Source organism: Stenotrophomonas sp. PvP093 (genome assembly GCF_017876915.1).
Classification (GTDB): domain Bacteria; phylum Pseudomonadota; class Gammaproteobacteria; order Xanthomonadales; family Xanthomonadaceae; genus Stenotrophomonas; species Stenotrophomonas muris.
Map to the genome: position 1 here is coordinate 342255 of NZ_JAGIOX010000004.1, position 54397 is coordinate 396651.

The following is a 54397-nucleotide window of genomic DNA, read 5'->3' on the forward strand; positions in this document are numbered from 1 at the left end:
GTCCAAGGCGCTGGACGTGAAGCCGGGCCTGGGCGTGCGCATGCGCCTGGCCTCGCTGGGCGCCGGCAAGTGGCAGAACAGCGGTGGCGACAAGGCCAAGTTCGGCCTGTCGCCGCGCCAGCTGCTGGACCTGTGGAAGTCGCTGCGTGACACCGAGTACGCCGACTGCCTGAACCTGCTGCACTTCCACATGGGCTCGCAGATCTCCAACGTGCGCGACATCGCCAACGGCATGCGCGAAGCCACCCGCTACTTCGTGGAGCTGTCGCGCCTGGGCGCGAAGATCACCCACGTCGACGTGGGCGGCGGCCTGGGCGTGGATTACGAAGGCACCCGTTCGCGCAGCTTCTGCTCGATCAACTACGGCCTGCATTCCTACGCCAGCAACATCGTGCAGCCGCTGGCCAATGCCTGCGAAGAGTTCGGCCTGACCCCGCCGCGCATCGTCACCGAGTGCGGCCGCGCAATGACCGCGCACCACGCGGTGCTGATCGCCAACGTGTCGGAAGTGGAAGAGGCACAGGAAGGCCGCGTGCCGGACCAGCACGACGACGAGCCGGCGGCGATCCGCCACCTGCGCGAGATCCACGACGAGCTGGACGTGCGCCCGGCGGTGGAACTGTTCCAGGAAGCGCAGCATTTCCATGCCGAAGGCCTGGCCAGCTACGCGCTGGGCCAGATCGACCTGCCGCAGCGTGCACGCATCGACGACCTGTTCTACGCCATCGCCCATGGCGTGCGTGCGCGCCTGAGCTACGACGAGAAGAGCCATCGCCCGGTGCTGGACGAACTGAACGAGCGCCTGGTCGACAAGTACTTCGTCAACTTCAGCGTGTTCGAATCGATCCCGGACGTGTGGGCGATCGACCAGGTGTTCCCGATCGTGCCGATCGAGCGCCTGGATGAAACCCCGGACCGCCGCGGCATCATCGCCGACATGACCTGCGACTCGGACGGCATGGTGGAAACCTATGTCGAGAACGAGAGCCTGGACAGCTCGCTGCCGCTGCACAAGATGAGGCCGGGCGAGAGCTATCGCATCGGCTTCTTCATGGTCGGCGCCTACCAGGAAATCCTGGGCGACATCCACAACCTGTTCGGCGATACCGACGCGGTGGAAGTGCTGGCCGATGCCGATGGCTACGCCATCACCCAGCAGCGCCGCGGCGACACCACCGACGTGATGCTGGATTACGTGGGTTACCGCCTGGACGAACTGCGTGCGACCTATGCGCAGCGCGTGGCTGCGGCGCAGCTGTCGCCGGAACGCGCGCAGGAACTGTCGGACGCGCTGGAAGCCGGCCTGACCGGTTACACCTACCTGTCCGACGAACCGCTGGTGTGATGGACGGCGCCGGGTTTGCCCGGCGCCACCGTTGCCGATGAGCGCGCGCGCGATCTTCCACCTGTTCCTGCATGCCGCCGTGCCAGCGTTGCTGGCATGGCTGTTCTGGCGCAAGCGCTTTGCCTCGGCGTGGCTGCTGATGCTGCTGGGCTGGATCATCGACCTGGACCATCTGCTGGCCGAGCCGATCTATGCACCGAACCGCTGCAGCATCGGGTTCCACCCGCTGCACACCGCACCGGCCATCGCGGTCTATGCGGGGCTGTGCGTGCCGAAGAAAACGCGGTTGTTCGGTATCGGTCTGATCATCCACATCGTGCTGGACGCGATTGATTGCTGGTGGATGCATCACCGTTGATGCTTGGTGCGTGTCGACCAAGGTCGACACCTACCGGGTGCACGGTGGCGGACGGAACTGACGGACTGCTTTGGTGGATGCCGACCTTGGTCGGCGCTTTTGATGCGTGTCGACCAAGGTCGACACCTACCGGGGGGGGCGGGTGAACCGGTAGCGCCGGGCGGCGCCCGGCGAGCGCAGCGGTGCTTCACGCCACCGGCAACCACAACGTCGCACGAAGGCCCGGCTGTGCATTCTCCAGCTGCAACCGCCCGCCATAGCTGGCGGCGATATCGCCTACGATCGCCAGGCCCAACCCGCTGCTGCCTTCGCGCTCGTCCAGCCGCACACCACGCTGGGTGACCCGTTCCAGCGCGTCTGCGGCCAGGCCGGGGCCGTCGTCGCGCACTTCGATGCGTAGCTGCCCTTCGCTGGTTTCCGCTTCGACAGTGACCTGCTGTTGCGCCCAGCGCCCGGCGTTGTCCAGCAGGTTGCCCAGCATCTCTTCCAGATCCGCACTGGCGCCGGCGAACTGCAGCGCCGGATCGATGCCTGCCGCCGTGAACGCGATGCCACGTTCGCCATGCACGCGTGCCATCAGCCGGCACATCGCCTGTGCGACGGCCGCCACGTCGGTGCGCTGGCGATGGTCGGCAGCCAGTCCTGCAGCCAGGTAACGGTCGACACTGGCCTGCATGCGCGCATTCTGCTCGCGCACGGTGGCACGCCAGTGCGTGCCGTCGCTGTCAGCTTCGGTGGCCAATACGCTCAGTGGAGTCTTCAGCGCGTGCGCCAGATCCTGTGCACTGGTGCGCGCGCGCGCGACCATGCGTTGCTGGTGGTCCAGCAGCGCGTTGAGTTCTTCACCCAGCGGTGCGACCTCCGCGCCCAGTCCCTGTGTGTCGATGCGCTGCGCATCGCCGCGACGTACCCGTTCCAGCTGCGCACCGAGGCGATGCAGCGGGCGCAGGCCGAAGTGCACCTGGCTGGCCAGCACCGCCAGCCACGCCGCGACCAGCACGCCCAGTGCGATGGCGGTGCGCTTGCGGAACGCGGCAACATCGGCATCCAGCGCGCTGCGGTCGGTGGCGACCACGGCCACGAACGGTTCGCTGGCGCGTGGCAGGCGCACCTGCTGCACGCGTGCACGCAGGAATTGTTGCAGCGGCCCGGGCAGATTGCGCGTGGCCGGCCCGGCGGCCTTCGCCGGCAGGGTTTCATCCCACAGCGAGCGCGACTGCAGCAGCACGCGGCCATCGGCACTGGCGATCTGCCAATAGGCGCCGGAAAACACGCGCTGGAAGCGCGCATCATTGGGTTCCTGGCGCAGGCGCAGCTGCCCGTCCGGGTCCACTTCGGCCTGTGCCAGCAGGGTCAGCATGTCCTGCTGCAGTTCGTGGTCGAGGCGGTCGCGCGCGCTGCGCTTGAACAGCTCGCCCAGCAGCGCGCTGGCCAGCAGCGAGACCAGCAGCAGCCCGACGCCGCCGGCCAGCAGCAGGCGCCGCCGCAGCGACGGTTGCCGGTTCATGGCGCGGCCAGCCGCCAGCCCTGGCCGCGCACGGTCTGGATCAGATCGATGCCGAGCTTGCGGCGCACGCGTCCGAGCAGCACGTCCAGTGCGTTGGAGTCCGGGTCGTGGCCGCCGTCGAACACCTGCTCGCCCAGCCGGTCGCGGCCGATCACTTGTCCGCTGTGGTGGATGAAGTAGCTGAGCAGGCGGAATTCCTGCGGACTCAGTGGCAGCGCCTGTCCATCCAGCTCGAAGCGGCCGGCGTTGACGTCCAGCTGCAGCGGGCCGCAGTGCAGGCGCGGGCTGGCGTGGCCATGGCTGCGGCGGATCAGGGCGCGCAGGCGCAGCACCAGCTCATCGGCCTGGAAGGGTTTGGTGAGGTAATCGTCGGCACCGGCATCGAAGCCGGCCAGCTTGTCGTGCCAGCGCCCGCGCGCGGTCAGCACCAGCACCGGAAACCCCCGGCCGTTGCCGCGCCAGCGCTCGATCACGCTCAGTCCATCCAGCCCGGGCAGGCCGAGGTCGACGATGGCGGCCTGCAGGTCTTCGATCTGGCCGATTTCTTCGGCCTCGCGGCCGTCAGCGACCACCGCCACCACGTAGCCGGCCTGTTCCAGCAGGGGCACCAGGCGCTGTGCCAGTGCGGCATCGTCTTCGGCCAACAGGATGCGCATCAGTCGTCGAGCTCCGTCTTCAGCAGCTTTCCGCTGCGCGCATCATAGTCCAGCTCCACCACTACGCCGTCGCCGCGCAGGATCTCCACTTCGTAGACGCCGTCGTCCAGCTCCACTTCCAGCAGCTGGCCCGGGTAGCGCTTGAGCGCATCGCGCACCACGCTCTCCAGCGGCACGTAGCGGCCCTGCTGCACGGCGCGACGCGCGACCTGCTGCGCCGGGTCCTGCAGGGGCGCGGCGGCGGTCGGGGCGTTGGCCAGGGCCAGCAGCAGGGGCAGGGTGGCGAGCATGCGGGTAAGGAAAGAGAGAGGGGTACAGGCGCGAGTGTGGCGGGGATGACTAACAGCCGGCTAACAGCCACGGCTAAGGCGCTGTTAACCGGGCCATGCATCGTGGCGTTGCCGGGATGGTCCGGCAACGAACAGGAGAACCCCCATGTTGAAGTCGCTCACCCTCGCCACTGTTGCCCTGCTTGCCGTCGCGCCGGCCGTACAGGCCGCGCCGCTGGGCATGGCCCAGGTTGAACAGACCCTGCGCAAGGCCGGCTACACCCAGATCCACGAGATCGAACGCGATGATGGCCTGTGGGAGGCTGACGTGAGCCGCGCCGATGGCCGCTTCAGCGAGGTCTACGTGGACCCGAAGACCGGCGAGATCTTCGATGAGCACAGCGGCCGCGCGCTGCTGACTACCGAGCAGGTGCTGGCACGGGCGCAGTCGCATGGCCTGCGCGAGATCCATTCGCTGGAACGCGATGGTGCTACCTGGTCGCTGGAAGCCCGCAATGCCCGCAACCAGAAGGTAGAGGTGCGCCTGAGCGGCTATGACGGCCGCATCCTGCACAGCGAGCGCGATGGCTGGCTGGATTGACGTTGGCCTCTGTAGAGCCGAGCCCATGCTCGGCTTTGCGGCCAACCGTAGCCGAGCATGGGCTCGGCTCTACAGGGGCTGGCTTACCAGCCGTACGGCGGCGGGTAATCCCAGCCCGGCCTGCGGCCGTAGTAGCCGCCATACGGGCCGAAGAAGCCCGGGCCCTTGCCCTCACTCACGTGGATGTTGAGGTTGACCCCGTGGGTCTTGCCTTCATCGGTGGTGTAGTTCTTGCTCAGGTTCAGCGTGGCCGCGTTGTAGTGGCTGTTGCCGCCGTTCTTCGAATAGCCGATGCCGGTGGTGAAGCTGCCGGACACCTTGACCTTGTCGTCGGTCACGTCGGCGATCTTCGCATCGTCGTGCACGCGCGGGCCGCTCTTGTCACCGTAATAGGTGCCGGGCGGGTCCTGCTGCAGGGCCGGGTCGTTGAGGTAGCGCATCGGCGCCTGCGGCAGCGTCAAGTCCAGGCCGGCAGCCTGCGGCGCAGTGGCGCCAGCGGCGGACTGGGCCAGCACGGTTCCCGGCAGGGCCAGGCACAGCAGCAGGGTCAGGGGGCGGATCATGACGGCGCTCCAGCGGACAGGTGGCCGCGCAACTCGCGGCGGTACAGGCCGACGCTAGCAGGGGTTGCTTGAATGATGCCTGTCGGCGCCGGATTGGGGTAGAGCCGGCCGCGGCCGGCTGCAGGTCACAACCGCCCGAACCCGAACAGCCTTTCCAGCGCATGCTTGCGCCGCTCGATCCGGGCCCGCAGCAGCTGGGCGCCGATCATCGAATAAGTGATGCCGTTGCCGCCGTAGGCCATGGCGAAATGGACCCGCGGTCCCCACTGCGCGTGCGGGCCGAAGAAGGGCAGGCCGTCGGCGGTTTCGGCGAAGGTGCCGGCCCAGGAAAAGGCGGGTATCGGATCCAGTCGCGGGAACCAGTGCCGCAGCTGCTTCATCAGCTTGCCGGCCTTGCCATCAACGCGCCGGTCGCGCCGGGCGGGGATATCGATGGCGTCGTCCAGCCCACCCACCAGCAGGCGGCGGTCGCCGGTGGCGCGCAGGTACAGGTACGGGCGGGCGCTTTCCCACACCATCGTGTTGCGCAGCCTGCCGAGCACGTCCGCTTCGATGGGATCGGTGATGAAGGCATAGCTGCTGCGGTTGCGCGCAACCCGCTGTTCCAGCCACGTCTGGTTGGCATAGCCCATGGCCAGGACCACGTGGCGGGCACGGACCGAGGCGCCGGCCTCGGTCATCGCGGTTACGCCCTGCGCGCCAGGCTTGAGCGTGTGCAGCACGGTGCGGTCGTGCACATGGCCGCCGCGGCGGCGCACTCGTTTGAGCAGGCCGTAGGTGAGACAGTAGGGATCGACCCGCGCCGCCTGGCGGGTCAGCAGGGCGCCGCCGGCATCCACGTCGAAACGCTCGCGAAGCGCTTCGCGGTCCAGCCAGCGGGCATCCAGGCCGATGCTGCGCCGCGCCTCACCTTCGGCCATCAGGCGCGGCACGTCGCGATGGCGGCTGGCCAGGTACAGGCTGTCCATGCGCTGGAAATCCACGTCCTTCAACCCGCGTGCCACTTCGCCCAGTGCCGGGATTGCCTCCGCGCAGGCCCGGTACGCCCGTGCTGCGGCGTCTTGCCCGTAGCGTTCGGCCAGTTCGAGCAGATGGGTATCGATCTCGTACTGCAGCAGCGCGGTGCTGGCCGCCGTGCTGCCCCAGCCGATGTCACGCTGCTCGATCACGGCCACGTCATGGCCATGGTGGGACAGCTCGTCGGCAATCAGCGCGCCGGTGATGCCGCCACCGACCACCAGCACATCGCAGCGCAGATCCTTCTCCAGCGGGGGGAACGCCTGGATCAGTCCGTTGCGTACGGCCCACCACGGGTAACCGCTTTTCAGGTCCATGCGTGCGTGGGGCTCAGGCTGTGGGTTTGCCGGTATGTGGCGTCTGGATCAGTTCGGACAGATCGAAGCCCTGCAGGCGGGCCGCCGCCAGATAATGGTCCTGCACGGTCGCGTCCAGGCGCGGCTCGCGCGCCAGCAGCCACAGGTACTTGCGATCCGGGCTGCCGACCAGCGACACGCTGTAGTCCGGGGCGATCTGGATCACCCAGTAGTCGCCCTTGGCGAACGGCAGCCAGCGCAGGCCCTTGGGCAGGAAGCTGACCTCCAGCCGCGCGCTGTCGTTGTCGACAGCGCAGGCCTCGCCGGTGGCCTCTTCGATCTCGCCGTCCATGCGGCAGCGGTTGGTGACGCCGACGTTGCCGTTGTCGAGCAGGGTGTAGTGCGCCGATACGTCGGTGCAGCCTTCCGGCTCGTGGCGCATCGGCAGGCGTGCGATCTCGTACCAGGTGCCCAGGTAGCGCGGCAGCTTGAGGTCGGCGACGGTTTTCAGCGGCGGGTGCTCGGTCATCGGCGGTCGTGGCAGGGGTGGGCCTCCACGATGCCGATGGCCTTGCCATGGGCGGGTGAAGCCGGGGCGATGGCCGTGTCCAGAACGTTCCGTCGCCCCGGCGGAGCGCCCGTTGTCACCGGCCTGGGGGTATCCTGCCGCCAGCGCCGTGTTTTCCTGATCCAACCGAGGTGGAGGTGCCGATGTACCAGGTGATCCTGTTGAAGAGTGAATCTGCGTTCGCGCGCGAACAGTGGCCGCAGGTCGACGAACTGGTCGACTACGAAGGTGTGAGTTACAGCCTGCGCGCCGGCCCGCGCCAGCCGCTGCCGACCGACCACGACTGGCACCCGGTGGCGGTGTACGCGCCCGATGAGATCACCGAGGAAGAGTTCCAGGACTGGTATGCGCTGCAGCAGCCGACGGTGGAAGAGCTTCGCCTGAAGTACTGATGCGCGACGCTGGCGGGGCCGCCCATCCGGCCTTGACCGGCTCTGCCGTATAGTCGCGCGCAGGCGCGGTGGTCCGCGCGAACCGGTGTGGCTGCGTGTCTTCTTTCCTGCGATCGATCCGTGCACGGGGGCCCTGGTGGGTCCTGCTGCTGTGCACCGCCTTCCTGCTGTCCGCGCCGGTGCTGGCGCAGGATGAGGACCCCACGCCGAAGCAGCAGCTGGCGGATATCGATTCCAGCCTGAAGGATGTGGAGCGCAAGCGTGGCGATGCAGAAGCCACCGAGACGCTGGCGATGCTGTCCGAGAATGCCTCGCAGGCACGGCGCGATGCCGAGGCGCTGGAAAAGGCGCTGCAGCCGCAGCTGGACCGACTCAACGAACAGCTGGCGCAGCTGGGAACGCCGGCAGAAGGGGCCGCTGAGCCGCCGGAGCTGGCGGCGCAACGGCGCACCCTCACCAAACAGCGTGACGGCCTGGCCGCTTCGGTGGTGCAGGCCAAGGCCAGTGCCGTGCGTGCGCAGCAGCTGGCGGCGGACATCGAGCAGCAGCGAGCCGCGCAGCGCACGGAAGAACTGGGCCAGAAGGTGGCCTCGCCGTTGTCGCCCGCGCTGTGGAGCAAGGTGGCCGAGCGTCTGCCGATCGATATCGCGCGGGTTGTGCCATTGGCCGGGCAGGGCCGCGATGCGCTGGTCGCCGGTATCCGCGCCCATGGCTGGGGCACGCCGTTGCTGGGCCTGCTGGCCGCGCTGGTGATGATGTTCCCGTTGCGGCTGTGGCTGCGCAGGCTGGGACGCCGCTTTGCTGCGTCCGAGCGTGCGCCCGATGGTCGCCTGCGCCGGTCCGGCCTGGCCATGTGGCTGCTGCTGGTGGGCACGCTGCTGCCCGGTTACGCCGTGGTGGTGCTGATGGCGGCGCTGGATGCCATCGATGCGATCGCGCCGCGCCTGCAGGTGGTAGCCGACGGCCTGGAGACCGCAACGTTCCGCGCGGCCTTCATCGCCGCACTCAGCGCCTGCCTGCTGGTGCCCAAGCGCCCGTCATGGCGGCTGTTGAACCTGGACGACACCGCCGCGCTGAAGCTGCGCAAGTACGCCTGGGGCGCGGCGGCGCTGGCCTGGCTGAGCACGGTGCTGGTGGCCCTGGACCAGGCCACGCGCACCAGCGACGTCACCACGGTGGCGCTGGACGGACTGATTGCGCTGACTTACCTCGGCCTGATCATGGCCATGCTGGTGACCCTGGCGCGCCTGCATCGCCGGCAGACCGCCGAGGCCGAGGCCAAGCTGGAAGCGCAGGCCGATGGCGTGGGTGCAGCCACGCCGGTGCGCCGCAGCAGCTGGCTGGTACTGGCCCGGGTAGCGGGCAACATCGCGGTGGTGGCCGCCATCATTGCCACATTGCTGGGCTACCTGAATTTCGCCAAGTTCGTGAACCAGCAATTGATCGGCGGCAGCATCGTGGTGTTGGCCGCGACGTTGCTGTTCAAGTTCGTCGATGACCTGAGCACGTGGATGCTCAACGCCGACAGCAAGGTCGGCCAGACCATCCTGCTCAGCACCGGCCTGAGCGTATCGCGGCTGGAACAGGCGGGCGTGCTGCTGTCGGCAGCGCTGCGTACCATCGTCGTACTGATCGCGCTGCTGGCGCTGGTGGCACCGTTCGGCAACATCGGCGCGGTGGTGGAGCGCTTCACTTCACTGTTCACGACCGGATTCGATATCGGTGGCACCAAGCTGGCACCGGCGGGGATCGTGTTGGCGGTACTGGCGCTGCTGGCCGGCCTGGCGATCACCCAGCTGGTGCAGCGCTGGCTGACCGACACCTATCTGCCCAAGACCGAGCTGGACCTGGGCGCGCGCAATTCGGTGAGCACCGTTGCCCGATACGTGGGCATCATCATCGCGGTGATCTGGGCGCTGTCGGCGATGGGGCTGCAGCTGAGCAAGCTGGCCCTGCTGGTCAGCGCACTGTCGGTGGGTATTGGCTTCGGCCTGCAGGTGATCACCCAGAATTTCGTCTCCGGCCTGATCCTGCTGGCCGAGCGCCCGGTGAAGATCGGCGACTGGGTGAAGCTGGGTGACCAGGAGGGCGACATCCGCCGCATCAGCCTGCGATCGACCGAGATCCAGGTGGGCGACAAGTCGACGCTGATCGTGCCCAACTCCGAGCTGGTCACCAAGACCGTGCGCAACATGACGATGGGCAACAACCAGGGCCGCATCCAGATCCAGTTCGCGGTGCCGCCCAGCACTGATGTCGGCAACCTGCGGCAGGCGCTGCTGGATGCGTACACCGCGCACACCAACGTGCTGAAGCAGCCGGCGCCGACGGTCTACATCGACAGCATTGCCGGTGGCCAGATCACCATCAACAGTTTCGCGTACGTGGCCAGCCCGCGGCAGGTGTATGCAACCCGCAGCGATCTGTACTTCAGCCTGCTGCAGATCCTGGCCGAGCGTAACATTCCGCTGTCGACCCCGACCGACATCCACATCATCCGCGACCCGCAGGAGTAGGGGTTGTTTTGCAGGGCTGCGCCCTGCACCCGCGGTAGTGCCGGCCGCTGGCCGGCAACTTCAACAGCAACAGCTGATTTCCTGCGGGATGGCGGGGTGGGTCCGGTTGCGGGAGGCGCCGTAAACCCCCAGGCCGGCCCAGCCGCTGGCGGCTGTGCGTTCGGGCGCTTGCGAAGCAGTGCTTCACAAGCAAAGCGCCCTCACCCATGGGGGCTTGGCCGCGGCATCCATGCCGCGGACACTCCCGCGACCGGACCCGCCCCGCCTTCGACAGTTTCCCGCGATCTGTCGGAAATGCTCTTGGGGTCAGATCCGTTTTCCGGAGGAAAACGGATCTGACCCCATCTTGATTTTCGATATCTGACAGAGTGTGTCGACCAAGGTCGACACCGCCCCGCCAAACCACGGATTGCACGCTGTTGCCGTTGCTTCTGAGGTTGCCGGCCAGCGGCCGGCACTACCACGGGTGCAGGGCGCAGCCCTGCAAAGAACCCTATCCCCGTGGTCGGCTGCGCGAGGGCACCAGTGCGAACGTATCCACCGCCAGCTTCTCGGCATGGTTCAACCACGCGCGGATCTCCAGATCATCCACTTCGTGGTCCAGCCCAAACGACACGTTGATCTTGCCGTCGGCATCGGGTTGCACCCACTGCTGGGCCAGCACCACCTTGCGCTGCGAGGACACCGCCTCGATCCAGAAACCGCGATCCGGGCGCGTGCTCGCCACCAGCTGCAGCATGTACTGGCCGGCACGGGTGCGGCGGCCCTTCTGGGTGATCATGTGCGCCTGGCGCACGCTCGGGCGCGGGCCCTGGAACGCATCCAGCGGTGCATCGACCGCGATGCCGCCGCGCAGGTCGTTGTCGCGGTACAGCTTGATGCCGTTGTCGCGGTTGACGAGCAGCGCACACCAGTCGCCGTCGGCCGAGCCGTCCTCGAATGCGGTGCAGCGATCAACATAGGCCAGCGTGTTGTCCGGATCCGCGTCATCGAACTGGCGCGAGGTATTCTCCAGGTAGACCGACTTCAGCCCCCAGTCCTTGTCGTACTCCAGCAGCACCGGCGGCTGCACGTGCTGCAGGCCGACCACGACCTGGTCATCGCCATCGATCTTCAGTTCGCGGGTCGGTTCACCCAGCCACAGTGAGCGGGCGAAGGCCAGGTACTGCGGGTAGTCGCGGCCACCATCGCGCCTGGCCGCCACGCTGGCGCTGGGTGCGCGTTGGCTGTCGATCAGCGAGCGGCCAAAGCCCATCGTCTTCAGGTTCGGGTCCAGCAGGCTGAGCAGGGTCGCACCCGAATCCAGGGTGGTGCCGGCGTCGGCGCTGAGCTGCTGCGGGGCAATGCCATCGCCCAGGAACAGCAGCAGGTTCTCGCGCTTCTGCCGGGTCAGGATGTGGGTCAGATCGTTGGGCATCGCCAGGTGGTCGGAGGCGATCACGATCAGCGTGTCCTTGCCGTACGGGCTGGCCTGGATGCGCTGCACAAGCTGCGAGATCAGCCGGTCGCTGCACTTGAGCGCGTTGAGCATGTTGATGTTGCCGTACTGGCTCTGGTAGCGCTCGCCCTTGCACGATACCGGCAGGTGGCCCGCCGGGTGGTGGGTGTCCATGGTCAGCGTGGTCAGCATGAACGGTGAACCGGCGCGCGAGAGCTGTTCGAAGCGCTGGTAGGCGGTATCCAGCAGCACGTCGTCGTGCACGCCCCAGGCCGAGTAGTGGATGCGGCCGATCTTCTTCTGCTGCTTGAACCAAGCGAGGTCATGCACTTCATCAAAGCCGTGGCTGGCCAGGAACTGGCCCTTGCCGGCGAACTGGCCGTTGGCCCCACCCAGGTAATGGTTGGTGTAGCCCTGCTGCTTCAGGTAGTCGCCCAGGCACACCGCCTTGGGCAGGAAGCTGCCCATGCGGTCCATGCTGTTTTCATCGCCCTGCGAGGTGGTCAGCGGCACGCCGCACATCGACGACACCAGGCCGGCGATGGTCCAGCCGCTGCCTTCGGCCGAGGCCAGCCCACGCACGTCCAGCGACTCGGACGCCAGGCGGTTGAGGTTGGGCATCAGGCCGGGAAACACGGCCTCGTCCAGATAGGTGCGTTCCAGGCTTTCGCCGTAAATCCAGACGATGTTGCGCGGGCGCTGTAGCGGCTGCGTCGGCACCTGGTACTCAGGGGCGATGCGGGCGAAGTCGACCGGGCGCAGCTGCTGGTACAGGCGCTGGCCGTCACGGGCCAGCGGGCTGATCATGATCGTGGCCACCCACACGGCCGCGAAACCGGCGAACAACGCGCCACCGTGGCCGGGCCGGCGCCAGCGCTTCACCCGTGTGGCGAACAGTGGCAGCAGCGAGACCAGCGCCAACACGATGAAGCCGGCGATGTAGCCCTTGAAGTCGGAGACACCGGCACCTTCCATGTCGGCGCCGAGGTGGTACAGGGTGGCGGCATTGAGCCCATCACCGGACAGCTTGTCGATCAGCCACCACGCGCTGAGCATGAGCAGCAGCAGCGAGAACGCGCCGGCCTTCCACCACACCCACTTGTCGGACGCGAGGAACAACCAGCACAACAGCAACAACGACAGCAGCAGTATCCAGAGCATAGGCAGCTTCGGCAGTGACGGGGTGGTGGTGATGGACGTCGTACCGACGCGTGTCCATCCGACCGGCGCTGCCGCAAGCACATGCATGTGACAGGCCGATGACCCGATAGTGCATGCACGAACCTGACTGAAATGTTTGTTGAAATGACGCGCGCGTAATCGCGCTCAGAAGGTAAAACGAGCGTGAAAGGGGTGGCTGGATTGCATTAAAAACTGCATGAATACGGGCGTTTTCGTCGATGCGCTAGCGATGCCCGCGTTCTTCGCGTGCCCGCGCACGACGGTCGAACAGCAATGCACTGGTTACGATGCCCAGGCCGAGCACCACGCCGATGAACAACAGGATCAGGGCGATGAGCGGGTAACCGAACAGGTGCCAGCCGGTGTCGATCCTCATCATCATCGCGGCGGCCATGATCAATGCGGCGCTGATGATGCCGGCCGCCACGCGGTTGGCGATCTTCTGCAGGTTCTCCATCAGCCGCGATTCTTCCAGGCCGGTGACCTTCATCTGCAGGCGGTTCTCGGCCAGCAGCGCCATGATGTCCGACAGCTTGCGCGGCCCATCACGCAGCAGCTGCTGCAGCTCCATCGCCTCGCTGGCGATGTTGGCTGCAGACAGCGATTTCTTCAGGCGCGCACGCATCACGTGCTGCAGCTGGCGCTCGACGATGCGGCGCGTGTCCAGCTCTGGCGCCAGCAGCCGGCACACGGTTTCCAGGTTGAGCAGGGCCTTGCCGAGCAGGCTCAGTTCCGGCGGCGTGCGCAGGCCGCAGGCGGTGGCGATGCGCACCATGTCCAGCACCACGCGGCCTTCGGAGAAGCTGCCACTGGCCGCATAGCGCGCGATCAGCTGACCGGTTTCGCGCAGGTAGCGCTCTTCATCGAAGGCCTCCAGCCGCGTGCTGATACTGATCAGGTCATCGGCCACTTCCTCGCCACGGCCGTCGACCGCCGCGAACAGGATCTTCAGCAGACGCTCGCGCAGGCGCGGCGGCATGTGCGCGACCATGCCCAGGTCGAAGATCGCCAGCCGGCCGTCGGGCATCACCCGCAGGTTGCCCGGGTGCGGGTCTGCATGGATCTCGCCATGCACGAAGATCTGGTCCAGGTAGCCGCGGATCAGCGCCGCCGCCAACGGGTCCATGTCCTGCTCGGTGCGGCGTACGCCGGAGATCGCATCCACGCGCACGCCGGTGGCAAGCTCCATCGTCAGCACGCGCTGGCTGCTGTAGTCCCAGATCGGCTGCGGCACCCACAACCGGCGGAACGGCCGCAGGTGCCGTCCGAAGCGCGCCAGGTTCTCGGCCTCGGCGTGGTAATCCAGCTCCTGCATCAGGGTCTTGGCGAACTCGTTGAGCCAGTCGCGCAGGCGCACGCGGCGTCCGACCTGGGTCAGGTGGTCGGCGGCCAGCGCGAAGCTGCGCAGTGCCTCCAGGTCCGAGCGCAGCTGCGCGGCCACTTCGGGCTTCTGCACTTTCACCGCCACCTGGCGGCCATCGTGCAGCACCGCGCGATGTACCTGCGCGATCGAAGCACAGCCCAACGGCTCGGGATCGAACGAGGCAAACAGCTTGTTCACCCCTACGCCCAGTTCCTGCTCGATGATCGCGTGGATGCGCTCGACCGGGATCGGCGCCACCTTCTCCTGCATGCGCTCCAGCGCCGTGGCGAACTCCACCGGCACCATGTCCGGCCGCGTGGATAGCATCTGGCCCAGCTTGACGAAGGTCGGCCCCAACGCTTCCAGGTCGCTGACGAACTGTTCCGGATTGCCGTCGGCGGGCACGTCGGCCTGGTTGCTTGCCGCATCCAGGTTCATGCCCGAGAACACGCCCGAATGGCGGTAGCGCATCAGCAGGCGCAGGATCTGGCTGCGCCGGCTCATGCCTTTGACCAGCGGGGGATTGCCATTGGCGGCGGACGGATTGCTCAAGCGGGACTCCCATGCGACGAAGACAGGTAGCGCCGGCTGCGGGCCGGCAATGTCCGGATTCCGCAGTGTCGCCGGGGGGCGGTGGGCATGCGGTGAACCCGGTGTCTTCCGCAGTCCACACCGGATCGGTCAGAATCCGCCTATTCCCTTTCTTGGACGCCCCATGGCCGGTGCCAGCCTGTTCGCCCTGCTCGACGATATCGCCACCCTGCTCGACGATGTCTCGGTGCTGACCAAGGTCGCCGCGAAGAAGACCGCCGGCGTGCTCGGTGACGATCTGGCGCTGAACGCGCAGCAGGTCACCGGGGTCAACGCCAACCGCGAACTGCCGGTGGTCTGGGCGGTGGCCAAGGGCTCGCTGGTCAACAAGGTGATCCTGGTGCCGGCGGCCCTGGCGATCAGTGCGCTGGAAGCCTGGCTGCACAGCCGCGGCTGGAACGTGCCCCTGATCGTGCCGCTGATGATGATCGGTGGTGCCTTCCTGTGCTTCGAGGGCGTGGAGAAGCTGGCGCACCGCTTCCTGCATTCGGCCGACGACGATGCCGAGCGCCAGACCGAACGCCGCAGGGCGCTGGCCGACGCGCAGGTGGACATGGTCGCGTGGGAGAAGGACAAGGTGAAGGGTGCGATCCGCACCGACTTCATCCTTTCGGCCGAGATCATCGTACTGACCCTGGGCGTGGTCGCCACCGCATCGTTCACCAACCAGCTGGTCACGCTGGCCGTGGTTGCACTGGCGATGACGGTCTTCGTCTATGGGCTGGTGGCGGGCATCGTCAAGCTGGATGACGTGGGCCTGTACCTGTCGCGCAAGGGTGGGGCTGTTGCCGCCTTCGGTCGCGGCCTGGTCGCGTCGGCACCGTGGCTGATGAAGTTCCTGTCGGTGGCCGGCACCATTGCCATGTTCCTGGTCGGCGGCGGCATCCTGGTGCACAACGTGCCGGCGCTGCACCACGCAGTACAGGCGCTGGGCGGCGAGGGCCAGTGGGGCTGGCTGGTCAGCGCGGCGGGCAACATGGTGGTGGGCATCATCGCCGGCGCCATCGTGCTGGCGGCGGTGACCGGGTTCCAGAAGCTGCGCGGCAAGTAGTCGCCGGCAGGTTCCCGGTAGAGGCCGACCTTGGTCGGCGCTTTGTTTCCCACGCGTGCCAACCAAGGTTGGCACCTACCAAAGCGGTTCAAGGTGGTCGGCATCGTCGCCGGCGGGTTCCCCGGTAGAGGCCGACCTTGGTCGGCGCTTTGTTTCCTGCGTGTGCCAACCAAGGTTGGCACCTACCAAAGCGGTTCAGGGTGGTCGGGATCATCGCCGGCGGGTCGCCGGGTAGAGGCCGACCTTGGTCGGCGCTTTGTTTCTGCGTGTGCCAACCAAGTTTGGCATCTACCAACGTAGTTTGCTGCGGGCCGGACGGTCAGCCTGCCTGCACGCGGTTCTTGCCCTGCCGCTTGGCGGCATACAGCGCGTCGTCCGCGCGCCGCAGCAGGGTTTCGGTGTCGTCGCCGGGTTGCCATTGCGCCAGCCCGGCACTGAAATGCACCGGTACGCGCCGGTCCTGCACGGTCAGCACGCGATGCGCCAGTGAACGCTGAAGGCGCTGCACCGTGGCCATGCTGTCGGCGCCCTGGGTTTCCGGCAGCACCAGTACGAACTCGTCGCCGCCCAGCCGCGCGATGCCATCGGTGGCGCGCAGCAGCAGCTTGCAGACGGCCACCAGGTGCTGCAGCAGTGCATCGCCACCGGCATGACCATGTGCATCGTTGGTCTGGTGGAAATCATCCAGATCGATCACCGCCACGCCCAGCGGCGAGTTGTTGCGTGCGGCACGGGCCAGCTCGCGTTGCAGCAGTTCGTCCAGGCCGCGGCGGTTCAGCGCCTGGGTCAGTGGATCGATGCGTGCCAGGTCACCGGCCGCGCGCAGTTCCTGCTCCAGCTCGGCGATGCGCTGCTCGGCACGCTCCACTTCCTGCCGTGCGTTGGCCAGGTGATCGCGCGCCTGCGCGGCCTGCTGCTGCACCTTGCCGGTGTCGCGCATCACGTCCTGTAGCAGCTGGTTGAGGTCGGCGATGCTGCGCGCCTCGCGCAGCTGCAGTGCGTAGCTGCCGATGCGATCGTGGTACTCGCCGGTGCTGGTGGCCATGCCATCCATGCGCTCGATGAACTCGCCCATCAGCCCGCGCATCGCCGCCTTCGAATCGTCGATGCCCTGGCGCAGCAGGCCCTGCTTGTAGATCACTTCGCGCAGTTCGGCGCGGGTGCGCTCGACCGCTTCAGCTTCCAACGGCCCGTCCAGCAGCTGGCGTACCGCGGCGATCTGGCCCTGCAGCCAGCTGCGGTCATCCAGCAGCTCGCTCACGTTCTCCAGCAGCAGCGCGAACAGCTCCAGCAGCAGTGCCTGCTGCTCCTGCCAGCTCTCGGCGCGCACGCCGACCTGGTGGCCAAGTTCGCGCACGCCCTGCTCGATCGGTTCCAGCGCCGTGCCTGGCTGCCACTGGCGCAGGTGCATGGCCAGTGCCTGCGCCTGTTCGCGCAGGTCCGGGTCGTGCTGCAGCAGCGCCACCACCGCGCCGCCCAGCAGCAGCCGCAGCTGCTCGGACAGGCGCAGGCTCTCGGGTTGCCCATCCGGCGAATGCTGTTCGATGGTGCGGATGTACTTGTCGATCAACTGGCGCATCGCGCGCCCGTAGCGCGGCCAATCGGCACTGGCCTGCGCCGACTGCAGGCGGTCGCCCATGTCGCCCAGCTCGCCGGGCAGGGTGGCCATGCCGTTGGCGAACGCGGCCAGCAGCGGTTCCGGCGCGTCGGCACCGGCGAACAGCTGCTGCAGCGCCACGCCACCGCCGCCCTGCAGCACCACGCGGTCGCCCAGCCCATCGTCCACCACCGCGCGCACGCGTGCCGGCGGCCCAAGGGCGGTACCGGGGGCAGGGCGGTGGTCGGGCTGGTCCGTCATGGAGCGAATCCTGGGGGCTGGCAGGGACTGGTTCCAGCATATCGGCGCGGCCGCCGACGGCTTGAACGGCTAGGATGGGCGACAGGATGCCGCAGTGGAGGTGGTGATGCGCGTGATGTTGCTGGGGGCGACCGGCCTGGTCGGTGGGCTGACCCTGCCTCGGCTGCTGGACGACCCGCGCTGCAGCGCCGTGATCGCCCCGACCCGTCGCCCGTTGGGCGCAGCCCACGGGAAGCTGGAGAACCCGGTACTGGCCTTCGATGCGCTGCCCGCCGCCGCCGGGTGGGCGGGCGTGGACGCGGTCATCTGCGCGCTGGGTAGCACCATTGCCCAGGCTGGCAGCCGCGAGGCCTTCCATCGCATCGACCATGATTACCCGCTGGCGTTCGCCCGTCTGGCGCAGGCGAAGGGGGCGCAGACCTATGTGCTGAATTCCGCAGCCGGTGCCGATCCGCGGTCGTCGATCTTCTACAGCCGGGTGAAGGGTGAATTGGAGCGCGATCTGCGCGCGCTGGGCTTCACCTCGTTGACCCTGGTCCGCCCAGGGTTGATCGGCGGCGAGCGCAACGAGGTGCGGCGCGGTGAGCGTCTCGCGCTGAAGGTGCTGGGCGTGCTGGGGCCGGTACTGCCGCGGGCGTGGCGGATCAACCCGGCGAGCGAGATCGCCAAGGCGCTGGTCGAGGCCGCGCTGGCCCCGCAACCGGGTGAGCACGTGGTGGCATCGAGCGCACTGGCCGGCTGATGTCGCGTGCGCTGCGCCTGACCCAGCTCCAACAGCTGCTGCGCCGCCATCGGCGGCCGGTGGCCGGCCAGGTGCTGGCCGACGCGCTGGGAGTCAGCCTGCGCACGCTGTACCGCGATATCGAAACCCTGCGCGAGCAGGGCGCCGACCTGCGCGGCGAGGCCGGCGTCGGCTACCAGCTGACGCCGAGCGATACCCTGCCGCCGATGACCCTGCCACCGGCCGAGATCGACGCGCTGGTGCTGGGCCTGCGCTGGGTTGCGGCCCGTACCGAACCCGCGTTGGCCGAAGCCGCACGCGATGCCCTGGCGCGCATCGCCCATGTGTTGCCCGCAGCGCGGCGCGAGGCCCTGCGTGACAGTGGCCTGCGGGTGGGCCCTTCGCGTGCGGCGGCCAAGGTTCCCCCAGCTCGTCTGCAGGCCGTGCGAGAGGCTGTCGGTTCACAGCAGCGCCTGAAGTTCGGCTACGAGGACGCGCACGGCCAGCGCAGCGAGCGCATCGTCTGGCCGTTCGCGCTGGGCTACTTCGATGAGGTGCCGATGCTGGCGGCGTGGTGTGAGCGCCGCGAGGATTTTCGCCATTTCCGCCTGGATCGCATCCGCCAGGTGCGCGTGTTGGAGGAGCACTACCTCGTACCACGCGCCACGCTGCTGCGGCGCTGGCAGAAGGCGCAGGGCATCGCGCCGGACTGGCTGGACCGTTCGTAGCGTCGGGTCCGCTCGACTGCTGCTGCGTTCTGCTTCCTGCCTCTGGGGGAGGGCGGCCTTCGCACTTTGCTCCTGGTAGGGGGCGAGCTTGCTCGACCGCCTTTGATCTTCGCGAACAGCAGTCGAGCAAGCTCGACCTCTACCAGGGCAGTGGCAACGGCAGTCGAGCAGGCTCGGCCTCTACCAGGGCAGGAGCGACAGCAGTAGAGCACGCTCGCCGCTACTGACAGAATCTGTCAGCAGGGCCGTACCACCATGATCGCTCCCAACAACGGAGCTTCCCCATGTTCACGCCCGGCACCCTGCTGCAGTACGTGCGCGACGTCGCCACCAGCGCCACCTTCTACAGCGGCATCCTCGGCAAACCGCCGGTCGAGCAGTCGCCTGGCTTCGCCCTGTTCCTGCTCGGCGATGGCGCCGCACTCGGCCTGTGGCAACGCGATGACGTGCAACCGCCGGTGTCTGCGCAGGCAGGCGCCGCCGAACTGGCGATGGTGGTCGCAAACCCCGAGGCCGTGCAGCAGATGCACGATGCGTGGCGTGGGCTCGGCGTGCAGATCCTGCAGTCGCCGGTGACGCTGGAGTTCGGCCACACCTTCGTCGGTGCCGACCCTGATGGCCACCGGCTGCGTGTGTACAGCCGCGCCGAAGGCATGGTCGCGCGCGATTGATCGCCCGCATTGTGTAGATCCACGCCATGCGTGGATGCCGGAAAAAAAACGCCGGGCAATGCCCGGCGTTCTCTCCAAGTCATGTGCCAACCAACGGTTGGCACCCACCGGTCAGGTGGCCGATCAGCTGGCCAGTGCCAGGTCGTCCATCATCGCGCGCAGGAAGCGGGCAGCTTCACCACCCGTGGCTGCGCGGTGGTCGAAGGTGACCGACAGCGGGATCACCTTGTGCGCTTCCACGCCGCCCATCACCGGGGTCATCTGGTGGCGGGCACGGCCGGCACCGACGATGGCCACGCACGGCGGCACCACGACCGGGGTCGCGTAGCGGCCGGCGAACATGCCGAAGTTGGACAGCGAGATGGTGTAGCCACTCAGTTCCGACGCCGCGATCGAACGCGATTCCACCTGCTCGCGCAGGCGGTTGACGCCTTCGCGGATGCCGCGTGCGTCGAGCATGTCGGCGTTGCGCAGGGCCGGCACGAACAGGCCGTCGTCGGTGTCCACGGCGATGCCGATGTCCACCTGCGCGTGCAGGGTACGGGTCAGCGCTTCACCGTCGAACCAGGCGTTCATCGCCGGCACCTTCTGCGCGGCGACCACGATCGAACGCACCAGGCGCGCGGTGACGTCGTTGCCCGGCAGCCAGGCGTGGATGTCGGCGTCGTCGTTCAGCGTGGTCGGCACGACCTTGCTGTGCGCATCGGCCATCACGCGTGCCATGTTGCGGCGCACGCCCTTCAGCGGTTCCGGCTGGCCCTTGGCGACCACGCCCGGCGGCTGGGTACGCATCGGCTTGCCGGCGGCGGACAGCGGGGTGCGGGCTTCGCTCTGCACCGGGGCAGACACCTGCGCCGGGGCCGGCGCGGCATAGGCAGCAGCGGCAACCGGTGCCGGAGCTGCGCCGAGCTTGGCGCTGCCGTTGGCGGCAGCCTGCTTGACGTCGGCCATGGTCACCGCGCCATCGGTGCCGGTAGCGGCCACGCGGCTCAGGTCCACGCCCAGCTTGCGCGCCATCGCACGCACGGCCGGCACGGCCTTGACGCCACCGACGGCCAGCGCCTGTTCGGCATGCACGGCATTGGAGCTCTGCATCGCGCCGACCACGGTACCGGCGTCATCGCGCTCGGCCGCGGCGGGCTTGGCATCCTCGGCGGCAACCGGAGCGGCCGCAGCCGGCAGCGGCGGCGGGGTCGGTGCGGCCGCCGGTGCAGCGTGGCCATGGCTGTGGCCGGTGTCCTGGCCATCGGCTCGCTGCGGCAGGTTCGGGTCCAGTTCGAAGCTGGCCAGCACCGAGCCGGTCGGGATGATGTCGCCGGCGCCGCCGGACAGCTTCAGCACCTTGCCGGAGAACGGCGAGGGCACTTCCACCACGGCCTTGGCGGTCTCCATCGACACCAGCGGCTCGTCCAGCTTGATCACATCGCCTTCCTTGACGAACCACTCGACGATGGTCGCGTCCGGCAGGCCTTCGCCCAGGTCGGGCAGGTTGAAGTTCTTGGTCTGGCTCATTTGCAGTTCTCTTCCAGCAGTTCCAGTTCGCGGGCCGGCAGCCAGCCCGTCGCGCCATTGGCGCGCTCGGACCACCACCACCCGCCGTGTTCGTGATGAAGCTTCACCATCTCGCCGCTTTCCACATCCAGCTCGCGGGCGTCGTAGTCGCACAGCGCTTCGGCGCGACCCTCGTCCAGCAGCTGCAACCAGGCGATGGGCGCCCATCCAGCGCGCCCATCGTTGGTGCGTACCCAGGCAAACGCCGGCCATTCCTCGTCACGGACACCTACTTCGACGATCTGGCCGGTGCGGAACCGGAGCGGGTTGGGATACTGGCTGCGGTAAGCCCCCAGAAGGCGGGCCCGCATGTCAGCCGGCCGCCACCGCGCGCTTGGCCGCAGCCACGATCCGCTCAACGCTCGGCAGGTACTTCATTTCCAGGCGGAACAGCGGAATGTGGGTGTCGTAGCCAGTGACGCGCTCGACCGGTGCCAGCAGGTCGTAGATCGATTCCTCGGCCAGGCGCGCGGCGATCTCGGCGCCGAAGCCCGCGGTCTTCGGGGCCTCCTGCACGATCACGCAGCGGCCGGTCTTGGCCACCGATTCGGCGATGGTGGCGAAGTCCAGCGGACGCAGCGTGGCCACGTCGATGACTTCGGCACTGATGCCTTCGCCGGCCAGCTTGTCCGCCGCTTCCAGCGCTTCCTTCACCTGCGCGCCCCAGGTCACCAGGGTCACGTCGGTGCCGTCGCGCAGCACGAAGCAGACGTCCAGCGGCAAGGCTTCGCCGTCGTTGACGACCACTTCCTTGTACTGGCGGTAGATGCGCTTGGGCTCCATGTAGATCACCGGATCCGGCTCGCGGATCGCGGCCAGCAGCAGGCCATAGGCACGCTGCGGCGACGACGGCAGCACCACGCGCAGGCCCGGCACGTTGGTGAAGATCGCCTCGTTGGCTTCGCTGTGGTGTTCCGGCGCGCGGATGCCACCGCCCCACGGCACGCGCAGCACCATCGGGCAGTGCAGGCGGCCACGCGTGCGGTAACGCAGGCGTGCCGCGTGGCAGACGATATGGTCGACCATCGGGTACATGAAGCCGTCGAACTGGGCTTCGGCCACCGGCTTCATGCCCTGTGCGGCCAGGCCGATGGTCAGGCCGGCGATGGTGGTTTCGTCCAGCGGGGTATCGAGGATGCGGTCCGAGCCGAAGCGCTGCTGCAGCCCGGCGGTGGCGCGGAACACGCCGCCGTTGACGCCCACGTCCTCGCCCAGCACCAGCACCGACGGGTCGTGTTCCAGCTCCCAGGCCAGCGCCTGGGTGATGGCTTCGATGAGGGTGATCGGGGTGGTGGTCATGCTCTCTTCTCCGCGCGCGACCGCAGCGCTGTCGGCGGCGTTGGTGTGCGCGCCGGGCGCGCCGTTCTTGATCTCATCCATGGCGCTTCTCCAGGGCGATCGCCTGGGCACGCTGGGCCAGCAGGTCCGGCGGCGGATCGGCATACAGGAAGTCGAACATCGCCTCGACCGGCTGCACCGGCGTGTTGAGGTACAGGTTCACTTCCTCGTCCACGCGCTTGCCGCACTCGGCGACCCAGGCGCTTTCCTCATCCTCGCTCCACACACCGGCGTTGATCAGGTACTTGCGCAGGCGCAGCATCGGCTCGCGCTGCCAGGCATCCTTCACTTCAGCATCGTCGCGGTAGCGGCGCGCGTCATCGGCGGTGGTGTGGTCGGACAGGCGGTAAGTCATCAGTTCCAGCACGGTGCCACCGTCGCCGGCCAGCGCACGTTCGCGCGCCTGCTCCATGGCAGCCAGCACGGCGATCAGGTCGTTGCCGTCCACCTGCAGGCAGTGCAGGCCGCCAGCCAGGCCCTTCTGCGCCAGCGTTTCGGCACCGGTCTGGGCCGAACGCGGGACCGAGATGGCCCAGCCGTTGTTGACGATGCACAGGATCAGCGGGAGCTTGTAGGCGCCGGCCGAATTCAGTGCCGCGTAGAAGTCGGTCTTGGAGCTGCCGCCGTCGCCGCACACCGCCACGGCGATCTGCGGTTCCTTGTTGAGCTTGAACTTCAGCGCGGCGCCTGCGGCATGCAGGCACTGGGTGGAGATCGGCACGCAGAACGGGAAGTCCTTGGCCGCGTTGCCGCCGTAATCGTTGCCGCGTTCGTCGCCGCCCCAGTACATCAGCACGTCGTGCGGGCGCACGCCACGCATGAACATCGCGCCATACTCGCGGTACGAAGGCGCGAACACGTCGTCCTTCTGCATCGCCGCGCCGATACCCACGTGCGCGGCTTCGTGGCCCAGGCAGGCGGCATAGGTGCCCAGCTTGCCGGTGCGCTGCAGTGCGATGGATTTGCTGTCGAACGTACGTACGAACAGCATCTGCTTGAACAGCGGTACCAGGACCTGGGGGTCGCGCAGCGACGCGGGCAGGTCATCGCGGACGAGTTTGCCGTCCGTATCCAGGTACTGCAGGTATTCGATCTTGAATTCAGCGGCAACCGTCATTGCGTACTGCACCTTCGACAGAGAAGTTACAAATGATATGAATCGCCATGTTAAGGAACGCGTACGGAATAGCCTTCCTGCGCCGCAACACGGCAACGCCCTGTTTTACCCCTGCCGGCGGGTGGGGGGCCAATAACAACAACGTATTCAGTCGTTGCTGCAAAGCATCAGAATACGCCTCTGGCTGACTGCTGGCGCAACGACCCGATCGGTTCCACGCGCAGGCCCCGCATCGGCCAATGCTCCACGGGGCACCGCACGCCCCGGTATGGACCCGGCGGCTGCCAGCGCGGCGGCAACGCGCTACCCTTGCCGCCCCCGATCTGGTCCCGCCCATGTCCGTCGACAACAACCAACGCGATCTCGAAGCCGGCATCCACACCGACCTGCAGGGACGCCTGACCTACGGCGGCTACCTGCGGCTGGACCAGCTGCTCAGCGCGCAGCAGCCGCTGTCCAACCCGCCGCACCACGATGAGATGCTCTTCATCATCCAGCACCAGACCTCGGAGCTGTGGCTGAAGCTGCTCGGCCACGAACTGCGTGCGGCGATCGGCTTCCTGCAGCGCGATGAAGTCTGGCAGTGCCGCAAGGTGCTGGCGCGCAGCAAGCAGGTGCTGCGCCAGCTGACCGAGCAGTGGTCGGTGCTGGAAACGCTGACCCCGTCCGAATACATGGGTTTCCGCGACGTGCTGGGCCCATCGTCGGGCTTCCAGTCGCTGCAGTACCGCTACATCGAGTTCCTGCTGGGCAACAAGAACGCGCAGATGCTGCAGGTGTTCGAGCACGACCCGGCCGGGCAGGCGCAGCTGCGCACCGTGCTGGAGGCGCCGAGCCTGTACGAGGAATTCCTGAAGTACCTGGCCCGCTTCGGCCATGCCGTGCCGGCGGTCTACGAGGCCCACGACTGGACCCAGCCGCACGTGGCTGACGACGCATTGCAGCCGGTCTTCGAACGCATCTACCAGGACACCGACCGCTACTGGCGCGAGTACGCGCTGTGCGAGGACCTGGTGGATCTGGAGACCGCCTTCCAGCTGTGGCGATTCCGACACATGCGCACGGTGATGCGCGTGATCGGCTTCAAGCGCGGCACCGGCGGCTCGTCCGGCGTGGGCTTCCTGGCCAAGGCGCTGGAGCTGACCTTCTTCCCCGAACTGTTCCAGGTGCGCACCAGCCTGCAGGCGGCACCCCCGGCAGAACTGGGCTGACCCCCATTCAGCTTGGACCCCGGCCATTGGCTGGATCGTTTCAGATGCAAGTTCAGCGAGCAGGCTGGCACCTGCCTCAAACGGCGTGTATTTGACGTGAACGGCAGAAGTCGGTGATCCTCGCGCGTTGCTCCAACTGCACAGCGGACGTGCTCGTCATCCACCGAACCAGGAAATCCGCATGAGCGTAAACGCCACTGCGAACACCCCAGAGCCGGCGCTGCCGGACTTCAAGACCACGCTGGGCCACCCGCGCCCGTTGTGGATGCTGTTCATGACCGAGTTCTGGGAGCGCTTTGCGTTCTACGGCATCCGCTGGGCGTTGGTGCTGTACATCGTCGCCCAGTTCTACAACGGCAGCGCTGCCGGTGAAGGCGACGCCAGCCGCATCTATGGCGCCTACCTGGCCCTGGTATACGCCGCGGCGATCTTCGGTGGCTACGTGGCCGACCGGGTACTGGGCTACCAGCGCTCGATCCTGACCGGCGCGATCATCATGGCCGCAGGCCTGTTCATGATCTCGCTGCCGCAGGAGCACATCTTCAAGCTTGGCCTGGCCACGATCATCGTAGGCAACGGCCTGTTCAAGCCCAACATCTCGACCATGGTCGGCAAGCTGTACGGCCTGAAGGACGAGCGCCGCGACTCCGGCTTCACCATCTTCTACATGGGCATCAACATCGGCGCGATGATCGCCCCGGTGCTGACCGAGTACCTGGCCCGCAAGGTGTTCGGTACCGACGCGATGCCGTCCTACAAGGTCGTGTTCATCGCCTCGGGCGTGGGCATGCTGATCTCGCTGGTGTGGTTCTACATCGGTCGCGCCGGCCTGAAGGGCATCGGTGCACCGCCGGCCGGCGCTGAAGGCTTCGGCCGCATCATCATGGTGCTGGCCGGTGCCGTGGTCGCCATCCCGGTGGCGTACTTCCTGCTGGCTACCGGCGCCACCGCGCTGGCCTGGATCCTGGGTGCGATGTTCACCGCGCTGGCCGTCCTGCTGCTGGTCGAGGGCATCCGCGAAGGCAAGGTGCAGCGCGACCGCGTGATCGCCATGCTGATCATCTTCGCCTTCAACGTGATGTTCTGGATGTTCTTCGAACAGGCCGGCAGCTCGTTCACCTTCCTGGCCGAGAACATCGTCAACCGCCAGTTCGGTGACTGGACCTTCCCGACCGCGTGGTTCCAGTCGGTCAACTCGGTGGCGATCATCACCCTGGCCCCGGTCATTGCCTGGATCTGGGTGGCCATGGGCCGCGCCAATCCGTCCATCCCGCGCAAGTTCGGCCTGGGCCTGCTGTTCAACGGCGCCGCCTTCGCGCTGCTGATGTTCGCCCTGTCGCAGATGGTCGTTGACGGCAAGATCCCGTTCTGGACCCTGTTCATGGTCTACGTCATCCAGTCCGTGGGTGAGCTGTGCCTGTCGCCGATCGGCCTGTCGATGGTGACGAAGCTGGCCCCGGTGCGCCTGGTCGGCTTCGGCATGGGTGGCTGGTTCCTGTCCACCGGCATCGGCAACAACCTGTCGGGCATCTTCGCCGGCGTGGTCAGTGGTGAAGGCGGCATGACGGTCGAGTCGGCCCTGAAGGGGTATACCTTCGGGTTCTGGGCCCTGATCGGCTCCGGCGTGGTGCTGTTCCTGATCGCCCCGCTGATCAACAAGCTGATGCACGGCGTCAAGTAATGATGAGAGGGTAGAAGGCATGCGAAGCAAGCTCGGTGGTGCAATGGTGGTGGTCTGTGCGGCGCTGATCGGCGCCTGTTCGCAACCGCAACCGCCTGCCGCCGCCGAGCCCACGCAGCCCCTGGATACCCGACCCACCGAGCCACCGGTTGCTGACCCCAGCGAACCGGTGGCCTCGGGCAACACCCCGGTGGCGGCGGACATCGCCGCCATCGCCGGGCTCGGCGCGCAGTTCGACCCGGCCCGCAACCCCGCCGACGACCTGGCCACCGCCAAGGTGGAAGCCCAGCGTGGCAAGAAGCGGATCCTGCTGGAGGTCGGCAACGCCGCCTGTGAGCGCTGCCGGGCGCTGGACGACGTGGTGGAAGGCAACGGCGACCTGCGTCGCTTCCGCGATGCCCACTACGTGTGGGTGAAGGTCAACGCCAGCGACGAGCAGCCCAACACCGCCTTCTTCGCCCAGTACCCGGTGATGGCGCGCGACTACCCGTACCTGCTCGCGCTCGATGCAGATGGCGGCCTGCTGGTATCGCAGGCCACCGGCGAGCTGCGCAGGGGCGAGGCGTTCCAGCCTGCGCGGGTGAGTGCCTTCCTCAAGCAGTGGGCGCCTGACAAACCGGAATAGGGTAGTGCCGGCCGCTGGCCGGCATGCTCTGGTGGGTGCCGACCGCTGACCGCCCACCCCGGTGGGTGCCGACCGTTGGTCGGCACTGAGGCGCATCCACGCCTGGCGCGGATCTACTGCGCGCACCGTCACACTCTCTGAATCGGCGTCTCAACTTCACCGTGAGCACGCCGTTACCGGCAAGGACCTCAGTCGACATCCCGTCGATGCAACCTTCCGGAACGCCCATGCACAGCGACCACGCCGAACGATTGCCCGAACCCGCCAGCGACCTGGCCGAGGGTGGGGCAGGCGAGGGCGTGACCCTGCCAGCGCAGGAGGCCCTGCTGGACGACGCGGGCACCGGCGAGGACGCCGTTGAACTGGCTCCGCCACGCCATCGCCTGCCGCAGATCGCGCTGCCCGACAACGTGGTGCTGAAGGGGGCGGTGCAGAAGCTGGTCGAGCAGAAGTCCCGGCTTGATGCGCTGGCCGCCGAAGGCCAGCTGGCCGGGCTGCTGCCGCCCGAATGGCAGGGCCACGGCGCGCGCGCGATCGAGCTGTCCACCTTCATCCAGGGCGTGCTGCCCTTCCTGCAGCCAGGCGAACGTGGCGAAACCGCTCCCGCGCGACTGCCGGTGCGGCACGTACTGGGCGATGACAGCCGCTGGGGCCTGGACGATGTGGCCGAACCCAAGTCGCTGGCTTGGTACCTGGCCAGTGACGAGCGCGCCACGGCCGGCAGCAAGGACGTCGCCGAGGCGTATCTGGTGGGCGCACTGGGCCTGGCGTGGATGCAGGAAGGTCGCAGCCGCCCCGGCTTCCTGCGCGCGATGGGCCAGGACAGCCTGGCCGCGCGGGTGACCATGCTCGGCTATCCGCCGGCCAACGAACTGGCGCTGTACAGCGTCACTGCGCACGGCCAGCCGCAGATCTGGTGCGTGCACGGGCGCCGCCGCATGCGCCCGCTGGTGGCGCCGTGGTTGAGCGTGCCGCTGCTGACCGCCTACGGCGTGCCGGCGCCGGTTGCGTGGCCGTCCAGCTTCCCGCCGGTGGAAGCGGTGGCCGAGCTGCTGGCGACCGCCCGCCTGGGGCGCGCGCTGCCGGAAGTGGACCTGGCCAAGGCCGTGGCGAAGATCGCCGAGGACGCCGCCTCTGACGCCTGGCAGCCGGTCAGCCTGCTGCAGCTCAACACCTGGTCACCGCGCTGGCACTTCTTCCTGGGCACCTTCGTCGGCCTGCCGTCGCTGCTGCTGGTGGCGGCGGCGCTGGCGCTGCCGGGGGCGGTCGAAGCAGCGACGGTGGCCGCCTCGCTGGGCTTCGCCGGCGGCGCCATCGCAGCACTGGCCGTGCCGTGGATCCACGCACGCCGCAAGCACCTCAGCTGAAAAAAGGGGACGGAGGGGATTAAGCCGCAATCAGCACAGGTGTGCCTGATGCGACTTAATCCCCTCCGTCCCCTTTTCTTCTAGACGCCTTCGCCCATCCGCTCCAGGCCTTCGCCGGCCAGGCGCAGGATCAGCTTCTCCAGCACCTGCTCTTCCTCCTCGCTCAGCACCGACATCAGCTTGCGGGTGATCTCGATCACCATCGGCGCGATGGTCTCGTACACCTCGAAACCGGCGGCCGACAGCGCCAGCACCGAGCGGCGGCGATCGTCGCCGTGGGTCTCGCGCTTGATGAAGCCGCGCTCCAGCAGGCGGGCCACGGCGCGGCTGACCGCCACCTTGTCCATCGCCGTGCGGTCGGAGACCTCGCTGGCCGAGGAGCCCGGGTACAGCGCCAGGATGGTGATGACCCGCCACTCGGGGATCGCCAGACCGTAACGATCGCCGTACAGCTTGGCGATGTTGCCGCTGACCCGGTTGGACAGCACGCTCAGCCGGTACGGCAGGAACTGTTCCAGGTCGAGCAGGACGTGCGAGGCACGCAGGCGGGTCGAAACGGGATCGGCGGGGCTCATGTTGCGGTGCACCTTGCTGGTGGTTTCAAGTGTAACTATAAGGGGTGGGTCCAGACCCTGCATTCTCGCCGGGTCCCTACCTGCCCGCACCTGGTTTGTACCGATGCGGTACCGATTCGGAGCCACGCCATGAATACCGCAGTCCCGACCGCCTCGCATCCCAACCCCGGCATGCAGGTCACCACCTTCGAGAACCCGATGGGCATCGACGGCTTCGAGTTCGTCGAATTCGCCGCCCCGGCCGGCCGTGGCCAGGAGCTGCACGAGTACTTCCGGAAGATGGGCTTCAGCGCGGTGCTCAAGCACAAGCAGCGTCCGATTACCGTCTATCGCCAGGGCGACGTCAACTTCCTGGTCAACGAAGACCCCGATTCGTTCGCCGCCGACTTCGCCGAAAAGCATGGCCCCTGCGCCTGTGGCTTTGCCATCCGCTTCAAGAAGCCGGGCCAGGAGGTCTACCAGACCGCGCTGGGCAACGGCGCCGAAGCCATCGCCTTCAAGCCGGACAGCAAGGCGGTCAGCGCGCCGGTCATCAAGGGCATCGGCGACTGCATGCTTTACCTGGTCGACCGCTATGGCAGCGCCGGCAGCATCTACGACGGCGACTACGAGCCGATCGCAGGGGCCGACCTGCACCCGTTCGGCTTCGGCCTGACCTTCATCGACCACCTGACCCACAACCTGTACTTCGGCAACATGCAGCAGTGGTCGGACTACTACGAGCGCCTGTTCAACTTCCGCGAGATCCGCTACTTCGACATCAAGGGCCTGAAGACCGGCCTGGTGTCCAAGGCGATGACCGCACCGGACGGCATCGTGCGCATCCCGCTGAACGAATCGTCCGACCCGAAGAGCCAGATCAACGAGTACCTGGACGCGTACAAGGGCGAGGGCATCCAGCACATCGCCTGCTTCACCGAGAACATCTACGAGACCGTCGAAGCGATGCGCGCGCAGGGCGTGGATTTCCTCGACACGCCGGAAACCTATTTCGACGTGATCGACCAGCGCGTGCCGAACCACGGTGAAGACGTGGCGCGCCTGGCCAGGAACAAGATCCTGATCGACGCCGATCCGGAAACCCACCAGCGCAAGCTGCTGCAGATCTTCACCCAGAACTGCATTGGCCCGATCTTCTTCGAGATCATCCAGCGCAAGGGCAACGAAGGTTTCGGCGAAGGCAACTTCACCGCGCTGTTTGAAAGCATCGAGCGCGACCAGATCCGCCGCGGCGTGCTGTAAGGTCCGCAGGCAATGTCAGCGTCCCGCCGGCATTGCCTGTCCGAATGGTAGTGCCGGCCGCTGGCCGGCAATCTCTGGAGTTCCCATGTCCCCCGCCATCACCGCCCGCGGCTACCAGTCCGGCTTCGGCAACGAATTCGCCACCGAGGCCGTCGCCGGCGCGCTGCCGGTCGGGCAGAACTCACCGCAGAAGGTGGCCCACGGCCTGTACGCCGAACAGCTGACCGGCACCGCCTTCACCGCGCCGCGCGGCAGCAATCGCCGCAGCTGGCTGTACCGGATCCGCCCCGCGGTGACCCATGGCGAGTTCACTCCGTTCGCGCAGTCGCAGCTGCAGTGTGATTTCGGCGCACAGCCGGCTTCACCGAACCAGCTGCGCTGGAGCCCGCTGCCGCTGCCGGAGCTGCCGACCGACTTTGTCGAAGGCCTGTACACGATGGGTGGCAACGGCTCGCCCGACGCGCATGCCGGCGTGGGCATCCACCTTTACGCTGCCAACCGCGACATGGTCGGCCGCTACTTCTACGACGCCGACGGTGAACTGCTGATCGTGCCTCAGCTGGGCGCACTGCGCCTGCTGACCGAGCTGGGCGTGATCGAGATCGAGCCGCAGCAGATCGCGGTGATCCCGCGCGGCGTGCGGTTCCGCGTGGAACTTCCCGATGGCCCGAGCCGCGGCTACATCTGCGAGAACTACGGCGCGCTGCTGAAGCTGCCCGACCTTGGCCCGATCGGTTCCAACGGCCTGGCCAACCCGCGTGACTTCGAGACCCCGCACGCGGCGTTCGAGGATGTCGATGGCGATTTCGAACTGATCGCCAAGTTCGAGGGCCGCCTGTGGCGCGCGCCGATCGACCATTCGCCGCTGGACGTGGTGGCCTGGCACGGCAATTACGCGCCGTACCGCTACGACCTGCGTCGCTTCAACACCATCGGTTCGATCAGCTACGACCATCCGGACCCGTCGATCTTCCTGGTGCTGCATTCGCCCAGCGACACACCCGGCACCAGCAACATGGACTTCGCGATCTTCCCGCCGCGCTGGCTGGTGGCGCAGAACACGTTCCGCCCGCCGTGGTTCCACCGCAACATCGCCAGCGAGTTCATGGGCCTGGTGCATGGCGCCTACGACGCCAAGGCCGAAGGCTTCGTGCCGGGTGGCGCATCGCTGCACAACTGCATGAGCGGTCATGGCCCGGATGCGCCGACCTTCGACAAGGCCTCCAATGCCGATCTGTCCAAGGCCGATGTGATCAAGGACACGATGGCCTTCATGTTCGAGACCCGCGCGGTGATCCGCCCGACCGCGCAGGCGCTGGCCGCCGGCCATCGCCAGGGCGATTACCAGCAGTGCTGGAACGGCCTGCGCAACAACTTCCGCTGACCCGAAAAAGGGGACGGAGGGGATTAAGCCGCAATCAGCACACGTGTGCCTGAAACGACTTAATCCCCTCCGTCCCCTTTTTCTTCAGGCGGCCTCGGTGAACGCGTCGCAATGCTCCAGCGGCAGCGCTTCCAGCAGGCGTTGCCGCACACGCTGGCAATAACCCTCCGAGGTCAGCCCGGGCAGCATCTGCATCGCCGAGTGCAGCACCTGCAGTACTTCACTTTCGGCGCGCGCCTGCTGCAGGTCGCGGAACAGCGCCGCCGCCTGCGGGTGGCGCTGCATTTCCAGGATGCCCAGTACATAGATGCGCGCGGCCACCAGCGAGCGGCGGCGCTCGCTGCCGGTTGCGGGTGCAGCCGGTGCCGCAGCCGGCGTGGCGGGTGCCGGTGCTGCCGCGTCTGCGGGTGGTGGCGGTGCGGCTGTGGCGCCGGTACCGGTGCTCAGGTAGCCGGCCTGCTCCAGCTGGATGACCATGGCGGGCGCGTCCTGGCCGAGCAGGCCGGTCAGGTCGGCGATGCTGCGCTGGCCGTCGCACAGGATCAGCAGCCGGCGCTGGCGCATGTCCAGCGGCGCGCGATGGGCCTGCAGCGCGGTTCGGGCGAGTTCGGTCTTGCGCGGTTGCATGGAAGGGACAGCCAAGTCGGTGCACGCCGAGCCTGAACGAAGGCGATGAAACCGCGATGACAATGCAGCGCCTGCACACGGGATGGGCTAGCGTGCAGCCATCTTCGTGCCAGGGAACCGCACCGATGAAGCACCTTCCGCTTGCTGGTCTGTTGCTCCTTTCGCTCACCGCCTGCAGTGCTGGCCCCGACAAGCAGGGGGCGGCCGGCAGTGGCAGCGACACCCCGGCCGAAACCGCCTCGGCGACCGGGCCCGCGCAGTCGGCGGATCCCGACCTGGCCGCCCGCCCGGCCAACGACCTCCGCAAGGACAGTCCAGCGCGCCTGGACGGCTTCGGCGGCGCAACGCTGGGCGCCGGCATCGCCGAGGTCCGCAGCGGCTTCGGCACGCCGCTGCAAGGACTGGGCACCGACGCCAGTGGCAAGCCCCTGCCGGCCGACGACAGCAACGACGGCTGCTACTTCCTGCGTCCGCAGGGCGCCGAAGACCCTCGCCTGATGATCGAGGCACGCAAGCTGGTGCGCTATGACGTGCGCAGTGCGGCGATCGTCGCTCCGGGCGGCGGCAAGGTCGGCATGACCCTGGGCGAGCTGCAGGTGCTGTACCCAGAGCGCGCGGACGTCGGTCCTGACAAGTACGACGAGAAAGCGCAGCACCTGCGCGTGCGGCCGGCGCAGGAAGGCGGGGCGGTCATCGACTTCGCGCTCGGCGCCGATGGTCGGGTCAGCGCCTGGCGCGTCGGCCAGACCCCGCAGGTCGATTACGCCGAAGGCTGTGGCTGATCCTTGATCCACCGCCCAGCCATGCGCTCGGGCCAAGCGTAGAATCGCGCCACCACTGCTGGGGAGTGCTCGATGATCGCCATTGCCATTGCCTGGTTCCTGCTCGGCCTGCTGTTGCTGGCGCTGGGCGGGGATTCCATCGTCAAGGCCGTGTCCGGCCTGGCCCAGCGCTTCGGGGCCAGCCCGTTCACTGCCGGGCTGCTGCTGCTCGGGGTGACCACCTCGTTGCCGGAACTGGCGGTCAATGCGCGCGCGCTGGCGGTCGGCCAACCGGAGCTGGCACTGGGCAATGCCGTGGGCAGCAGCATCGTCAACCTGGGCTTCACCCTGGCGGTGGCAGCCATCGCCGCGCCCCTGTTGCTGCGCGCGCGCCTGCAGACGGTGCTGTGGTGGTCGCTGCTGGTGGCCGGCGTGCTGCTGGTCCTGTTCGGGCTGGATGGTCGCCTGGCGCGCTGGGAAGGCGGCGTGCTGGTGGCAGGCTTCATCGTCATGCAGGTGCTGCTGCTGCGCCGCGGTCGCGTTGAGCGTGCCGAGGTGCGGGCGGCCATCGCCGAGTCCGCCCTGAGCCGCACCAGCCTGCCGTTGAACGTGCTGCGGGTGCTGATCGCAGCGCTGACGCTGTACTGGGGCGCGCGCCTGGTCGTGGGCGCCGCCGCTGACTTCGGTGCCGCGCTGGGCTGGACACCGCTGCTGGTCGGCCTGCTGCCGGTGGCGATCGGCACCGCACTGCCGGAGGTGGCAACCGCAATTGCTGCCGCGCGTCGCGGCCACGGCGACATGGTGCTTGGCCACGTGCTGGGCTCCAGCGTGGTCAACCTGCTGCTGGTGATCGGGGCGATGGCGGTGTTGCAGCCGTTGGCGTTGCCGGCCTCGTTCGTGCGCCTGGAACTGCCGGCACTGCTGGCGTTCGCCCTGGTGCTGTACCCGATGCTGCGTGGCGATCTGAAGATCAGCCGCAGTGAGGGCGGAATCCTGCTGGTCGCGTTCGCCGGCTGGTTCGTGCTGGAGCTGCTGCTGGTCGGCGCGGCATGAGGAAGTTCCGGCCGCTGGCCGGCAACCTCACTGCCTCTGACGGAACCCTTGCCACTGCCGGCCAGCGGCCGGCACTACCGGTTCTGCGTGGCTTCCTCTTCCCGCGCCGGTTCCGGCGGCGGAAGCTGCTCCTCGGCAGCCGGCTCGTTGCCCGGCAGGCTGGGACGGGTTTCCATCAGCAGCGACAGCGCCGCCTTGGCCATCATGTGGGCGCTGATCGGCGCGGTGATGAACAGGAATACGGTGATCAGCAGCTCGCGCGGCTGCGGGTCCTGGCCCAGGAAGATGTGGTAGCAGACCGAGCACACCAGCACGCAGCCCACGCCCAGCGTGCTGGCCTTGGTCGGCGCGTGCAGGCGCTTGAAGAACGTGGACAGCTTCACCAGCCCCAGTGCGCCGACCAGGATGAAGAAGCAGCCGAACAGCAGCAGGATCGACAGGCCGATCTGGATCGCGGTGATCATTCGACGATGTCCCGGCGCAACACGAACTTGCTCAGCACCACGGTGCTGCCGAAGCCGAGCATGGCGATGACCAGTGCGGCTTCGAAGTAGATCGCGGAGTTGAGGTACATGCCGAACAGCATCAGCTCGGCAATGGCGGTCACCGACAACGTGTCCAGTGCGAGGATGCGGTCGGGCACGGTCGGTCCGCGCAGCAGGCGCCAGGTGGCCAGCAGCATGGCCAGGCCGACCACGTGCATGCACACCACCAGCGTGGTCTGGATGATCTGGAATCCAGTCATGGGAAGATCTCCATCAACGGCGCCTCGTAGCGGCGCTTGATCGTATCGATCAGGTCCTGTGGGTCCTCCAGGTGCAGCACGTGCACCAGCAGGAACTTGCGGTCGTCGCTGAGCGCGGCCGAGACCGTGCCCGGGGTCAGCGTGATCATGCTGGTCAGCGCCGCGATGCCGTGGATGTTGGCGATGTCCAGCGGCAGCCAGATGAAACCGGGGTGGATCTTCTTCTCCGGGCCCAGCACCTGCAGGGCCACGCGGATGTTGGACATCAGGATGTCCCACAGGGTCACGCATACCAGCTTGGGCAGCGGCCGCAACGTGCCGATGCGCGCGAACTCGCGGTCCAGGCGTGCGGCGAACAGCGGCACCACCACGCCCAGCACCAGCCCCAGCACGATCTGGCCGAGGGTGAAGCTGTCGGACATCAGCAGCCAGAATGCCACCACCATGATGCTGAGCATCGGCGAGGGAATCAGGCGACGGAACAGGGAGCGCTGGGCGGTCATGGCTGGCGGATCTCCGGTGCGGTCGCGCGCAGCTGCTGCACGTACTCGCTGGGTTGCAGCAGCTGTGCGGCGGTGGCGTCGGTGTAGCGCATCAACGGTGCAGCGGCCAGCGTCATCCCGATGCCGTAGGCCAGCAACAGGCAGGCGGCGTAGAGCTCCACCCGGCGCAGAGGAGCCTTGCGCGGCTTCGGCGCCTCCGGATCGACAGGCGGCACGCGCCAGAACAGGCGGATGCCGCCGCGGGTCAGGCCCATGATCACCAGCAGGCTGCTGACCAGCACCGCGGTCCAGACCGGAGCGGTGTACTGCGCCGGCATGCCGGCCAGCAGTGCGGCCTTGGCCAGGAAACCGGACAGCGGTGGCAGGCCGGCCACCGACACCGCGCCGATCAGGAACAGCACGGCGGGTGTCTCCTTGCCCGGCATCGGCGCGACCACTTCCTTGCGGTCGCTGGCACCGCCGCGACGACGGCGGATCAGGTCGGCGATCAGGAACAGCGCGGCGGCGACGAAGCTGCTGTGCGGCAGGTAGTACAGGCCGGCCGACAGCACCTGCGGCGTGCCCACCGAGAAGGCGATGAACAGCGTGGCTGCCGACACGATCACCAGGTAGGAGATCAGCACGCGCAGGCGGGTCGCGGCGAGGGCGCCCAAGCCGCCCAGCACCAGCGTCGCCACACCGGCCCACAGCAGCCAGTCACGGCCGTAGCCGGCCATCGCGCCGGCATCGTCGCCGAACCACAGCATCTGGATGCGCAGCACCGAGTACAGGCCGACCTTGGTCATGATCGCGAACAGCGCAGCCACCGCCGCCGGTGCGCGTGAATAGGCTTCCGGCAGCCACAGGTACAGCGGCATCAGGGCGGCCTTGGCGCAGAACACCAGCAGCAACAGGCCCATCGTCGCCTTCACCAGGGTCAGCTGCGCCGGCGGTACCTCGGCGATGCGCTGCGACAGCTCGGCCATGTTCAGCGAACCCAGCGTGGCGTACAGCAGGCCCAGCGCGATCAGGAACAGGGTCGAGGCGGTGACGTTGAACACCACGTAGTGCAGGCCGATGCGCATGCGCAGGCCACGGCCACCACTGAGCAGCAGGCCGTAGGAGGCGATCAGCATCACCTCGAAGAACACGAACAGGTTGAAGATGTCGCCGGTCAGGAACGCACCGTTGAGGCCGACCAGCTGGAACTGGAACAGCGCATGGAAGTGCGGTGCGCGGCGGTCCCAGCCCGAGCAGGCGTGCAGCAGGCAGGGAATGGCCAGCAGCAGGGTGGTCAGCAGCATCCACGCCGACAGCCGGTCGGCCACCAGCGCGATGCCCAGCCGCGACGGCCAGTCGCCCAGCAGGTAGACGCTGATCTCACCACTGGCGGTGGTGGCAAACAGCAGGCCCACCGCCAGTGCCAGCGCCGACAGCGCGGTCCAGGCCACCGCGCGCTGCACCCTGGGGCCATAGCGGCGGTGTTCGACGAACAGCGACAGTGCCGCACCCAGCAGCGGAATCAGGATCGGCAGGATCACCAGGTGGTTCATGCGCGGTCCTCGCCCTGCCGTGGCGGCACGCGCTCATCCTGCAGGTCGTCATCCGGCTCGTGCGCGTCCACATGGTCGCTGTGGTTGTCGCTGCGGCTGCGCATGGCCAGCACGATGCTCACCGCGGTCATCGCGAAGGCGATCACGATCGCGGTCAACACCAGCGCCTGCGGCAGCGGGTCGGTGTAGTTGCCCAGGTGGCTGTCCACGCCTTCCTGCAGTACCGGCGCCTTGCCCAGCACCACGCGGCCACCGGCGAAGATCAGCAGGTTGGTCGCATAGGACAGGAAGGTCATGCCGAGGATCACATCGAAGCTGCGCGCACGCAGCAGCAGGTAGATGCCGATGGCGGTCAGCACGCCGATCGCGGTAGCCAGGGCCAGTTCCATCAGTGCATCTCCCCGGTGCGTGCCGAGCGGCGTTGCAGGTCGATCTCACCCTTGCGGGCGGTACGGGTGCGCGACGGCTTGATCGTGCCCATCATCGACAGCATCAGCATGGCACCGCCGAACACCACCAGATAGACGCCGATGTCAAAACCAATCGCACTGGCCAGCGGCACGTCGCCGATCAGCGGCAGGTGCAGGTCGAGGTGGCCGCTGGTCAGGAACGGCACGCCGAACAGCATCGACGCGCTGCCGCTGAGCAGGGCGATCAGCAGGCCCATGCCGATGCAGCGGATGTAGTCGAAGCCGAAGCGCGACTCCACCGACGCGGTGCCCTGGATCACGTACTGGATCAGCAGCGGCACCGCCAGCACCAGGCCGGCGATGAAGCCGCCACCCGGCGCGTTGTGGCCGCGCAGGAACAGGAAGATCGACACGGTCAGGGTCAGCGGGAACATGATCTGGGCCAGGTCGGCCGGCACCGGCAGCTTGATCGGCGGGCCGGGCATGATCTGCTCCGGCGCCATCCGCGTGCGCCGCAGCAGGGCATGCACCACCAGCGCGGCGATGCCGAACACGGTGATCTCGCCGAAGGTATCGAAGCCGCGGAAGTCGACCAGGATCACGTTGACCACGTTCTGGCCATAGGCCTCGGGCAGGGCACGGGCGAGCAGCTCGCCGGCCATGGTGTTCGGCGGCAGGGTCATCGCGGAGTAGGCCAAGGCGCCAAGTCCGGCACCGGCGATGATCGCTATCACCGCGTCACGGCGCTTGCGCCAGCGCGGCCGCTCCGGCCCGGACTGCGCAGGCAGGTAGTTCATGCCCAGCAGCATCAGCACCAGGGTCACCATCTCCACCAGCAGCTGGGTCAGGGCCAGGTCCGGCGCGGACAGGAACACGAAGGTCAGCGCCACCATCAGGCCGACGCCGCCGACCAGCAGCACCGCCAGCAGGCGCTGCTTGTAGATACGCAGGGTAGCCACCGCGCAGGCCATCATCACCAGCCACAGCGCCCAGCCGAGCAGCGGGATCGGCTGTGGCCTGGTCCAGTTCGGCGAGGCGGGGTTGGCCACGAACGGCGCGGCGGCGGCCACGATCGCCACCAGCACCAGGCCCAGCAGCATGCGCTGAAGGCTGCCGTTGGCGATGCCGTTGGTCAGGCGCATGGCCAGTGCGGAGATCGCGTCCAGCTGCGCATGGAACACATTGCGGCCAGTGCTGACGTTGGTCACGGCGTGCAGGTTGATCACCTTGCGCAGGCCGAAGTACAGCGCCACGCCGCCGATCACGCCGATCGCGCTCATCGCCAGCGGCAGGTTGAAGCCGTGCCATACCGCCAGGCTGTACTCGGGCATGGCGTCGCCGAGGATCGAGGCCGCAGCGGCGTGCAGCACCGGCGCTACGGTCAGTGCCGGTGCCACGCCCACCGCCACGCAGATCACCACCAGCAGTTCCACCGGCACCTTCATCCAGCGCGGCGGTTCGTGGGGCACGCGGTCCAGGTCGTGCGGGCCGGGGCCGAAGAAGGTGTCGTGCACGAAGCGCAGGCTGTACGCCACCCCGAATACGCCCGCCAGCAACGCGGCGATCGACACCGCCGTGCGCATGATTCCCGGGCCCCCGGCCGTGATCGCTTCGGCAAACAGCATTTCCTTGGACAGGAAGCCATTGAGCAGGGGGATGCCAGCCATCGCCAGCGAGGCGATGATCGCCAGCGCGCTGGTAAACGGCATCAGCCTGCGCAGGCCTCCCAGCTTGCGCATGTCTCGGGTACCGGTCTCGTGGTCGATGATGCCGGCGGCCATGAACAGCGAGGCCTTGAAGGTGGCGTGGTTGAGGATGTGGAACACGCCGGCCACCACCGCCATCGGCGTGGACAGGCCGAACAGCAGGGTGATCAGGCCCAGGTGGGAAATGGTCGAGTACGCCAGCAGGCCCTTCAGGTCATGCTGGAAGATCGCATTCCAGGCGCCGATCAGCAGGGTCAGTGCGCCGATGCCGCTGACCGTGTAGAAGAACAGGTCGCTGCCGGCCAGTGCCGGATGCAGGCGCGCCAGCAGGAACACGCCGGCCTTTACCATGGTGGCCGAGTGCAGGTAGGCCGAGACCGGGGTCGGCGCCGCCATCGCGTGCGGCAGCCAGAAGTGGAACGGGAACTGCGCGCTCTTGGTGAAGATGCCGGCCAGTACCAGGAACAGGGCGTAGGGGTACAGCGCGCTGGCGCGGATCTGCTCGCCAGCAGCCAGCACCACGTCCAGGTCGAAGCTGCCGACGATGCGGCCGATCAGCAGCACGCCACCGAGCAGGGCCAGGCCACCGCCACCGGTAATCACCAGCGCCATGCGTGCGCCTTCGCGGGCGTCCTGGCGGTGCGACCAGAAGCCGATCAGCAGGAACGAACTGATGCTGGTCATTTCCCAGAAGATCATCAGCAACAGCAGGTTGCCCGACAGCACCATGCCCAGCATGGCGCCCATGAACAGCAGCAGGTAGCAGTAGAAGCGGTGCGCGTTGTCCTGCTGGCTCAGGTAGTAGCGCGCATACAGCACCACCAGCGCGCCGATGCCGAGCACCAGCCCGGCGAACATCCAGGCCAGCCCGTCCAGTCGCAGGGTGAAGTCCAGCCCGATCTGCGGCAGCCAGGGCACCAGGGTGCGGACCACCTGGCCATCGAGCACCGACGGGGTCAGCCAGCCGAGGATGGCCAGCCCGCCCAACGGCGCCAGCGCCGCCAGCCAGGCAGCAGTCGAGCGCGAACTACGGGGGAAGGCCGCAACAGCCGCTGCCATCAGGAACGGCAGGGCCAGCAGCAGGGGCAGGCTGGGGAGCATGCAGGGAATCCATGATTCACGAGCAGGTCAGGGAGGATAACAGGCTGCGAAATGTCGCCGAAACCCATCGAACAGCGATCAATTGCATGTAACGTTCGCTGATTCATTTTTTCTGCGATGCAACATCACATTCCTGCATCCCTTCCCTGGCTGCCCTCGGGGGACACCCTACGCCCACGCAGGGAGACCGCAGGCCCTGTCGCACAGGGGCTGCCGTCGACGGGCGGGCAATGGGGAGCGGATCACCGGCGCAGGCTGGCAGGGCTCCCGTGGACTACGGGTGACGGAATCCGCCCGTTCAGGAAACGACGGCCGCTGTCGGCCGCCGCCAGGTCAGTAGCGCCAGTCCAGCTTGCGGTAGAACTTGGCCATCACCCAGGCCGGGCCGATCAGCAGGTAGGTCAGGTCGGTCAGGAAGCTGGGCTTGCGGCCCTCGAACTTGTGGCCGATGAACTGCGCGATCCAGGCCGCCACGAACACGCCCACCGCCAGCCAGCGCAGGGCCTGCAGGCCGATCTCGGCCTCCAGCAGCCGGCACAGGCAGCCGAACACGAAGAACTGGATGAGCATGCCGATGCCCAGCGGGCGCGACAACTTGTTGTAGAAGCACCACGCGCTGAACATCGCCAACGCCGACCAGATGCCGTACTGGAACCAGGTGATCAGCGGCGGCAGGCACCACAGCAGGGCCACCACCGACCACAGGATCGCCGGGACCGCCACCACGTGGATGCGCTGGTTGATCACATTGCGGTGGTCGTCGGAGTAGCTGGCGAAATAGCGGTCGATCGGCCGCGCAAGCTGGGTGGATGTCTGCATGCTGCGTCGCTTCCTCGGGCAACGGTAGTGCCGGCCGCTGGCCGGCACTCCAGAGCATAGCCGAGTTCGCGAGGTTGCCGGCCAGCGGCCGGCACTACCGCGATCAGAGCGCCCCCCGCCTTTCCGGCCGGGGGGACGCGGGGGGATCAGTCGACGCTGATCCCGGCCAGGCGCTGCAGCGCCTCGGCGTACTTGGCGCGGGTGCGCTCGATGATCTCGGCCGGGATGCTCGGGCCCGGGGCGGTCTTGCCCCAGTCCAGCGTCTCCAGGTAATCGCGCACGAACTGCTTGTCGTAGCTCGGCGGGCTGGTGCCCACTTCGTATTCGTCGGCCGGCCAGTAACGGGAGGAATCCGGCGTCAGCATCTCGTCCATGATGTACAGGCGGCCATCGGCGTCGGTACCGAACTCGAACTTGGTATCGGCCAGAATGATGCCGCGCTCGCGGGCGTAATCGGCCGCGAACTTGTAGATGCGCAGGGTGGCGTCGCGCACGCGCTCGGCCAGTTCCGCACCGACCTGCTTCACCATCGCATCGAAATCGATGTTCTCGTCATGGTCGCCGACCGCGGCCTTGGTCGAGGGGGTGAAGATCGGCTCCGGCAGCTGCTCGGCCTGGCGCAGGCCGTCGGGCAGGTCAATGCCGCTGACCTTGCCGGTGCGCTGGTAGTCCTTCCAGCCGCTGCCGATCAGGTAGCCGCGGGCGATCGCTTCCACCGGCACCGGCTTCAGCTTGCGGGTGACCACCGCACGCTTGGCGTACAGGGCTGGGTCCACGCCTTCGGGCAGCACGCTGGCCACGTCGATGCCGGTCAGGTGGTTGGGCATCAGGTGCGCGGTCTTGGCGAACCAGAATTTGGAGACCTGGCAGAGCATCTCGCCCTTGCCCGGAATCGGGTCAGGCAGGACCACGTCGAACGCCGACAGGCGATCGGTGGCGACCATCAGCAGGTACTCGCCCGGCGGGGTTCCGGCTGGCAGCCGCTCGCGCGGGATATCGAACACATCACGCACCTTGCCGCGATGGCGCAAGGGCAGGCCGGGGAGATCGGATTGCAACAGCGTGGTTGGCACGGGCACTCCTGGGGCGTTGTCGATACGGCTGCTGCCCAACGGACCCGGCGGGCCCGCTGACCAGCGGGCGGCCTAGTGTAAAGCGGTCCGGGCCCGCTGTGACGTAAAATGAGCGTCCATTTCGTCGGTCGACCCCGGAGCGCCATGCGCTGGTACGGAAAACTGCTCGGATTCATCGCCGGCGCCCTGCTGTTCCGGCCCAATCCGCTGTTCGGCGCGGTGGTCGGCCTGTTGATCGGCCACGCCTTCGATTCGGACTGGTTCCGCCTGAACAAGGAGAACCCGTACCGGGAGCTGGGGCTGACCTCCGAGGCCACCGATGCCGAGGTCGAGCGCGCCTACCGCAAGCTGATCTCGCAGTACCACCCCGACAAGCTGGGCGGTGCCGCCCCCGAGCTGCAGCAGCAGGCCGAGCAGAAGTCGCGGCGGATCAATGCCGCCTACGACCGCATCAAGACCCTGCGCAAGCGCTGATTCCAGAGTCCCGCCTGCGGGCGGGAGAACCTTTTCCCCGTTCCGAAGGCCCCGGCCATGTCCAACTGCCTCATCGCCCCCTCCATCCTGTCCGCCAACTTCGCCCGCCTCGGCGAGGAAGTCGACAACGTCCTCGCCGCTGGCGCGGACTGGGTCCACTTCGACGTGATGGACAACCACTACGTGCCGAACCTGACCATCGGCCCGATGGTCTGCCAGGCGCTGCGCAAGCATGGCGTCACCGCGCCGATCGACGTGCACCTGATGGTCGAGCCGGTGGATCGCATCATCCCGGACTTCGCCGAGGCCGGTGCCACCTACATCAGCTTCCACCCGGAGGCGAGCCGCCACGTGCACCGCACCATCCAGCTGATCCGCTCGCTGGGCTGCAAGCCGGGCATCGTGCTCAATCCGGCCACTCCGGTGGACATCCTCGACTGGGTGCTGGATGACCTGGACCTGGTGCTGCTGATGTCGGTCAACCCGGGCTTCGGCGGCCAGGCCTTCATCCCCTCGGCGCTGGACAAGCTGAAGGTCGTGCGCAAGATGATCGACGCCAGCGGCAAGGACATCCGCCTGGAGATCGACGGTGGCGTGAAGGCCGACAACATCGGCCAGATCGCTGCCGCTGGCGCCGATACCTTCGTCGCCGGTTCGGCCATCTTCAATGCCAAGACCAGCTATCAGGACGTGATCGCGCAGATGCGCGCCAACGTTGCCGCGGCGCGGGGCTGAACCATGAGCACGGTGGCCGTGTTGAACATCCGCCCGGCCACCGTGGCCGATGCCGGTCTGATCCTGCATTTCATCCGCGAGCTGGCCATTTACGAGAAGGCCGAGCACTCGGTGCAGACCGATGAGATCGGCATCGCCGAGAGCCTGTTCGGACCCGATGCCACGGCACGCGCACTGATCTGCGAAGCCGACGGCGAGGCCATCGGCTATGCGGTGTATTTCTACAACTATTCCACCTGGCTGGGCCGCAAGGGCATCTACCTGGAAGACCTCTACGTCAGCCAGGAAAAGCGCGGTGCGGGCGCCGGCAAGGCACTGCTGAAGTACATCGCGCGCCAGGCCGTGGCCGAGGGCTGCGGCCGTTTCGAATGGTCGGTGCTGGACTGGAACACCCCGGCCATCGAGTTCTACACCGCTGCCGGTGCCAGGCCGCAGGACGAGTGGACCGTGTACCGGTTGCAGGGCCAGGCGCTGCACGATTTCGCCAACGGGTGAGATGACGTGCATCCACGCATGGCGTGGATCTATTGCTGGGAAAAAAAAGCCACGCCAATCACTGGCGTGGCCTCGCTGCATGCGTGGGAGGCTGATCCTGCCTCCATCCATCGTCCCTGCTATGGCCTTCCATTCTCCAGCAACTGAATGACACCTGCGTGACATTCACCGCGGGCAAACAGCGCATTGCTAGCCTGTGCCATCCCCTCCTGGAAGTACCGCATGACCACCCCGCGCTGGCGCCTGATCCTCAATGGCAAATCCGCAGGCAACGAGGAACTGCGCGAGGCTGTCGGCCATTGGCGCGGGCAGGGCGTGCAGCTGGACGTGCGGGTGACCTGGGAGGACGGTGACGCCGAACGCTACGTGGCCGAGGCCATCGATCATGGCGTGGACGTGATCGTTGCCGCCGGTGGTGATGGCACGCTCAGCGCGGTGGCCGAAACCCTGGCGCATCGTGAGGAAGCGGCGGATGCGCTGCCCTCGCTGGCGCTGATCCCGATGGGGACCGCCAACGATTTCGCCACGGCTGCGGGTATTCCGACCGAGCCTGAGGGCGCGTTTGCGTTGATCGGACAAACCACGCCGCGTGCCATCGATCTGCTGCGCGTGGATGCCGATGGCACGCCCTGGTGGTGCGCCAACCTCGCCAGCGGTGGCTTCGGCACGCAGGTGACGGTGGAGACCGATGCCGGCCTGAAGAAGATGCTGGGCGGGCTGGCCTATGTGATCACCGGCATCGCCAAGCTGGGCCGCATCGAGCCGATCACCGCGCGGCTGTCCGGCCCGGATTTCGCGTGGGAAGGCGACTTCATCGCCCTGGGCATCGGCAATGGCCGGCAGGCCGGCGGTGGCCAGCAGTTGTGCCCGCAGGCCGTGATCGACGATGGGCTGCTGGATGTCACCGTGCTTCCGGAACTGGAAGGTGAGGTCACCGCCACGCTCGGCCAGATGCTGAAGTCGGGCACCCAGGCGGCGCTCGAACAGCTGGCCACGCGCGCGCGGCTGCCGTGGCTGCAGGTGGAGTCCGAGCGCCCGTTGACCCTCAACCTGGACGGCGAACCAGTCCAGGCCCGCCAGTTCCGCATCGCGTGCGTGCCGGGCAGGGTGCGTATGCACCTGCCGACCGGATGCCCGTTGCTGGCTGGGTAGGGGGTAGAGTCGACTGTTGGCCGACTGCTTTTCGTTCCGACGGCGTAAAACCCCGCGCTACGCGCGCAAGTCGACCAACAGTCGACTCTACCGGTCCGCGCCACCGGTCCCCGCGGCCGGCTCGGCCGTCCGGTGGTTCAGTTTCACAGGGTTCCCCTCCCGCCCCGGCTGCGATACAGTCAGGGGGTGTCCAGCCTGACGACCCCGCATACCCTTTCTTCCGCACGCCGTTGGTGGCGATGGTGGCCCGTTGCCGTCGTCCGCCCCCATAACGCTGTGTCCCGGAAGGAAAGTCGTCTTGAACTCGCACGCTCAGTTTCAGCAGCAGGCCGCTGAAGGCCACACCCATATTCCCGTCGTCCGTGAAGTGCTGTCCGACCTGGACACGCCGCTTTCGGTCTATCTGAAGCTCGCCGACGGCCCCAATACCTACCTGTTTGAATCCGTCGAAGGCGGCGAGCGCTTTGGTCGTTACTCGATCATCGGCCTGCCGGCGCGTCGCGTGTACGCCTTCCATGGCCACACGCTGACCGTGCGCGAAGACGGCCAGGTGGTGGACACCCGCGAAGTGGCCGACCCGTTCGCCGAGGTCGAGGCGCTGCGCAGCGCCCACTCGGTGCCGAAGCTGGACGGCCTGCCGGGCTTCACCGGTGGCCTGGTCGGCTGGTTCGGTTTCGAGTGCATCGGCTACATCGAGCCGCGCCTGGCCCCGCCGGCCGGCCGCGATGAGCTGGGCACGCCGGACATCCTGCTGCTGGACTCCAACGAGCTGGCGGTGTTCGACAATCTCAAGGGCCGGCTATACCTGATCGTGCACGCCGACCCGCGCGTCGACGGCGCCTTCGAACAGGCGCAGGCGCGCCTGGATGCACTGACTGCGAAGCTGCGTGCACCGGGTGCCGGCTATCCGGCGCCGCTCAACAGCGACGTGCTGGACGAGTCCGACTTCGTCTCCGGTTTCACCCGCGAAGGGTTCGTCGATGCGGTCCAGCGCAGCAAGGAATACATTCGCGCCGGTGACATCTTCCAGGTGGTGCTCAGCCAGCGCCTGAGCGTGCCGTTCAAGGCGCGCCCGGTGGATGTGTACCGCGCGCTGCGTGCACTGAACCCGTCGCCGTACATGTACTTCCTGGATGTCGGCGACCTGCAGGTGGTCGGTTCATCGCCGGAAATCCTGGTACGCCTTCAGGATGGCGAAGTCACCGTGCGCCCGATCGCCGGCACCCGCCCGCGTGGCGCCACGCCCGAGCTGGACCTGGCGCTGGAAGCCGAGCTGCTGGCAGATCCGAAGGAACGCGCCGAGCATCTGATGCTGATCGACCTCGGCCGCAACGATGCCGGCCGCGTCTCGAAGGCAGGTACCGTGGAGGTGGGCGAGCAGTTCGTGATCGAACGCTACAGCCACGTGATGCACATCGTCAGCGAAGTGACCGGGCAGCTGCAGCCGGGCCTGAGCTATGCCGACGTGCTGCGTGCCACCTTCCCGGCCGGCACGGTCAGCGGCGCGCCGAAGATCCGCGCGCTGGAAGTGATCCGCGAGCTGGAACCGATCAAGCGCAATGTCTACGCCGGCAGCATCGGCTACATCGGCTGGCATGGCGATGCCGATACCGCGATCGCGATCCGCACCGCGGTGATCAAGGAGGGCCGCCTGTACGTGCAGGCCGGTGCCGGCATCGTCTACGACTCGGACCCGGACAAGGAATGGGACGAGACGATGAACAAGGGCCGCGCGCTGTTCCGCGCCGTCGCCCAGGCCGCCAAGGGCCTGTGATCCTCCCCGTGCCGTGGCCTGCGCCGCGGCACCTTCCGCTGTTCCCATTCAAGACAAGGAGTACCGCATGAAGCTGCTGAGCGCATTGCTGTGGTCGTCACTGCTGGCCACGATGGCCCCGTCTGCGTGGGCGCAGGCCAACACGATTCCCTCACAGCCGCACCTGCTGGTGAAGGGGCAGGGCAGCCGCACGGTGATGCCGGACCGGTTCGGCCTGCAGTTGAACATCGAAGAGACCGACATGGACGCCGACGCCGCGCGCCGCCGCGTGCAGGACAACGTTGCCCGCGTGCTGGCACTGTTCAAGCAGCACAAGGCGGTGGAGGGCAGCGTGCGTGCGGACAACCTGCGGATCGGCCCGGCCACGCGCTATGAGCAGAACCGGCAGGTCTTCATCGGTACCCGCGTATCGCGCCAGCTGCGTGCCAGCTTCGCCAGCGTGAAGGCGATGCAGGATGTGCTGGGGGCGTTGAAGGCCAACGAGAACGTACAGGTGAGCAGCCTGGCGCCGACCTATTCGGGCGAAGTGGCGCTGCGCCGCGAACTCAAGGGCGAGGCAGCGGCCCAGACCCGCGAGTCCGCGCTGGGCCTGGCCAAGGCCTATGGAACAAGAGTGCGTGGCCTGTACAGCATCTCCGATGTGGCGCCGAACTTCGCCTATGGCGTGCAGGCGGGCAATTGGCCCAGCAGTGGGGATCTGGTGACGCCGCCCTCGCCGCCTGCGCCCGAGGCACCGATGAACAGCATCGAGACCACGGGCTCGCGCCTGCGCGAGTCGGTGGAAGCCGGCCCCATCACCTACACCGAAAACGTGTACGCCATTTTCCTCATAAGCGACGGAACCTGACCATGTTGTGGATGATCGACAACTACGACAGCTTCACCTACAACCTCGTGCAGTACCTGCAGACGCTGGGCGCCGAGGTGAAGGTGGTGCGCAACGATGCGATGAGCGTGGACGAGATCGCCGCGCAGAAGCCCGAGCGCATCGTCATCTCGCCCGGCCCGTGCACGCCCAACGAAGCAGGCGTGTCGCTGGAGCTGATCCAGCGCCTGGGCCCGACCACGCCGATCCTCGGCGTCTGCCTGGGCCACCAGGGCATCGGCCAGGTCTACGGCGGCACGGTCATCCGTGCCGGCAACATCATGCACGGCAAGACCTCGCCGATCCGCCATGAAGGCAAGGGCGTGTTCGCCGGCCTGCCGGACCGCTACCAGGCCACCCGCTACCACTCGCTGGTGGTGGACAAGAACAGCCTGCCCGATGTGCTGGAAGTGACCGCCTGGACCGAGAACGACGACGGCTCGATCGAAGAGATCATGGGCCTGCGCCACCGCCAGTTCCCGGTGGAGGGCGTGCAGTTCCATCCCGAATCCATCCTCACCGAACACGGCCACGCCCTGCTGCGCAATTTCCTGCAGCGCCCGGCGGCCTGATCCAAGGAGCATTCCCATGAGCTTCTCCCCCCAGGAAGCCCTGCATCGCACCATCGAACACCGCGAAATCTTCTTCGACGAAATGGTCGACCTGATGCGGCAGATCATGCGCGGCGACGTCTCGCCGATGATGACCGCCGCCATCCTCACCGGGCTGCGCGTGAAGAAGGAGACCGTGGACGAGATCGCCGCGGCGGCCACCGTGATGCGTGAATTCGCCCGGCCAGTGCCGGTGGCCGATACCTCCAACCTGGTTGATATCGTCGGTACCGGTGGCGATGGCTCGCACACGTTCAACATCTCCACCTGCTCGATGTTCGTCGCGGCCGCCGCCGGCGCGCGCGTGGCCAAGCATGGCAACCGCAGCGTGTCTTCCAAGTCCGGCAGTGCCGACGCGCTGGAAGCGCTGGGCGCGGTGATCGAACTGCAGCCGGATCAGGTGGCCGCCGCCATCGAGCAGACCGGCATCGGTTTCATGTTCGCGCCGATCCACCATCCTTCGATGAAGGTCGTTGCGCCGGTACGCCGCGAGATGGGCGTGCGCACCATCTTCAACATCCTCGGCCCGCTGACCAATCCGGCCAGCGCGCCGTCGGTGCTGATGGGCGTGTTCCATCCCGATCTGGTGGGCATCCAGGCCCGCGTGCTGCGCGAGCTGGGCACCGAGCGCGCCATGGTGGTCTGGGGCCGCGACAACATGGACGAGATCTCGCTGGGTGCCGGCACGCTGGTGGGCGAACTGCGCGACGGCAAGGTGCGCGAGTTCGAGATCCACCCGGAGGACTTCGGCATCGCCATGTCGGCCAGCCGCAACCTGCGCGTGGACAGCCCGGAGCAGTCCATCCAGATGCTGCGCGCGGTACTGGACAACGAGCCCGGCCCGGCGCTGGACATCGTTGCGTTGAATGCCGGCGCCGCGCTGTACGTTGCCGGCGTGGCCAGCGACATCGGCGACGGCCTGGCCCGCGCCCGTGCCGCCATCGCCAACGGTAGTGCCCGCCAGCGCCTGCAGCAGTATGTTGAGACCACCCGCGCGCTGGTTGCCTGAGCGCGCGGTTCAGCCTGACCCCGTCGATGGCCGATAATGGCCGTCCTCACCGCCCCCGCACCGAACCGAAGACGATGAGCGACATCCTGCAGACGATCCTGGCCCGCAAGGCCGAAGAAGTGGCCCAGCGCCGCGCCCAGCGCCCGCTCGAGGCGCTGCAGGCCGCCGTGGCCAGCGCCCCGCCGGTACGTGGCTTCGTGCGCGCCTTGCAGGCGGCGGTGGCCAACGGCGATCCAGCGGTGATCGCCGAGGTGAAGAAGGCCAGCCCGTCCAAGGGCGTCATCCGCCCGGACTTCCGCCCGGCCGACATCGCCGTCAGCTACGAGTTCGGCGGCGCCAGCTGCCTGTCGGTGCTGACCGACGTGGACTTCTTCCAGGGCGCCGACGCCTACCTGCAGCAGGCGCGCGAGGCGTGCACGCTGCCGGTGCTGCGCAAGGACTTCGTCATCGACGCCTACCAGGTGTACGAGGCACGCGTGCTGGGCGCCGACTGCATCCTGCTGATCGTCGCCGCGCTGGACGACACCCAGCTGGCCACGCTGTCCGAACTGGCGCTGTCGCTGGGCATGGACGTGCTGGTGGAAGTGCACGACATCGACGAGCTGGAGCGTGCGCTGCAGGTGCCGGCGCCGATGATCGGCATCAACAACCGCAACCTGCGCACGTTCGAAGTGTCGCTGCAGACCACGCTGGACATGCAGAACGCGGTGCCGCGTGACCGCCTGCTGGTCACCGAGAGCGGCATCCTTGGCCCGCAGGACGTGGCGCTGATGCGTGACGCCGGCATCCATGCCTTCCTCGTCGGCGAAGCCTTCATGCGCGTGGAAGAGCCGGGCGAGGGCCTGCGTCAGCTATTCTTCGCGGCATGACAACGCACTATCCAACGCCGCGCGAGGATGCGCCGCTGGTGGTCTTCGACTTCGACCACACCCTGTACGACGGGGATTCGGGCACCCACCTGTTCGCCTCGCTGATCAAGCGCAACCCGCTGCGCATGCTGGCGGCGCTGCTGGTCACGCCGATCGCCGGGCCGATGGTGGCGATGCTGCCGACCCGTCGCGCGGGCATCTCGGTCTATGTGTGGATCGGCAGCTTCGGCCTGCACCGTGCGCGTGACTTCAACAAGGTGATCGACGCCTATGTGCTGCGCAACCAGGCGCAGATGCGCGCCAAGCTGCTGCCGCAGGCGCTGGAGGTGTTCGCCGCGCACCGCGCCAAGGGCGACCGCGTGGTGGTTGCCACAGGTGCGCCGCCGGAGCTGGCGCGCGCGATCCTGGCTTTCGTGGCCCACCAGGACGTACCGGTGATCGGCACCGAGGTCGGCCCACGGCTGGGCGGCGTCGGCCCGACCCGCCACTGCCACAATGAAGAGAAGATGCGCATGCTGCGCGAGCGCGGCTACGGCGACATCGATATCGCCTATTCCGACAGCACCGCCGACCTGCCGCTGCTGCTGGCGGCCAAGGCGCCGGTAGTGGTGAACCCCAAGCCGGGCCGGGTGGCGTTCTTCCGCCGCGTGCTGCCGGCGGGCACCCGCATCCTCAACTGGGGTTGCGTGGACCGGGGCGGCGACAAGGCCTGATCCCGCCGCACGGTGATGGATCTGCCGGCCAGCGGCCGGCACTACCCTTCTCCGTCGCGGTTGTGCCGGCGCTTCTCTGTCCCGGTAGTGCCGGCCGCTGGCCGGCAAACGCTCAGCGGTACAGGTGCCCGTACACCGCGTGGCCAATCTGGAACAGGCTGATCCCCAGCACCAGCACGCCGACGGCCACCAGCACCCAGCGCTCCTTCACCCGCTTGACCAGGATGGCCGCTACCGGCGCGGCCATCATGCCGCCGATCAGCAGGCCGGCGACGATCTGCAGGTGCTGCACCCCCATCGACAGCAGGAAGGTCGCCGACACCGTCAGCGTGACCACGAACTCCGCCGCATTGACCGTGCCGATCGTGGTGCGCGCCTGGCCACCCCGGGCGAGCAGGGTGGACGTGGCGATCGGCCCCCAGCCGCCGCCACCGCTGGCGTCGAGCAGGCCCGCGAAGAAGCCCAGCACCGGTACCCGGCGGATCTCGCCCTTGGGCATCCAGCGTCCGGCCGCGCGGGCGAGGATGATGATCGCCAGCACCAGCAGGTACAGGTAGATCAGTGGCCGGATGATCTCGCCCGGGATCTGCGTGAGCACGTACGCGCCCACGGCACCGCCCACCGCGCCAGGCAGGGCCAGGCGCAGGAACAGGCGCTTATCGACATTTCCGGCTGCGAGGTGCGACACACCCGAGGCGCCAGTGGTGAACACTTCAGCGGTGTGGATGCTGGCGCTGACCTGCGCCGGGGGCAGGCCCATGCTCAGCATCACCGACGAAGACACCAGGCCGAACGCCATGCCCAGCGCGCCGTCAACCAGCTGTGCGCCCAGGCCGATGAGGATGAACCACCAGAATTCGCTGCTCAGTTCCATGCCCCGAGCCTAGCGCGCGAAGGAGTGCGGACCAAGGTCCGCACCCACCGGGTGCTCAACGGTCAACGGGTGCCGTACAGCACCACGGTCTTGCCACGGGCATGCAGCAGGCCGTCGGTCTGCAGCTTCTTCAGCACGCGGCCGGCCATTTCCCGCGAGCAGCCGACCAGGCGTGCCAGCTCCTGGCGGGAGACGCGCAGCTGGCTGCCCTGCGGATGGCTCATCGCCTCCGGTTCCTGCGCCAGGTCGTGCAGGGTGCGCACGATCCGGTCGGTAACGTCCAGGAATGCCAGGCGGCTGGCCTTGCGGCTGGTGTCGAGCAGGCGCTTGGAGATCTGCTGGCCCAGCGCGTACAGCAGGCGCGGGGCGTCGGCCGACAGCGGGCCGAGGAACAGCTGATGCAGGCGCTCGTAGCTGATTTCAGCCAGCTCGCAGGCGGTACGGGTCCGCAGGATCACCTCGCGGCGGTCCGATTCGACGAACAGGCCCATCTCGCCGACGAACTCGCCGGCACCGAAGTAGCCCAGCACAAGCTCGCGATCGTCATCTTCCTCGGCCATGATCGAAACCGAGCCGCTGATGACGTAATACAGGGTTCCCGCCGGGTCACCGGGTCGGAAGACGTCGGTACGGGTGGGATATCGCCGCCTGTGGCTGTGCGCCAGGAAACGATCGATTGTGGCGATATCCAGGGCCAGTGGACTGCTAGCTAGGCGCACGGTTGACACGATAGGGGCGCTCCCTCTGCGCATGAACGGATTCACGGGGTCGATAGCGGAGCTTAACCAGCGCAATTGTTAAGGGCAAACAGTGTGCCAGAACTCTTGCGTCTTCACGTTCCCCCCGGGGGCAGTTTGCCCCATAATTCCCCCTTTCCCTTCTTACACAGGAATCGACCGCCGTGGTCAAGCCGTTGCCTCGCCTGAGGCTGCAGGGTTTCAACAACCTCACCAAGGCGCTGAGCTTCAACATCTATGACGTGTGTTACGCGCGCACCGAAGAGGAGCGTCAGCGTTACATTGAATACATCGATGAAGAGTACAACGCCGACAGGCTGACTCAAATCTTGACCGATGTCGCCGAGATCATCGGTGCCAACATCCTGAACGTGGCCCGCCAGGACTACGACCCGCAGGGTGCCTCGGTGACCATCCTGATCTCCGAAGAGCCGGTGATCGACAAGAAGCAGGCCGGCAAGGAGCTGATTCCCGACGCCGTGGTCGCGCACATGGACAAGAGCCACATCACTGTCCATACCTACCCGGAAACCCATCCGCAGGAAGGCATCGCGACGTTCCGCGCGGACATCGACGTGGCGACCTGTGGCGTCATTTCGCCGCTGAAGGCCCTGAACTACCTGATCGAGAGCCTGGAATCGGACATCGTGATCATGGACTACCGTGTCCGTGGCTTCACCCGCGATGTGAAGGGCAAGAAGCATTACATCGATCACAAGATCAACTCGATCCAGAACTTCCTGGCCAAGAACATCAAGTCGCGTTACGAGATGTTCGACGTCAACGTCTACCAGGAAAACATCTTCCACACGAAGATGCACCTGAAGGACTTCGACCTGGACCAGTACCTGTTCGAGGAAAAGGCCAAGAACCTGTCGTTCAAGGAACGCATGAAGATCGAAGCGCTGCTCAAGCGCGAGATCGAAGAGCTGTTCCACGGCCGGAACCTGTCCGAGTAAGCCCCATGTGCGATGCCCGCAGGCATCGCCGCCCAGGCGGGACGACCCGCCCCGTGGAACCAGTGCCTCGCACGCGTTACAGTTCCACGGTGATGTACCGACCCACGGCCCGGTGTGAAAACACCGGGCCGTTTCGTTTTTCCCAAAAAGGTAAGGAGCCCCCACCCATGCCCTGGATCTATCTGCTGCTGGCCGGCCTGTTCGAGATCGGTTTCGCCCTCGGAATGAAGTACTCCGAAGGCTTCAGCAAACCCCTGCCCACCGTTGCCACGGTGGTGTCCGCCCTGATCAGCCTGTACCTGATGAGCCAGGCGATGAAGAGCATCCCCGTCGGCACCGCCTACGCGATCTGGACCGGCATCGGCGCCATGGGCGTGGCGGTGCTGGGCATCTACCTGTTCAACGACAGTGCGTCGCCGGCCCGCCTGGCCTGCGTGGGCCTGATCGTAGGCGGCGTGATCGGCCTGAAGCTGGTCTCGCCGAACTGATTGATGGCCCGACCAACGGTCGGGCCCCACCGTCGCCCCCGCACCTCCTGGTAGGCCCGCACCGTTGGTGCGGGCGACCCTTCAAATGCGGTAGGCGATGGTCTTCATCACCCTGGAAGCCAGCGCCATCGCGCCCGGGATCGGGAACGGCAGGCGGCGTGCGCCGGCCTGTTCGGCGTGCTCCGCATGGCGGGCCTCGTCTTCCTTCATCACCTGGATGACCGCGCGGCTGCGCAGATCGCCGGCCGGCAGGTCGACCAGGTGCTCGTCCAGATGGGCTTCCACCTGGCGCTCGGTTTCAACCACGAAGCCCAGGTTCCAGCCGTCGCCGCGCAGACCCGCCAGGGTGCCGATGGTGTAGCTGCCGGCGTACCACAGCGGATTGAACAGGCTCGGGCGGCTGTCCAGTTCATCCAGCCGGGTCGCGCACCAGGCCAGGTGATCGGTCTCTTCCTGGGCCGCTTCCAGCAGGTGTTCACGGGTGGCCGGGTCGCGGGCCACGGCCGCCTGGCCGAAGTACAGGCCCTGTG

The 54397-nt window shown here is 67.4% G+C and carries 55 protein-coding genes (2 of these 55 only partly in view); 29 read left to right on the forward strand and 26 right to left on the reverse strand.

Translation table 11 applies throughout. The annotated features are described in order from the left end of the window. A protein-coding gene (speA, locus tag J3A72_RS04265) for an arginine decarboxylase (protein ID WP_014648708.1) crosses the window boundary here: on the forward strand, positions 1 to 1345 show its 3' portion. The gene continues 545 nt to the left of window position 1, outside the view; only the last 1345 of its 1890 coding nucleotides appear in the window; its start codon lies beyond the left edge, outside the window; it ends in the stop codon at positions 1343 to 1345. Between the two features lie 37 nt (positions 1346 to 1382). Then, positions 1383 to 1703 (forward strand): DUF6122 family protein, encoded by a 321-nt coding sequence (locus tag J3A72_RS04270; RefSeq protein ID WP_075075880.1) that lies wholly within the window; start codon positions 1383 to 1385, stop codon positions 1701 to 1703. 187 nt (positions 1704 to 1890) lie between these two features. On the opposite strand, the gene J3A72_RS04275 is transcribed toward J3A72_RS04270, so the two are convergent. The 3 genes from J3A72_RS04275 to J3A72_RS04285 are packed head-to-tail and all read right to left on the reverse strand — an operon-like array spanning position 1891 to position 4156. Continuing rightward, on the reverse strand, positions 1891 to 3210 hold the full coding sequence (locus tag J3A72_RS04275; protein WP_075075881.1) for a HAMP domain-containing sensor histidine kinase: 1320 nt from the start codon (positions 3208 to 3210) through the stop codon (positions 1891 to 1893). Next, the gene (locus tag J3A72_RS04280) at positions 3207 to 3866 is read right to left on the reverse strand and encodes a response regulator transcription factor (protein ID WP_075075882.1); all 660 of its coding nucleotides are present in this window, start codon (positions 3864 to 3866) and stop codon (positions 3207 to 3209) included. The genes J3A72_RS04275 and J3A72_RS04280 overlap by 4 nt, the downstream gene beginning before the upstream one ends. Beyond that, on the reverse strand, positions 3866 to 4156 hold the full coding sequence (locus tag J3A72_RS04285; RefSeq protein WP_049403791.1) for a PepSY domain-containing protein: 291 nt from the start codon (positions 4154 to 4156) through the stop codon (positions 3866 to 3868). Before J3A72_RS04285 ends, J3A72_RS04280 begins: the two co-directional genes overlap by 1 nt. A 145-nt stretch (positions 4157 to 4301) precedes the next feature. Between J3A72_RS04285 and J3A72_RS04290 the strand changes: the two genes are divergently transcribed. Continuing rightward, positions 4302 to 4736: a PepSY domain-containing protein gene (locus J3A72_RS04290; protein WP_065178854.1), complete on the forward strand. Its 435-nt coding sequence runs from the start codon at positions 4302 to 4304 to the stop codon at positions 4734 to 4736. An 83-nt stretch (positions 4737 to 4819) separates the two neighbouring features. On the opposite strand, the gene J3A72_RS04295 is transcribed toward J3A72_RS04290, so the two are convergent. The 3 genes from J3A72_RS04295 to J3A72_RS04305 all read right to left on the reverse strand — a co-directional run bounded on the left by J3A72_RS04295 (position 4820) and on the right by J3A72_RS04305 (position 7141). Further along, a complete protein-coding gene (locus J3A72_RS04295; protein WP_075075883.1) occupies positions 4820 to 5299 on the reverse strand; it encodes a hypothetical protein in 480 nt (159 codons plus the stop codon). 125 nt (positions 5300 to 5424) lie between these two features. Continuing rightward, positions 5425 to 6633: an FAD-dependent oxidoreductase gene (locus tag J3A72_RS04300; protein ID WP_032958821.1), complete on the reverse strand. Its 1209-nt coding sequence runs from the start codon at positions 6631 to 6633 to the stop codon at positions 5425 to 5427. Between the two features lie 13 nt (positions 6634 to 6646). Then, positions 6647 to 7141: a lipocalin family protein gene (locus J3A72_RS04305; RefSeq protein ID WP_032958822.1), complete on the reverse strand. Its 495-nt coding sequence runs from the start codon at positions 7139 to 7141 to the stop codon at positions 6647 to 6649. A 182-nt stretch (positions 7142 to 7323) separates the two neighbouring features. On the opposite strand from J3A72_RS04305, the gene J3A72_RS04310 reads away from it, so the two are divergent. Beyond that, positions 7324 to 7572: a hypothetical protein gene (locus J3A72_RS04310; protein WP_014648700.1), complete on the forward strand. Its 249-nt coding sequence runs from the start codon at positions 7324 to 7326 to the stop codon at positions 7570 to 7572. Between the two features lie 95 nt (positions 7573 to 7667). Next, positions 7668 to 10088 (forward strand): DUF3772 domain-containing protein, encoded by a 2421-nt coding sequence (locus J3A72_RS04315; protein ID WP_075075884.1) that lies wholly within the window; start codon positions 7668 to 7670, stop codon positions 10086 to 10088. Between the two features lie 493 nt (positions 10089 to 10581). Here J3A72_RS04315 and J3A72_RS04320 read toward each other — a convergent pair whose 3' ends face one another. Both J3A72_RS04320 and J3A72_RS04325 read right to left on the reverse strand, forming a co-directional pair. Beyond that, on the reverse strand, positions 10582 to 12687 hold the full coding sequence (locus tag J3A72_RS04320) for a phosphoglycerol transferase I (RefSeq protein ID WP_053496302.1): 2106 nt from the start codon (positions 12685 to 12687) through the stop codon (positions 10582 to 10584). A 244-nt stretch (positions 12688 to 12931) separates the two neighbouring features. After that, a complete protein-coding gene (locus tag J3A72_RS04325; protein WP_227863714.1) occupies positions 12932 to 14575 on the reverse strand; it encodes an AarF/UbiB family protein in 1644 nt (547 codons plus the stop codon). A gap of 211 nt (positions 14576 to 14786) precedes the next feature. Between J3A72_RS04325 and J3A72_RS04330 the strand changes: the two genes are divergently transcribed. Beyond that, positions 14787 to 15713, forward strand: a complete 927-nt coding sequence (locus tag J3A72_RS04330) for a DUF808 domain-containing protein (protein ID WP_075076651.1) — start codon at positions 14787 to 14789, stop codon at positions 15711 to 15713. A gap of 319 nt (positions 15714 to 16032) precedes the next feature. Here the strand turns inward: J3A72_RS04330 and J3A72_RS04335 are convergent, their stop codons facing one another. After that, positions 16033 to 17571, reverse strand: a complete 1539-nt coding sequence (locus tag J3A72_RS04335; protein ID WP_014648695.1) for a GGDEF domain-containing protein — start codon at positions 17569 to 17571, stop codon at positions 16033 to 16035. A 106-nt stretch (positions 17572 to 17677) separates the two neighbouring features. Here J3A72_RS04335 and J3A72_RS04340 point away from each other — a divergent pair, with 106 nt between their 5' ends. The 3 genes from J3A72_RS04340 (at position 17678) to J3A72_RS04350 (ending at position 19691) form a co-directional block, all read left to right on the forward strand. Continuing rightward, the gene (locus J3A72_RS04340; RefSeq protein ID WP_172617726.1) at positions 17678 to 18313 is read left to right on the forward strand and encodes an NAD-dependent dehydratase; all 636 of its coding nucleotides are present in this window, start codon (positions 17678 to 17680) and stop codon (positions 18311 to 18313) included. Further along, a complete protein-coding gene (locus J3A72_RS04345) occupies positions 18313 to 19020 on the forward strand; it encodes a YafY family protein (protein ID WP_014648693.1) in 708 nt (235 codons plus the stop codon). Before J3A72_RS04340 ends, J3A72_RS04345 begins: the two co-directional genes overlap by 1 nt. A 284-nt stretch (positions 19021 to 19304) precedes the next feature. Continuing rightward, positions 19305 to 19691: a VOC family protein gene (locus J3A72_RS04350; protein ID WP_075076649.1), complete on the forward strand. Its 387-nt coding sequence runs from the start codon at positions 19305 to 19307 to the stop codon at positions 19689 to 19691. A 123-nt stretch (positions 19692 to 19814) separates the two neighbouring features. Here the strand turns inward: J3A72_RS04350 and J3A72_RS04355 are convergent, their stop codons facing one another. Genes J3A72_RS04355 through pdhA form a run of 4 tightly spaced genes read right to left on the reverse strand, consistent with a single transcriptional unit; the run spans position 19815 to position 23697 of the window. Then, entirely contained in the window at positions 19815 to 21203 is a 1389-nt protein-coding gene (locus J3A72_RS04355) for a dihydrolipoamide acetyltransferase family protein (RefSeq protein WP_075076648.1), read from the reverse strand. Next, a complete protein-coding gene (locus J3A72_RS04360; RefSeq protein ID WP_012512332.1) occupies positions 21200 to 21553 on the reverse strand; it encodes an SH3 domain-containing protein in 354 nt (117 codons plus the stop codon). The genes J3A72_RS04355 and J3A72_RS04360 overlap by 4 nt, the downstream gene beginning before the upstream one ends. A gap of 1 nt (position 21554) precedes the next feature. Next, the gene (locus tag J3A72_RS04365; RefSeq protein WP_005414714.1) at positions 21555 to 22622 is read right to left on the reverse strand and encodes an alpha-ketoacid dehydrogenase subunit beta; all 1068 of its coding nucleotides are present in this window, start codon (positions 22620 to 22622) and stop codon (positions 21555 to 21557) included. Continuing rightward, the gene (gene pdhA / locus J3A72_RS04370; RefSeq protein ID WP_049404539.1) at positions 22615 to 23697 is read right to left on the reverse strand and encodes a pyruvate dehydrogenase (acetyl-transferring) E1 component subunit alpha; all 1083 of its coding nucleotides are present in this window, start codon (positions 23695 to 23697) and stop codon (positions 22615 to 22617) included. Before pdhA ends, J3A72_RS04365 begins: the two co-directional genes overlap by 8 nt. A 335-nt stretch (positions 23698 to 24032) precedes the next feature. Here pdhA and J3A72_RS04375 point away from each other — a divergent pair, with 335 nt between their 5' ends. From J3A72_RS04375 to J3A72_RS04390, 4 genes are all read left to right on the forward strand, one after another. Next, positions 24033 to 24908: a tryptophan 2,3-dioxygenase family protein gene (locus J3A72_RS04375; protein ID WP_049415479.1), complete on the forward strand. Its 876-nt coding sequence runs from the start codon at positions 24033 to 24035 to the stop codon at positions 24906 to 24908. Between the two features lie 181 nt (positions 24909 to 25089). Then, entirely contained in the window at positions 25090 to 26589 is a 1500-nt protein-coding gene (locus J3A72_RS04380; protein ID WP_005411345.1) for an oligopeptide:H+ symporter, read from the forward strand. Positions 26590 to 26608: 19 nt separating this feature from the next. Further along, a complete protein-coding gene (locus tag J3A72_RS04385; RefSeq protein ID WP_075076647.1) occupies positions 26609 to 27214 on the forward strand; it encodes a thioredoxin family protein in 606 nt (201 codons plus the stop codon). Positions 27215 to 27441: 227 nt separating this feature from the next. Continuing rightward, entirely contained in the window at positions 27442 to 28581 is a 1140-nt protein-coding gene (locus J3A72_RS04390) for a hypothetical protein (protein ID WP_075076646.1), read from the forward strand. 80 nt (positions 28582 to 28661) lie between these two features. Here J3A72_RS04390 and J3A72_RS04395 read toward each other — a convergent pair whose 3' ends face one another. Beyond that, positions 28662 to 29156, reverse strand: a complete 495-nt coding sequence (locus tag J3A72_RS04395; RefSeq protein ID WP_014648685.1) for a MarR family winged helix-turn-helix transcriptional regulator — start codon at positions 29154 to 29156, stop codon at positions 28662 to 28664. Between the two features lie 129 nt (positions 29157 to 29285). Between J3A72_RS04395 and hppD the strand changes: the two genes are divergently transcribed. Then, positions 29286 to 30398, forward strand: a complete 1113-nt coding sequence (gene hppD / locus J3A72_RS04400; RefSeq protein ID WP_014648684.1) for a 4-hydroxyphenylpyruvate dioxygenase — start codon at positions 29286 to 29288, stop codon at positions 30396 to 30398. A gap of 85 nt (positions 30399 to 30483) precedes the next feature. Next, positions 30484 to 31782 (forward strand): homogentisate 1,2-dioxygenase, encoded by a 1299-nt coding sequence (gene hmgA / locus J3A72_RS04405; RefSeq protein ID WP_005411339.1) that lies wholly within the window; start codon positions 30484 to 30486, stop codon positions 31780 to 31782. Positions 31783 to 31866: 84 nt separating this feature from the next. On the opposite strand, the gene J3A72_RS04410 is transcribed toward hmgA, so the two are convergent. After that, entirely contained in the window at positions 31867 to 32409 is a 543-nt protein-coding gene (locus tag J3A72_RS04410; RefSeq protein WP_075076645.1) for a hypothetical protein, read from the reverse strand. Between the two features lie 125 nt (positions 32410 to 32534). Here J3A72_RS04410 and J3A72_RS04415 point away from each other — a divergent pair, with 125 nt between their 5' ends. Next, the gene (locus tag J3A72_RS04415; RefSeq protein ID WP_075076644.1) at positions 32535 to 33191 is read left to right on the forward strand and encodes a hypothetical protein; all 657 of its coding nucleotides are present in this window, start codon (positions 32535 to 32537) and stop codon (positions 33189 to 33191) included. Between the two features lie 72 nt (positions 33192 to 33263). Next, on the forward strand, positions 33264 to 34223 hold the full coding sequence (locus tag J3A72_RS04420; protein ID WP_075076643.1) for a sodium:calcium antiporter: 960 nt from the start codon (positions 33264 to 33266) through the stop codon (positions 34221 to 34223). Positions 34224 to 34297: 74 nt separating this feature from the next. Here the strand turns inward: J3A72_RS04420 and J3A72_RS04425 are convergent, their stop codons facing one another. The 8 genes from J3A72_RS04425 to J3A72_RS04460 all read right to left on the reverse strand — a co-directional run bounded on the left by J3A72_RS04425 (position 34298) and on the right by J3A72_RS04460 (position 42112). Continuing rightward, the gene (locus J3A72_RS04425) at positions 34298 to 34687 is read right to left on the reverse strand and encodes a Na+/H+ antiporter subunit G (protein ID WP_014648679.1); all 390 of its coding nucleotides are present in this window, start codon (positions 34685 to 34687) and stop codon (positions 34298 to 34300) included. Continuing rightward, positions 34684 to 34968, reverse strand: coding sequence for a K+/H+ antiporter subunit F (locus J3A72_RS04430; protein ID WP_006399171.1), 285 nt, complete (start codon positions 34966 to 34968; stop codon positions 34684 to 34686). Before J3A72_RS04430 ends, J3A72_RS04425 begins: the two co-directional genes overlap by 4 nt. Next, positions 34965 to 35471 (reverse strand): Na+/H+ antiporter subunit E, encoded by a 507-nt coding sequence (locus J3A72_RS04435; RefSeq protein ID WP_032957141.1) that lies wholly within the window; start codon positions 35469 to 35471, stop codon positions 34965 to 34967. The genes J3A72_RS04430 and J3A72_RS04435 overlap by 4 nt, the downstream gene beginning before the upstream one ends. Beyond that, positions 35468 to 37003, reverse strand: a complete 1536-nt coding sequence (locus tag J3A72_RS04440) for a monovalent cation/H+ antiporter subunit D (protein ID WP_049440036.1) — start codon at positions 37001 to 37003, stop codon at positions 35468 to 35470. The genes J3A72_RS04435 and J3A72_RS04440 overlap by 4 nt, the downstream gene beginning before the upstream one ends. Then, on the reverse strand, positions 37000 to 37392 hold the full coding sequence (locus J3A72_RS04445; protein ID WP_005419863.1) for a Na+/H+ antiporter subunit C: 393 nt from the start codon (positions 37390 to 37392) through the stop codon (positions 37000 to 37002). Before J3A72_RS04445 ends, J3A72_RS04440 begins: the two co-directional genes overlap by 4 nt. Beyond that, positions 37392 to 40220, reverse strand: coding sequence for a monovalent cation/H+ antiporter subunit A (locus J3A72_RS04450; RefSeq protein WP_075076642.1), 2829 nt, complete (start codon positions 40218 to 40220; stop codon positions 37392 to 37394). Before J3A72_RS04450 ends, J3A72_RS04445 begins: the two co-directional genes overlap by 1 nt. 333 nt (positions 40221 to 40553) lie before the next feature. After that, the gene (locus tag J3A72_RS04455) at positions 40554 to 41039 is read right to left on the reverse strand and encodes an Mpo1-like protein (protein WP_069117730.1); all 486 of its coding nucleotides are present in this window, start codon (positions 41037 to 41039) and stop codon (positions 40554 to 40556) included. A 146-nt stretch (positions 41040 to 41185) separates the two neighbouring features. Beyond that, positions 41186 to 42112, reverse strand: a complete 927-nt coding sequence (locus tag J3A72_RS04460) for a phosphoribosylaminoimidazolesuccinocarboxamide synthase (protein WP_209571968.1) — start codon at positions 42110 to 42112, stop codon at positions 41186 to 41188. 144 nt (positions 42113 to 42256) lie between these two features. Here J3A72_RS04460 and J3A72_RS04465 point away from each other — a divergent pair, with 144 nt between their 5' ends. The 10 genes from J3A72_RS04465 (at position 42257) to J3A72_RS04510 (ending at position 50809) form a co-directional block, all read left to right on the forward strand. Further along, positions 42257 to 42586: a DnaJ domain-containing protein gene (locus J3A72_RS04465; RefSeq protein ID WP_005411327.1), complete on the forward strand. Its 330-nt coding sequence runs from the start codon at positions 42257 to 42259 to the stop codon at positions 42584 to 42586. A 57-nt stretch (positions 42587 to 42643) separates the two neighbouring features. Next, entirely contained in the window at positions 42644 to 43321 is a 678-nt protein-coding gene (rpe, locus tag J3A72_RS04470) for a ribulose-phosphate 3-epimerase (RefSeq protein WP_075076641.1), read from the forward strand. 12 nt (positions 43322 to 43333) lie between these two features. Further along, a complete protein-coding gene (locus J3A72_RS04475) occupies positions 43334 to 43816 on the forward strand; it encodes a GNAT family N-acetyltransferase (protein WP_075076652.1) in 483 nt (160 codons plus the stop codon). Positions 43817 to 44038: 222 nt separating this feature from the next. Beyond that, the gene (gene yegS / locus J3A72_RS04480) at positions 44039 to 44968 is read left to right on the forward strand and encodes a lipid kinase YegS (protein WP_075076640.1); all 930 of its coding nucleotides are present in this window, start codon (positions 44039 to 44041) and stop codon (positions 44966 to 44968) included. Positions 44969 to 45266: 298 nt separating this feature from the next. After that, on the forward strand, positions 45267 to 46742 hold the full coding sequence (trpE, locus tag J3A72_RS04485; RefSeq protein WP_075076639.1) for an anthranilate synthase component I: 1476 nt from the start codon (positions 45267 to 45269) through the stop codon (positions 46740 to 46742). 67 nt (positions 46743 to 46809) lie between these two features. After that, positions 46810 to 47589 carry an SIMPL domain-containing protein gene (locus J3A72_RS04490; RefSeq protein ID WP_075076638.1) on the forward strand — a complete coding sequence of 260 codons (780 nt, stop codon included), beginning with the start codon at positions 46810 to 46812 and terminating at the stop codon, positions 47587 to 47589. A gap of 2 nt (positions 47590 to 47591) precedes the next feature. Next, on the forward strand, positions 47592 to 48179 hold the full coding sequence (locus tag J3A72_RS04495) for an aminodeoxychorismate/anthranilate synthase component II (RefSeq protein ID WP_014038739.1): 588 nt from the start codon (positions 47592 to 47594) through the stop codon (positions 48177 to 48179). A gap of 16 nt (positions 48180 to 48195) precedes the next feature. After that, positions 48196 to 49227: an anthranilate phosphoribosyltransferase gene (gene trpD, locus J3A72_RS04500; protein WP_049404517.1), complete on the forward strand. Its 1032-nt coding sequence runs from the start codon at positions 48196 to 48198 to the stop codon at positions 49225 to 49227. 74 nt (positions 49228 to 49301) lie between these two features. Next, positions 49302 to 50096, forward strand: coding sequence for an indole-3-glycerol phosphate synthase TrpC (gene trpC, locus J3A72_RS04505; protein WP_008264665.1), 795 nt, complete (start codon positions 49302 to 49304; stop codon positions 50094 to 50096). After that, positions 50093 to 50809 (forward strand): haloacid dehalogenase-like hydrolase, encoded by a 717-nt coding sequence (locus J3A72_RS04510; RefSeq protein ID WP_005419826.1) that lies wholly within the window; start codon positions 50093 to 50095, stop codon positions 50807 to 50809. The genes trpC and J3A72_RS04510 overlap by 4 nt, the downstream gene beginning before the upstream one ends. A 112-nt stretch (positions 50810 to 50921) precedes the next feature. On the opposite strand, the gene J3A72_RS04515 is transcribed toward J3A72_RS04510, so the two are convergent. Beyond that, the gene (locus J3A72_RS04515; RefSeq protein ID WP_010482650.1) at positions 50922 to 51683 is read right to left on the reverse strand and encodes a sulfite exporter TauE/SafE family protein; all 762 of its coding nucleotides are present in this window, start codon (positions 51681 to 51683) and stop codon (positions 50922 to 50924) included. A 62-nt stretch (positions 51684 to 51745) separates the two neighbouring features. Beyond that, positions 51746 to 52435 carry a cAMP-activated global transcriptional regulator CRP gene (crp, locus tag J3A72_RS04520; RefSeq protein ID WP_010482649.1) on the reverse strand — a complete coding sequence of 230 codons (690 nt, stop codon included), beginning with the start codon at positions 52433 to 52435 and terminating at the stop codon, positions 51746 to 51748. Positions 52436 to 52584: 149 nt separating this feature from the next. Here crp and speD point away from each other — a divergent pair, with 149 nt between their 5' ends. Both speD and sugE read left to right on the forward strand, forming a co-directional pair. After that, a complete protein-coding gene (gene speD / locus J3A72_RS04525; RefSeq protein WP_014648662.1) occupies positions 52585 to 53379 on the forward strand; it encodes an adenosylmethionine decarboxylase in 795 nt (264 codons plus the stop codon). Positions 53380 to 53546: 167 nt separating this feature from the next. Beyond that, complete coding sequence (sugE, locus tag J3A72_RS04530; RefSeq protein WP_075076637.1) at positions 53547 to 53867, forward strand: quaternary ammonium compound efflux SMR transporter SugE; 321 nt, start codon at positions 53547 to 53549, stop codon at positions 53865 to 53867. Between the two features lie 81 nt (positions 53868 to 53948). On the opposite strand, the gene coq7 is transcribed toward sugE, so the two are convergent. Continuing rightward, positions 53949 to 54397, reverse strand: the 3' portion of a protein-coding gene (gene coq7 / locus J3A72_RS04535) for a 2-polyprenyl-3-methyl-6-methoxy-1,4-benzoquinone monooxygenase (protein WP_075076636.1). Its footprint extends 196 nt past the window's final position; only the last 449 of its 645 coding nucleotides appear in the window; the start codon falls outside the window, past its right edge; the stop codon is at positions 53949 to 53951.

Coding starts and splice junctions, on each gene's coding strand:
- J3A72_RS04270 (WP_075075880.1), top strand. CDS start 1,383: ATGAGCGCGCGCGCGATCTTCCACCTGTTCCTGCATGCCGCCGTGCCA.
- J3A72_RS04275 (WP_075075881.1), bottom strand. CDS start 3,210: ATGAACCGGCAACCGTCGCTGCGGCGGCGCCTGCTGCTGGCCGGCGGC.
- J3A72_RS04280 (WP_075075882.1), bottom strand. CDS start 3,866: ATGCGCATCCTGTTGGCCGAAGACGATGCCGCACTGGCACAGCGCCTG.
- J3A72_RS04285 (WP_049403791.1), bottom strand. CDS start 4,156: ATGCTCGCCACCCTGCCCCTGCTGCTGGCCCTGGCCAACGCCCCGACC.
- J3A72_RS04290 (WP_065178854.1), top strand. CDS start 4,302: ATGTTGAAGTCGCTCACCCTCGCCACTGTTGCCCTGCTTGCCGTCGCG.
- J3A72_RS04295 (WP_075075883.1), bottom strand. CDS start 5,299: ATGATCCGCCCCCTGACCCTGCTGCTGTGCCTGGCCCTGCCGGGAACC.
- J3A72_RS04300 (WP_032958821.1), bottom strand. CDS start 6,633: ATGGACCTGAAAAGCGGTTACCCGTGGTGGGCCGTACGCAACGGACTG.
- J3A72_RS04305 (WP_032958822.1), bottom strand. CDS start 7,141: ATGACCGAGCACCCGCCGCTGAAAACCGTCGCCGACCTCAAGCTGCCG.
- J3A72_RS04310 (WP_014648700.1), top strand. CDS start 7,324: ATGTACCAGGTGATCCTGTTGAAGAGTGAATCTGCGTTCGCGCGCGAA.
- J3A72_RS04320 (WP_053496302.1), bottom strand. CDS start 12,687: ATGCTCTGGATACTGCTGCTGTCGTTGTTGCTGTTGTGCTGGTTGTTC.
- J3A72_RS04325 (WP_227863714.1), bottom strand. CDS start 14,575: ATGAGCCGGCGCAGCCAGATCCTGCGCCTGCTGATGCGCTACCGCCAT.
- J3A72_RS04330 (WP_075076651.1), top strand. CDS start 14,787: ATGGCCGGTGCCAGCCTGTTCGCCCTGCTCGACGATATCGCCACCCTG.
- J3A72_RS04335 (WP_014648695.1), bottom strand. CDS start 17,571: ATGACGGACCAGCCCGACCACCGCCCTGCCCCCGGTACCGCCCTTGGG.
- J3A72_RS04340 (WP_172617726.1), top strand. CDS start 17,678: ATGCGCGTGATGTTGCTGGGGGCGACCGGCCTGGTCGGTGGGCTGACC.
- J3A72_RS04345 (WP_014648693.1), top strand. CDS start 18,313: ATGTCGCGTGCGCTGCGCCTGACCCAGCTCCAACAGCTGCTGCGCCGC.
- J3A72_RS04350 (WP_075076649.1), top strand. CDS start 19,305: ATGTTCACGCCCGGCACCCTGCTGCAGTACGTGCGCGACGTCGCCACC.
- J3A72_RS04355 (WP_075076648.1), bottom strand. CDS start 21,203: ATGAGCCAGACCAAGAACTTCAACCTGCCCGACCTGGGCGAAGGCCTG.
- J3A72_RS04360 (WP_012512332.1), bottom strand. CDS start 21,553: ATGCGGGCCCGCCTTCTGGGGGCTTACCGCAGCCAGTATCCCAACCCG.
- J3A72_RS04365 (WP_005414714.1), bottom strand. CDS start 22,622: ATGGATGAGATCAAGAACGGCGCGCCCGGCGCGCACACCAACGCCGCC.
- pdhA (WP_049404539.1), bottom strand. CDS start 23,697: ATGACGGTTGCCGCTGAATTCAAGATCGAATACCTGCAGTACCTGGAT.
- J3A72_RS04375 (WP_049415479.1), top strand. CDS start 24,033: ATGTCCGTCGACAACAACCAACGCGATCTCGAAGCCGGCATCCACACC.
- J3A72_RS04380 (WP_005411345.1), top strand. CDS start 25,090: ATGAGCGTAAACGCCACTGCGAACACCCCAGAGCCGGCGCTGCCGGAC.
- J3A72_RS04385 (WP_075076647.1), top strand. CDS start 26,609: ATGCGAAGCAAGCTCGGTGGTGCAATGGTGGTGGTCTGTGCGGCGCTG.
- J3A72_RS04390 (WP_075076646.1), top strand. CDS start 27,442: ATGCACAGCGACCACGCCGAACGATTGCCCGAACCCGCCAGCGACCTG.
- J3A72_RS04395 (WP_014648685.1), bottom strand. CDS start 29,156: ATGAGCCCCGCCGATCCCGTTTCGACCCGCCTGCGTGCCTCGCACGTC.
- hppD (WP_014648684.1), top strand. CDS start 29,286: ATGAATACCGCAGTCCCGACCGCCTCGCATCCCAACCCCGGCATGCAG.
- hmgA (WP_005411339.1), top strand. CDS start 30,484: ATGTCCCCCGCCATCACCGCCCGCGGCTACCAGTCCGGCTTCGGCAAC.
- J3A72_RS04410 (WP_075076645.1), bottom strand. CDS start 32,409: ATGCAACCGCGCAAGACCGAACTCGCCCGAACCGCGCTGCAGGCCCAT.
- J3A72_RS04415 (WP_075076644.1), top strand. CDS start 32,535: ATGAAGCACCTTCCGCTTGCTGGTCTGTTGCTCCTTTCGCTCACCGCC.
- J3A72_RS04420 (WP_075076643.1), top strand. CDS start 33,264: ATGATCGCCATTGCCATTGCCTGGTTCCTGCTCGGCCTGCTGTTGCTG.
- J3A72_RS04425 (WP_014648679.1), bottom strand. CDS start 34,687: ATGATCACCGCGATCCAGATCGGCCTGTCGATCCTGCTGCTGTTCGGC.
- J3A72_RS04430 (WP_006399171.1), bottom strand. CDS start 34,968: ATGACTGGATTCCAGATCATCCAGACCACGCTGGTGGTGTGCATGCAC.
- J3A72_RS04435 (WP_032957141.1), bottom strand. CDS start 35,471: ATGACCGCCCAGCGCTCCCTGTTCCGTCGCCTGATTCCCTCGCCGATG.
- J3A72_RS04440 (WP_049440036.1), bottom strand. CDS start 37,003: ATGAACCACCTGGTGATCCTGCCGATCCTGATTCCGCTGCTGGGTGCG.
- J3A72_RS04445 (WP_005419863.1), bottom strand. CDS start 37,392: ATGGAACTGGCCCTGGCTACCGCGATCGGCGTGCTGACCGCCATCGGC.
- J3A72_RS04450 (WP_075076642.1), bottom strand. CDS start 40,220: ATGCTCCCCAGCCTGCCCCTGCTGCTGGCCCTGCCGTTCCTGATGGCA.
- J3A72_RS04455 (WP_069117730.1), bottom strand. CDS start 41,039: ATGCAGACATCCACCCAGCTTGCGCGGCCGATCGACCGCTATTTCGCC.
- J3A72_RS04465 (WP_005411327.1), top strand. CDS start 42,257: ATGCGCTGGTACGGAAAACTGCTCGGATTCATCGCCGGCGCCCTGCTG.
- rpe (WP_075076641.1), top strand. CDS start 42,644: ATGTCCAACTGCCTCATCGCCCCCTCCATCCTGTCCGCCAACTTCGCC.
- yegS (WP_075076640.1), top strand. CDS start 44,039: ATGACCACCCCGCGCTGGCGCCTGATCCTCAATGGCAAATCCGCAGGC.
- J3A72_RS04490 (WP_075076638.1), top strand. CDS start 46,810: ATGAAGCTGCTGAGCGCATTGCTGTGGTCGTCACTGCTGGCCACGATG.
- J3A72_RS04495 (WP_014038739.1), top strand. CDS start 47,592: ATGTTGTGGATGATCGACAACTACGACAGCTTCACCTACAACCTCGTG.
- trpD (WP_049404517.1), top strand. CDS start 48,196: ATGAGCTTCTCCCCCCAGGAAGCCCTGCATCGCACCATCGAACACCGC.
- trpC (WP_008264665.1), top strand. CDS start 49,302: ATGAGCGACATCCTGCAGACGATCCTGGCCCGCAAGGCCGAAGAAGTG.
- J3A72_RS04510 (WP_005419826.1), top strand. CDS start 50,093: ATGACAACGCACTATCCAACGCCGCGCGAGGATGCGCCGCTGGTGGTC.
- J3A72_RS04515 (WP_010482650.1), bottom strand. CDS start 51,683: ATGGAACTGAGCAGCGAATTCTGGTGGTTCATCCTCATCGGCCTGGGC.
- crp (WP_010482649.1), bottom strand. CDS start 52,435: ATGCGCAGAGGGAGCGCCCCTATCGTGTCAACCGTGCGCCTAGCTAGC.
- sugE (WP_075076637.1), top strand. CDS start 53,547: ATGCCCTGGATCTATCTGCTGCTGGCCGGCCTGTTCGAGATCGGTTTC.